The 49,289-nt window shown below is 65.2% G+C and carries 45 protein-coding genes; 24 read left to right on the top strand and 21 right to left on the bottom strand.

The features are described from left to right. Nucleotides 1-391 precede the first annotated feature (391 nt). The 3 genes from UU9_RS14975 to UU9_RS14970 all read left to right on the top strand — a co-directional run bounded on the left by UU9_RS14975 (nucleotide 392) and on the right by UU9_RS14970 (nucleotide 3,986). Complete coding sequence (locus UU9_RS14975) at nucleotides 392-1,714, top strand: dsDNA nuclease domain-containing protein (protein ID WP_156804324.1); 1,323 nt, start codon at nucleotides 392-394, stop codon at nucleotides 1,712-1,714. A gap of 3 nt (nucleotides 1,715-1,717) precedes the next feature. Then, nucleotides 1,718-2,194: a hypothetical protein gene (locus UU9_RS18095; RefSeq protein WP_156804323.1), complete on the top strand. Its 477-nt coding sequence runs from the start codon at nucleotides 1,718-1,720 to the stop codon at nucleotides 2,192-2,194. A 70-nt stretch (nucleotides 2,195-2,264) separates the two neighbouring features. Further along, the gene (locus UU9_RS14970) at nucleotides 2,265-3,986 is read left to right on the top strand and encodes a hypothetical protein (RefSeq protein ID WP_040671158.1); all 1,722 of its coding nucleotides are present in this window, start codon (nucleotides 2,265-2,267) and stop codon (nucleotides 3,984-3,986) included. A gap of 640 nt (nucleotides 3,987-4,626) precedes the next feature. Here the strand turns inward: UU9_RS14970 and UU9_RS14965 are convergent. Continuing rightward, on the bottom strand, nucleotides 4,627-5,535 hold the full coding sequence (locus UU9_RS14965; RefSeq protein WP_007082613.1) for a LysR family transcriptional regulator: 909 nt from the start codon (nucleotides 5,533-5,535) through the stop codon (nucleotides 4,627-4,629). Between the two features lie 129 nt (nucleotides 5,536-5,664). Between UU9_RS14965 and UU9_RS14960 the strand changes: the two genes are divergently transcribed. The 5 genes from UU9_RS14960 (at nucleotide 5,665) to tsaB (ending at nucleotide 11,418) form a co-directional block, all read left to right on the top strand. Beyond that, nucleotides 5,665-6,054 carry a DoxX family protein gene (locus UU9_RS14960; protein ID WP_007082612.1) on the top strand — a complete coding sequence of 130 codons (390 nt, stop codon included), beginning with the start codon at nucleotides 5,665-5,667 and terminating at the stop codon, nucleotides 6,052-6,054. Between the two features lie 64 nt (nucleotides 6,055-6,118). Further along, nucleotides 6,119-6,931 carry a dioxygenase family protein gene (locus UU9_RS14955; RefSeq protein ID WP_007082611.1) on the top strand — a complete coding sequence of 271 codons (813 nt, stop codon included), beginning with the start codon at nucleotides 6,119-6,121 and terminating at the stop codon, nucleotides 6,929-6,931. A 298-nt stretch (nucleotides 6,932-7,229) separates the two neighbouring features. Then, nucleotides 7,230-9,233 (top strand): MGH1-like glycoside hydrolase domain-containing protein, encoded by a 2,004-nt coding sequence (locus UU9_RS14950; RefSeq protein WP_202799835.1) that lies wholly within the window; start codon nucleotides 7,230-7,232, stop codon nucleotides 9,231-9,233. Nucleotides 9,234-9,367: 134 nt separating this feature from the next. Next, complete coding sequence (gene creD / locus UU9_RS14945) at nucleotides 9,368-10,726, top strand: cell envelope integrity protein CreD (protein ID WP_007082609.1); 1,359 nt, start codon at nucleotides 9,368-9,370, stop codon at nucleotides 10,724-10,726. Then, nucleotides 10,723-11,418, top strand: a complete 696-nt coding sequence (gene tsaB, locus UU9_RS14940; RefSeq protein WP_007082608.1) for a tRNA (adenosine(37)-N6)-threonylcarbamoyltransferase complex dimerization subunit type 1 TsaB — start codon at nucleotides 10,723-10,725, stop codon at nucleotides 11,416-11,418. Before creD ends, tsaB begins: the two co-directional genes overlap by 4 nt. Before the next feature lie 8 nt (nucleotides 11,419-11,426). Here tsaB and UU9_RS14935 read toward each other — a convergent pair whose 3' ends face one another. Continuing rightward, nucleotides 11,427-12,458, bottom strand: a complete 1,032-nt coding sequence (locus UU9_RS14935; protein WP_007082607.1) for a YeiH family protein — start codon at nucleotides 12,456-12,458, stop codon at nucleotides 11,427-11,429. An 87-nt stretch (nucleotides 12,459-12,545) separates the two neighbouring features. On the opposite strand from UU9_RS14935, the gene UU9_RS14930 reads away from it, so the two are divergent. Next, nucleotides 12,546-13,421: a LysR family transcriptional regulator gene (locus UU9_RS14930; protein ID WP_007082606.1), complete on the top strand. Its 876-nt coding sequence runs from the start codon at nucleotides 12,546-12,548 to the stop codon at nucleotides 13,419-13,421. A 92-nt stretch (nucleotides 13,422-13,513) separates the two neighbouring features. Here UU9_RS14930 and UU9_RS18090 read toward each other — a convergent pair whose 3' ends face one another. After that, nucleotides 13,514-13,810, bottom strand: a complete 297-nt coding sequence (locus UU9_RS18090; protein ID WP_156804321.1) for a TraB/GumN family protein — start codon at nucleotides 13,808-13,810, stop codon at nucleotides 13,514-13,516. Between the two features lie 227 nt (nucleotides 13,811-14,037). On the opposite strand from UU9_RS18090, the gene UU9_RS14925 reads away from it, so the two are divergent. Next, nucleotides 14,038-19,593 carry a putative Ig domain-containing protein gene (locus tag UU9_RS14925; protein ID WP_040671155.1) on the top strand — a complete coding sequence of 1,852 codons (5,556 nt, stop codon included), beginning with the start codon at nucleotides 14,038-14,040 and terminating at the stop codon, nucleotides 19,591-19,593. Nucleotides 19,594-19,926: 333 nt separating this feature from the next. Here the strand turns inward: UU9_RS14925 and ptsP are convergent, their stop codons facing one another. The 12 genes from ptsP to UU9_RS14865 form a co-directional block, all read right to left on the bottom strand. Beyond that, on the bottom strand, nucleotides 19,927-21,669 hold the full coding sequence (gene ptsP / locus UU9_RS14920; protein ID WP_040671153.1) for a phosphoenolpyruvate--protein phosphotransferase: 1,743 nt from the start codon (nucleotides 21,667-21,669) through the stop codon (nucleotides 19,927-19,929). Nucleotides 21,670-21,813: 144 nt separating this feature from the next. After that, the gene (locus tag UU9_RS14915; protein WP_007082603.1) at nucleotides 21,814-22,083 is read right to left on the bottom strand and encodes an HPr family phosphocarrier protein; all 270 of its coding nucleotides are present in this window, start codon (nucleotides 22,081-22,083) and stop codon (nucleotides 21,814-21,816) included. A gap of 8 nt (nucleotides 22,084-22,091) precedes the next feature. Beyond that, the gene (locus tag UU9_RS14910; protein WP_007082602.1) at nucleotides 22,092-22,484 is read right to left on the bottom strand and encodes a PTS sugar transporter subunit IIA; all 393 of its coding nucleotides are present in this window, start codon (nucleotides 22,482-22,484) and stop codon (nucleotides 22,092-22,094) included. Nucleotides 22,485-22,557: 73 nt separating this feature from the next. Continuing rightward, the gene (gene rapZ / locus UU9_RS14905) at nucleotides 22,558-23,463 is read right to left on the bottom strand and encodes an RNase adapter RapZ (RefSeq protein ID WP_007082601.1); all 906 of its coding nucleotides are present in this window, start codon (nucleotides 23,461-23,463) and stop codon (nucleotides 22,558-22,560) included. A 4-nt stretch (nucleotides 23,464-23,467) separates the two neighbouring features. Beyond that, on the bottom strand, nucleotides 23,468-24,418 hold the full coding sequence (gene hprK / locus UU9_RS14900) for an HPr(Ser) kinase/phosphatase (protein WP_007082600.1): 951 nt from the start codon (nucleotides 24,416-24,418) through the stop codon (nucleotides 23,468-23,470). 253 nt (nucleotides 24,419-24,671) lie between these two features. Continuing rightward, nucleotides 24,672-24,995, bottom strand: a complete 324-nt coding sequence (gene hpf / locus UU9_RS14895) for a ribosome hibernation-promoting factor, HPF/YfiA family (RefSeq protein WP_007082599.1) — start codon at nucleotides 24,993-24,995, stop codon at nucleotides 24,672-24,674. 136 nt (nucleotides 24,996-25,131) lie between these two features. Further along, the gene (locus tag UU9_RS14890; RefSeq protein WP_007082598.1) at nucleotides 25,132-26,595 is read right to left on the bottom strand and encodes an RNA polymerase factor sigma-54; all 1,464 of its coding nucleotides are present in this window, start codon (nucleotides 26,593-26,595) and stop codon (nucleotides 25,132-25,134) included. A 100-nt stretch (nucleotides 26,596-26,695) separates the two neighbouring features. Continuing rightward, nucleotides 26,696-27,415 carry an LPS export ABC transporter ATP-binding protein gene (gene lptB / locus UU9_RS14885; RefSeq protein WP_007082597.1) on the bottom strand — a complete coding sequence of 240 codons (720 nt, stop codon included), beginning with the start codon at nucleotides 27,413-27,415 and terminating at the stop codon, nucleotides 26,696-26,698. A 3-nt stretch (nucleotides 27,416-27,418) separates the two neighbouring features. After that, nucleotides 27,419-28,039: a lipopolysaccharide transport periplasmic protein LptA gene (lptA, locus tag UU9_RS14880; protein ID WP_007082596.1), complete on the bottom strand. Its 621-nt coding sequence runs from the start codon at nucleotides 28,037-28,039 to the stop codon at nucleotides 27,419-27,421. Next, a complete protein-coding gene (lptC, locus tag UU9_RS14875; protein WP_007082595.1) occupies nucleotides 28,002-28,598 on the bottom strand; it encodes an LPS export ABC transporter periplasmic protein LptC in 597 nt (198 codons plus the stop codon). Before lptC ends, lptA begins: the two co-directional genes overlap by 38 nt. Further along, nucleotides 28,595-29,143, bottom strand: a complete 549-nt coding sequence (locus UU9_RS14870) for a KdsC family phosphatase (RefSeq protein ID WP_007082594.1) — start codon at nucleotides 29,141-29,143, stop codon at nucleotides 28,595-28,597. The genes lptC and UU9_RS14870 overlap by 4 nt, the downstream gene beginning before the upstream one ends. Before the next feature lie 38 nt (nucleotides 29,144-29,181). After that, on the bottom strand, nucleotides 29,182-30,192 hold the full coding sequence (locus UU9_RS14865; protein ID WP_007082593.1) for a KpsF/GutQ family sugar-phosphate isomerase: 1,011 nt from the start codon (nucleotides 30,190-30,192) through the stop codon (nucleotides 29,182-29,184). Nucleotides 30,193-30,369: 177 nt separating this feature from the next. On the opposite strand from UU9_RS14865, the gene UU9_RS14860 reads away from it, so the two are divergent. Then, nucleotides 30,370-30,606 (top strand): BolA family protein, encoded by a 237-nt coding sequence (locus tag UU9_RS14860; RefSeq protein WP_007082592.1) that lies wholly within the window; start codon nucleotides 30,370-30,372, stop codon nucleotides 30,604-30,606. Between the two features lie 39 nt (nucleotides 30,607-30,645). Beyond that, complete coding sequence (murA, locus tag UU9_RS14855) at nucleotides 30,646-31,905, top strand: UDP-N-acetylglucosamine 1-carboxyvinyltransferase (RefSeq protein ID WP_007082591.1); 1,260 nt, start codon at nucleotides 30,646-30,648, stop codon at nucleotides 31,903-31,905. 56 nt (nucleotides 31,906-31,961) lie between these two features. Here the strand turns inward: murA and UU9_RS14850 are convergent, their stop codons facing one another. Genes UU9_RS14850 through purM form a run of 3 tightly spaced genes read right to left on the bottom strand, consistent with a single transcriptional unit; the run spans nucleotide 31,962 to nucleotide 34,555 of the window. After that, nucleotides 31,962-32,675 carry a DUF3108 domain-containing protein gene (locus UU9_RS14850; protein WP_007082590.1) on the bottom strand — a complete coding sequence of 238 codons (714 nt, stop codon included), beginning with the start codon at nucleotides 32,673-32,675 and terminating at the stop codon, nucleotides 31,962-31,964. A 35-nt stretch (nucleotides 32,676-32,710) separates the two neighbouring features. Beyond that, nucleotides 32,711-33,379 (bottom strand): phosphoribosylglycinamide formyltransferase, encoded by a 669-nt coding sequence (gene purN, locus UU9_RS14845; protein ID WP_040671149.1) that lies wholly within the window; start codon nucleotides 33,377-33,379, stop codon nucleotides 32,711-32,713. A 54-nt stretch (nucleotides 33,380-33,433) separates the two neighbouring features. Further along, nucleotides 33,434-34,555, bottom strand: coding sequence for a phosphoribosylformylglycinamidine cyclo-ligase (gene purM / locus UU9_RS14840; RefSeq protein ID WP_425476853.1), 1,122 nt, complete (start codon nucleotides 34,553-34,555; stop codon nucleotides 33,434-33,436). A 77-nt stretch (nucleotides 34,556-34,632) separates the two neighbouring features. On the opposite strand from purM, the gene UU9_RS14835 reads away from it, so the two are divergent. The 3 genes from UU9_RS14835 to hda are packed head-to-tail and all read left to right on the top strand — an operon-like array spanning nucleotide 34,633 to nucleotide 37,504. Then, on the top strand, nucleotides 34,633-35,616 hold the full coding sequence (locus UU9_RS14835; RefSeq protein ID WP_007082587.1) for a DUF2066 domain-containing protein: 984 nt from the start codon (nucleotides 34,633-34,635) through the stop codon (nucleotides 35,614-35,616). Then, nucleotides 35,616-36,806: an AI-2E family transporter gene (locus UU9_RS14830; protein WP_007082586.1), complete on the top strand. Its 1,191-nt coding sequence runs from the start codon at nucleotides 35,616-35,618 to the stop codon at nucleotides 36,804-36,806. The genes UU9_RS14835 and UU9_RS14830 overlap by 1 nt, the downstream gene beginning before the upstream one ends. Then, nucleotides 36,803-37,504 carry a DnaA regulatory inactivator Hda gene (gene hda / locus UU9_RS14825; RefSeq protein WP_007082585.1) on the top strand — a complete coding sequence of 234 codons (702 nt, stop codon included), beginning with the start codon at nucleotides 36,803-36,805 and terminating at the stop codon, nucleotides 37,502-37,504. The genes UU9_RS14830 and hda overlap by 4 nt, the downstream gene beginning before the upstream one ends. Nucleotides 37,505-37,576: 72 nt before the next feature. Here the strand turns inward: hda and UU9_RS14820 are convergent, their stop codons facing one another. Next, on the bottom strand, nucleotides 37,577-38,380 hold the full coding sequence (locus UU9_RS14820) for an inositol monophosphatase family protein (protein ID WP_007082584.1): 804 nt from the start codon (nucleotides 38,378-38,380) through the stop codon (nucleotides 37,577-37,579). A 182-nt stretch (nucleotides 38,381-38,562) separates the two neighbouring features. Between UU9_RS14820 and UU9_RS14815 the strand changes: the two genes are divergently transcribed. Continuing rightward, on the top strand, nucleotides 38,563-39,327 hold the full coding sequence (locus tag UU9_RS14815) for an RNA methyltransferase (RefSeq protein ID WP_007082583.1): 765 nt from the start codon (nucleotides 38,563-38,565) through the stop codon (nucleotides 39,325-39,327). 139 nt (nucleotides 39,328-39,466) lie between these two features. Here UU9_RS14815 and UU9_RS14810 read toward each other — a convergent pair whose 3' ends face one another. Continuing rightward, nucleotides 39,467-40,786 (bottom strand): hemolysin family protein, encoded by a 1,320-nt coding sequence (locus tag UU9_RS14810; RefSeq protein WP_007082582.1) that lies wholly within the window; start codon nucleotides 40,784-40,786, stop codon nucleotides 39,467-39,469. Between the two features lie 136 nt (nucleotides 40,787-40,922). Here UU9_RS14810 and UU9_RS14805 point away from each other — a divergent pair, with 136 nt between their 5' ends. After that, nucleotides 40,923-41,552: a DUF47 domain-containing protein gene (locus UU9_RS14805; RefSeq protein ID WP_007082581.1), complete on the top strand. Its 630-nt coding sequence runs from the start codon at nucleotides 40,923-40,925 to the stop codon at nucleotides 41,550-41,552. 85 nt (nucleotides 41,553-41,637) lie between these two features. Then, nucleotides 41,638-42,750 carry an inorganic phosphate transporter gene (locus UU9_RS14800; RefSeq protein ID WP_007082580.1) on the top strand — a complete coding sequence of 371 codons (1,113 nt, stop codon included), beginning with the start codon at nucleotides 41,638-41,640 and terminating at the stop codon, nucleotides 42,748-42,750. A gap of 12 nt (nucleotides 42,751-42,762) precedes the next feature. On the opposite strand, the gene UU9_RS14795 is transcribed toward UU9_RS14800, so the two are convergent. Continuing rightward, on the bottom strand, nucleotides 42,763-43,167 hold the full coding sequence (locus tag UU9_RS14795) for a hypothetical protein (RefSeq protein WP_007082579.1): 405 nt from the start codon (nucleotides 43,165-43,167) through the stop codon (nucleotides 42,763-42,765). Nucleotides 43,168-43,235: 68 nt separating this feature from the next. Here UU9_RS14795 and UU9_RS14790 point away from each other — a divergent pair, with 68 nt between their 5' ends. The 6 genes from UU9_RS14790 (at nucleotide 43,236) to UU9_RS18080 (ending at nucleotide 49,271) form a co-directional block, all read left to right on the top strand. Next, nucleotides 43,236-43,577 (top strand): MGMT family protein, encoded by a 342-nt coding sequence (locus UU9_RS14790; RefSeq protein WP_007082578.1) that lies wholly within the window; start codon nucleotides 43,236-43,238, stop codon nucleotides 43,575-43,577. 130 nt (nucleotides 43,578-43,707) lie between these two features. After that, complete coding sequence (locus UU9_RS14785) at nucleotides 43,708-45,498, top strand: type IV secretory system conjugative DNA transfer family protein (RefSeq protein WP_007082577.1); 1,791 nt, start codon at nucleotides 43,708-43,710, stop codon at nucleotides 45,496-45,498. A 50-nt stretch (nucleotides 45,499-45,548) separates the two neighbouring features. Next, a complete protein-coding gene (locus tag UU9_RS14780) occupies nucleotides 45,549-46,388 on the top strand; it encodes a lysozyme inhibitor LprI family protein (RefSeq protein ID WP_202799834.1) in 840 nt (279 codons plus the stop codon). A gap of 30 nt (nucleotides 46,389-46,418) precedes the next feature. Continuing rightward, on the top strand, nucleotides 46,419-47,780 hold the full coding sequence (locus UU9_RS14775) for a peptidoglycan-binding domain-containing protein (protein ID WP_007082575.1): 1,362 nt from the start codon (nucleotides 46,419-46,421) through the stop codon (nucleotides 47,778-47,780). 112 nt (nucleotides 47,781-47,892) lie between these two features. Then, a complete protein-coding gene (locus tag UU9_RS18085; protein WP_156804320.1) occupies nucleotides 47,893-48,414 on the top strand; it encodes a hypothetical protein in 522 nt (173 codons plus the stop codon). Further along, a complete protein-coding gene (locus UU9_RS18080) occupies nucleotides 48,411-49,271 on the top strand; it encodes a Tle-like phospholipase domain-containing protein (RefSeq protein ID WP_156804319.1) in 861 nt (286 codons plus the stop codon). The genes UU9_RS18085 and UU9_RS18080 overlap by 4 nt, the downstream gene beginning before the upstream one ends. Nucleotides 49,272-49,289: the final 18 nt, after the last annotated feature.

Below are 49,289 nucleotides of genomic sequence, written 5' to 3'. Positions count from 1 at the left end.
CGCTTGGCGCTTGCCGCCCATTCATGGGCGGCAAGTCCGTGAGCCGGGGCCGGGCTTTTCGAACGGGCCTCCTGCCCGTGCGAAAAGGCGTTGCCATCCTTGGCAACGCCCGCTCCGCGGCCTGTCGTCCCCGACTCACCGCCGCACAGGGGCCCCGGGTAGAGCAGCGGGCCATCCTGGCCCGCACTTTTCAGAAGAGCCAAAGCAACAGCCGTGCGGCAGCTGCCGCACGCAGATGTAGCATCCTTCTCAAACAAGAAAGAGAGATGCTTTTTTCAGCTGGCTTCGATCGTCCGCTTTCGACCCAAAGCGGTCGTTCAAAAGTGCACACTGACCGGGGTTCCGCCGGCCGATACCTGTGGTGGCGCCTCTACTCGCCAGGCAACACAGAATGCATATGGTCGGTCGACGATCCTTCTTACCATTCGCTGTGGCGCCATCTGGCGGTATGCTGAGCTCCATGGGGGCCACAACGTCAGACGTAACGAAGCCAAAAAGCGCGCATCGCATGGGCGGGGGCAAAAGGCTCGGCCACATCGAGCCACGTGAGCGCGTGGGCAGCCAAACTGGGCGCAAGTACGAGTATCAATATGAGCGTACTGCTCTAGCCGCGCTCGACATTCTTGTGGGTAACAAGAAACAAGTCAGCGTCTACTGCGACTGGCACGACGACTATGTCGTCGAAATGGACGTGCCTCCCACGCGGTACGTATTTCACCAAGTGAAGGGGCGCAAGTCGTCGCAGGGGCCTTGGACGTTCCGTGAGTTCTTCGGCGTACCCCTGCGCGAGGAAAGTACTCAAACAAAGAAGCCGGCTGCAGTTACCAAAGCGGCGATTGTGCCGTTGATGCTTTTGCATTACGGGAACTTCGGTGACAGCTGCGCTGGGCTTGCGTTCGTGACGAATGCAGGTCTTGATCCAAGCTTGGCGGCGTTTCTCAGTTCTGTTGGGAGCTCAAAAGATGAAGCCGCGCTCCCAGATTTGGCGAAGAATGCCTTCGATCACCTCGCGCGTGCTTACGTTTCCGCCGACCCTAAGCATGCCTCGTCAGCAAGTGAATTGTTCCGGTGGCTTCGTGAGATTGCGGTGTATACCGACCAAGGTCAGATTGAGGGTTCGGACGCTGCGATTCTTGAGATTGCTGATGTCATCGTGGACTACAGCGAGATCGATCTCACCCTGCGCCAATCAAAACAAATTGCACGCGAGATAGTTGGGCTCGTACGCGCTAAGGTTGCGCATAGTACTACCGTTGTGCCCGCCTCGGACGAGCAATTGCAACAAGAGAAGGGGATTGTCGTAGATGACGTGCTCGGTGTGTTAAGCCTTTCGGCTCCGGCTTATGAGGCGTTAAAGGCCGGTGCGGGGAGCGACACCGTGAAAACGCTATCCCGGCTACAGCGATTCTGCACAGCCAAAGGTCTCAACGAGCACTTAGTCTCTATCTGCTATTTCAAGTCTAGGTGGGATATGTGGCGAACCATTGAACGGCACAATCTTAAGAGTGCCGACTATGTCCTGTTGGAGGCTCGGGCGCATGAGACCCTTAAAGGTAACCTGACGATGCATCAGGTAATTGAAAATTCCAAGGATATTGCGAAACAGTTCAAGGGGAGTTCTGTTACTCAGCTAGAACCTGAGCATGTATTGGGACTAATTTTTTCGTTGGCCGCACAGGCTGAATCGCCTGCCATCGTGGGGCTCAATCGGTGAAATATGGACGTTGAATCTTTCCTCAAGAGCCTTTCAGAAGCAGATCTTCGGCTGTCGACGACTGAAGATCGTCTGCCGTCGCGAAGCGCGCCGGAGACAATCGATGCGCTGTTCCACTTGCCGCTGCTTGCGCTCGTAGTGATGGTTATCGCCACGCGAGCAACCCTTTCAACCGTGTTGCTCGGTAGGAAGGTAGCTTTGCTACTTGTTGAGCACTTCAGTGCCTTGCGTCGCTCGCCCCATGGACTTGAAACATCGTTCACGCTGCGGCGCCGCTGTGCGGATGCGTTAGCGTATCTGGAAGCGGCAAAACTTGTGACCGTATCAAACGATCCGGCGCGGGAGATAGCCTTGACTCAAGTTGGCAAGAATCGACTTGAAGTCGCTAGTCGCGACGCAAGTGATCTCGGGCTTCTGATCCGTCAACTGCGCATCAACCAAAGACGTGTGATGGCAAGGAGTGGCGGTGATGAGCGTTAGGCTCGAGTCATTCCAATACTTGCCGCGGGGCGCTGATGGATGGGGCTCCCGCTTGCTTTCGTTCGGAGCAATGTTTACCGCGGTTCAAGCGCCAAACGGTGCCGGTAAGACGCCGATTATGAAGGGCGTAATGCAAGGGCTTGGCCATGAGGTGGACTTGCCGCCCGATGTGCTTGCGCGGTGCGAGTTTGCCCAAGTCGAACTCTCGGTAGACGAACGTCCAGTGACCTTGACGCGAAGGCTCGGCGCCGAGTTCGAAATGCACATCGACGACGGTTTTAATCAACAGGCGTTCACGAACCAGGCTGAGTACGCACGCTGGTTCATCGGCCTCTTCAGTGCTGACCTGCCAAACTTGACCTCGAAGCAGTCCCAGCCGGCAGAACTTTATGCAACCGTGCTGCTTCCCGCACTTTGGGTGGACCAGGATCACGGGTGGACAACGGACTATTGGACACCGCCCAATCGGAATTTCATCCGGGATCAACGGCAAGAGGTTATGCGATTTCTCGTGGGCCTGCCGCCGCGACATCCCTTCCGACCGAAGACAGACTTCGAGGCGGCGAAAAGATCTCTGGACCGCACGGAGCGCGCGCTTGAGATGCAAAGGTTCGTGGTCGATCGGCTCCGGACTAACGAGCAATTGTCAGACAACGAAGAGCCAGGGCTTATCGAGCGGCGTTTGCAGCTTCGTCAAGAGCTTGAGATAAACAGCGAAGCCATCGCCGCCATCCGTTCTTCGAGCAGCTTCTACAACCAAGAAATAGAGGCGCTGGATACTCAGCGCCATGAGTTGACGGTCCGCGCCAACTCTTTGAATAAGCAGAAAGGGCAGCTCAATCTCGTTCTCTCGGAGCTTGATGGCGAGGAGGACATTTTGACTGCAAATGTCCAAGCCACGGACCTACTCCGTCAGTTTTGTAGCCGAGAGGACTGCCATATGTTCAAGACGTCAGAGCGGTCATTTGGGCGGTCTCTCTTGTTTCTTAAGGATCAAATCAAGGACCTGAAAGCATCGGATCGAGATCTGAGTCTCGACGTTGAATCGGTCGAAATTCAGATCAAGCAGCTTAGCTACGCTATCGAATCGAAGTGCGCCGAGCGAGACCGCGTCGTCAACGCATCTCCCCAAGGGGAGGTCGTAGGCAAGCTCAACGGTCTTACGAAAGAGTTGGTGGACGTTGAGCTAAGAATTGCGAGAGTTCAGCAATATGCGGCGGAGCTTGGAAAGTTCGAGCGTCTTCTCGATCAGCGCGAGCAAGCCACCGTGGCCGTCGCCGAGTTGCGACCCGCAGGCATCAGGGGTGCGACCGCATCAACGGATGTACGGCAGATGCTGAGCGAAGCGATGCAGCAATGGCTAGTTACGCTAGGCACCCAGAATACCAAGTCGGCACATTTCGATGACGACTTCACGTTGTTTGTGGATGATGCAAAGTTCACAGCAACGACGCATCAGAGCGGCAGCACGCGCACACGTATCGTTCTAGCCTTTCACGCCGCTCTTCTCGAAGTTTCTTTGGCTCGTGGGGGGAACCATCCTGGGTGGCTTCTATTCGACGCACCGAAGCAGCACGAGCTTAGTCAGGTCGACTTCGATGCGTACACCGACAGGCTTCAAATGTTGGCCGTAAAGTACCCGGGCCGAGTACAAGTCGTCTTTTCAGCGGCGGATCTCAAGACCCAATTTCAGGTGGGCGATGAAGTCTGGCACGCGAGTTTCACTATTGACGGCGAGCCGCGATTTCTTGGAGATGTTGGTGCACAGGAACAACTAGAGATCGGGGATTAGGACCTTAACGGAGGCCCGGGGTCCTACCCTGATGTCGCGGACACTCCAGAGCAGCACCGTGCGCCAACGACACTGACCCTGAATGACTGCTCTTGGCCGAGAGCGGACGTACGTCCGTACGAAACATCCATCCGGTGCTACCGGTTCTGGCTCTCGCAACCGCGCAGCGGTTGCGCACCGAGTGCGGGCCAGGATGGCCCGCTGCTCTACCCGGGGCCCCTGTGCGGCGGTGAGTCGGGGTCGACAGGCCGCGTAGCGGGCATCGACAGGGATGTCGATGCCTTTTCGCCAGCACATGGATGTGCTGTCGAAAAGCCCGGCCCCGGCTCACGGACTTGCCGGACAGGAGTCCGGCAAGCGCCAAGCGGGGTGTCGTTTTCTCTTGGGTACTTCTCTTTTGGACAAGCAAAAGAGAAGTACCTCGCCCTCCGAAGGAGGACGAAAGCTCTTCGCTTCAAATACTTTGGATTGAAGCGAAGCAACGTGGCAGAAGCATCGCTTGCGAGCACCCGTGAGGATTTGATGGGCACGAGGTGACATGCGGGGAAGCCAGCGGACAGTGCTCTCCCTACGGCAGAGCGAGAGCATCGTGCGCACAGGGTGCGCTCCTACAGGTGGGGACTACGCAGGAGAAGCGCGATCACCGCGCCACATCCCACCCCGGCACCGCAAACGCCTCGACCAGGAAATCCACCAGCCTCCGCGTCTTGATCGGCAAGTGCTTGCGCGATGGATAGACCGCGTGGATGCCCAGGGTCATCGTGCGCCAGGTTGGCAGCAGCTCGATCAGGTCGCCGCGGCGCAGGTCGTCGGCGATGATGAAGTCCGGTTGCAGGATGATGCCCTGATGGTCGAGCGCGGCGGCGCGGCAGGTGTCGCCGTTGTTGGCGTGGATGCGCGCGTGGGTGCGCACCACGACGGGACTGTCGTCGGGGGCGGTGAAGGTCCATTCGTCGCGGGCGGCGAAGTAGCTGTAGGAGATGACGTCGTGCTGGGCCAGTTCGGCGGGGTGCGTGGGCGTGCCGTGTTGCGCGAGGTAGTCCGGTGATGCGCAGCAGATCATGCGGGTGGTGGCGAGTTGCCGGCTGACCAGTTGCGAGCTGGGCAGGTTGGTGATGCGTATGGCCAGGTCGTAACCCTCTTCGACGAGGTCGACGACGCGGTCGCTCAGTTCGATGTCCAGCGATACTTTCGGATACAGCTGCGCGAAGCACCCCCACAGCGGGGCCAGGTGCAGCACGCCGAAGGTGAGCGGCGCATTGACGCGCAGCATGCCGCTGGGCTCGCCGCTGCGCGAGCTGATTTCCGATTCCGCTTCGTCGACCGCGGCCAGCATCTCTTTCGCGCGGGCGTAGAACAGCTGGCCATCGTCGGTCAGTGACAACCGCCGCGTGGTCCGGTGCAACAGGCGCGCGCCCAGGCGCTGTTCGAGTTCGCCGACATGCCGCGATACCGCCGCCTTGGACAAGCCGATCGCGTCTGCGGCGCCGACGAAGCTGCCCGCGTCGACCACCGCGACGAAGCTGGCCATTTCCTGGAATTTGTCCACGATGTCTTCTTTTGTCTCGTTATTCGGGACAGTTAGTCAACGCGAGGCCAGTTTATCGGCATTGGTTTGGCTAATAGAGTATCTCCCATCAACTCGTTTCCCAACCCATCCGCTCATCAAGGAATGCCCATGAACGCTTCGCTCGCACTGTTCGGCCGCATCGGCCTCTCGCTTGTTTTCATCATCTCCGGCTGGGGCAAGATCGCCGGCTACGCCGGCACCCAGCAATACATGGAGGCGATGGGCGTGCCCGGCGCCTTGCTGCCGCTGGTGATCGCGCTGGAACTGGGCGGTGGCCTGGCCATTCTCGGTGGCGTGTTCACGCGCTGGATCGCGCTGGCGCTTGCCGCGTTCTCGCTGGCCAGTGCCGCGCTGTTCCACGCCAATCTCGGCGACGCCGCGCAGGCGATCAACTTCTGGAAGAACGTGGCGATGGCCGGTGGCTTCCTGATGCTTGCCGCCCACGGCGCCGGCGCGTTCAGCCTCGATCACCTGTGGGCCAAGCGCCGCAGCGCCTGAGTTCCGCAACCTGCAGTTCAACCCGGCGGGCGCCGTTGCGCCCGCCGTCTGTGGAGAAAACGCCATGACGACCGCCCCCTCGCTCTTCATCTCCCACGGCTCGCCGATGTTCGCGCTGGAGCCGGGCCTGCTCGGTCCGAATCTGCGCGCCATGGGTGAGTCGTTGACGGACATCACCGCCGTGCTGGTGGTATCGCCGCACTGGCAGACCCGGGGCGTGCGCGTGGGCAGCAGTGCCGCGCCGGAAACGATCCACGATTTCGGCGGCTTCCCCGCGCCGCTGTACCAGTTGCAGTACCCCGCGCCAGGCGCGTCGGCGGTGGCGCAGGGTGCCGCGCGGCTGCTTTCGGACGCCGGCTTCGAGGTGGCGCTCGACGAACGCCGCGGCCTCGACCACGGTGCATGGGTGCCGCTGCGCTACCTGTTTCCGCGCGCCGACGTGCCGGTGTTCCAGGTGTCGCTGCCGCAGCACATCGATGCGGCCGGCGCGTTGCGGCTGGGCCAGGCGCTGGCGCCGCTGCGCCAGCGCGGCGTGCTGGTGATCGGTTCCGGCAGCCTTACCCACAACCTGTACGAATTCCGCCAGCACATCCGCAACCCGGAGTACGCGCAGGAATTCGTGGACTGGGTTCGCGAGGCGGTGGCCGCGCGCGATGTCGATGCGCTGATGGATTACCGCCGCCGCGCACCGCACGCCGAGCGTGCACATCCCACCGAGGAACACTACCTGCCGCTGCTGGTGGCCATGGGCGCCAGCGCCGATACGGACGCGCCGCGGCTGGTCGAGGGCGGCATGACCTACGGCGTGCTGTCGATGGATTCGTTTGCGTTCGGTCTGCCCCATGCGGCGCAGGCTGCATTGGAAGACGCAGCGTGAAGCGCCGATGGCCGCGGGGCAGGTGCGTTTTGCGACGTCCCTTCTCGCGGTTTCGCGGGCAGGGGACATAGAATCGAAGGTCGATGCGGTTGTGGCCGTTCGACTTCACGCTGTGGCGGCATCCGCCGCGTTTCGCCAACCGCTGCCGCCGCGCGGCAAATCATTCATGGGGATCTTCATGCGCCTGGCCGTTCTTCTTGTATCTGCATGGGTACCGTTTGCGCTGTGGGCCGGGGGGATGAACGACGGCGGTGCTGCGCGATCCACGCCGGTCGTCGCGGCCGACAGTGTTCCGACGATGCTTCCGCAGACGGCCATCGCCCGGCGTTACTTCGGCAATGACGCGCCCTGGTACGAAAACAACATCCCGTTCTTCGATTCCCCGGACGCGAAAACCAACCAGATCTACTACTACCGCTGGGAAGTGTTTCGCGCGCATATCCGCGCGGTGGGTGCGCAGGGGAATCTGTTCACCGAGTTCCTGCAGGACATGACGTGGGATCGCGACCCCTATTCCACGCTCAACGATTCGGCGATCTTTCCCATCTACGACGGCCGCTGGCTTCGCGACCGCAGCTATCTGGACGACTGGATCAGTTACCTGTGGACCGGCGGCGGCAACAACCGGCACTTCTCCGAATCCATCGCGGATGCCACCTGGCAGCGTTATGAAGTGGACGGCGACGCGGCGTTCGCCACCCGCTTCCTGCCCTCGATGGAGCAGACCTACAACCTGTGGGACGACCACTACGATTTCGACAAGCACCTGTACTGGATCGAACCCCTGCTGGACGCCACCGAGTACTCGATCGCCTCGATCGACGCCAGCGGCGGCAAGGATGGTTTCCGGGGCGGGGACGCGTTCCGCCCCTCGATCAACAGCTACATGTTCGCCAACGCCCGCGCCATCAGCCGGCTGGCGGCACTGGCCGGCGACGACACCAGCGCCAGCCGATACGCGGCCAGGGCGGACGACCTGCGCCGCCATGTCGAACAGCACCTGTGGAGCGCGGAACTGGATCACTTCATCGACCGCTACAAGGTCGACAACAGCTTCGTGCATTACTGGGACCCGGTCGGTGGCCGCGAATTGGCCGGCTATACGCCGTGGACGTTCGGGCTGGTCGACGATCCGAAATACGCGGTGGCGTGGGCGCACGCGCTGAAGGCCGATCAACTGCGCGGGCCCTACGGCTTGCGCACGGTCGAGCCCAGCTACAAGCATTACATGCAGCAATACCGCTACGACGAGGCTACCGGTCTGCGCGAATGCCAGTGGAACGGACCGGTCTGGCCGTTCCAGACCACGCAGGCGCTGATCGGGCTGGCCAACCTGCTCAACAGCACCAGTCAGACGGTGATCACCCGCGCCGACTACATGTCGCTGCTGAAGCAGTACACCGAGCTGCATTACGTCGACGGTCATCCCGATATCCAGGAAGACTACGACCCGGCCACCGGCAAGCCCATCGTCGGCCTGCCGCGCAGCCACCACTATTACCACTCCGCCTACGACGACCTGATCATCACCGGCCTGGTCGGCATTCGCCCGCGCGCGGACAACGTGCTCGAGGTCAATCCGCTGCTGCCGCGCGACGCTTCCGATCCCAACGCCATGGCCTGGTTTGCGCTGGAGAACGCGCCGTATCACGGCCACCTGGTTTCGGTGCTGTACGACCGCGATGGCAGCCACTATCACCGCGGTGCGGGGCTGCAGGTGTTCATCGACGGTCGCAAGGTGGCGTCATCGCCCGTGCTTGCGCGCCTCACGGCGCCGATCGATCAGGCGCCGTTGCCGCCGGTGACGCGTCATGTCGACCTGGCGGTGAACCTCGTCGGCGACGGTTTTCCCCAGCCGTCGGCGTCGGTGAATGGCGATGACAAGAAAGTCCTGCGGCAGAGCATCGACGGGCGCCTGTGGTTCTTCCCGCAGATCCAGGAAGGCTGGACCACGCAGGGCGCCGCAGACAAGCCGCAGTGGTACGCGCTTGATTTCGGAACGCCGACCACGATCGCTTCTTCGCAAATCTTCTTCCTCGACGACGCCACGCATTTCGCCGCGCCCGCGTCCTACGCCATCCAGTATTTCAAGGACGGCGCCTGGCACGCGGTCAGCAGCGAGCCGGTCGGCAAACCGCTGGCCAATGGCGTGAATGCGCTTGGCTGGGCGCCGGTGACGGCACGCCGGTTCCGCGTGCTGTTCACTCCGCCGGCTGATCAGCGCGCCGTGCGGCTGCTGGAGTGGAAGCTGTACGCGAGCGCGCCCGTGCATCGGTTGGTCGGTGTGACGCGGCGCCCGTAGCTGCGTCGCGTGATTTGACCCACCACCGCGGACAGGCCATCGCCGTCTGTCCGCCCGCATTTCGCCCCTGCCTGCCCGCTGCGGCGCCGCCGGCGCTGTTGTGATCGACGCTCCGATCAAGGGAGTGCCGCGACATGGGCAAATGGACACAGACCGTCACCGCCAAGGTGCTGGGCATCGGCGCGCTGGCCTTGCTGATGACGATACCGCTGCTGCAGGTGCGCGAGCTGGTGAGCGAACGCCAGCAATTGCGCAGCGATGCGATCAGCCAGATCGCGCAGGGCTGGGGCGGCAAGCAGGTCATCGGCGGGCCGGTACTGGTGGTGCCGACGCTGCGCCAGGTGGCGGTGGAAGGGCAGCTGACGCCACGCTGGCAGACCGGCAGCGAAAGCGTGCTGGCCGATACGCTGAAGCAGGACGTGGCGATGGTGGTGACCACGCGCAGCTATGGCATCTACAGCGCGCCGGTGTTTGTCGCCACGGTGACACTCGCTGCGCAATTTCGGGCGCAGGACGTCGCCCAGTATCGCCACGCCAGCGATGCGTCGTGGCAGGGTGGAAAAGCCGAGCTGCGGTTGCCGGTCGGTGATCTGCGCGGCCTGCAGAAAATTTCCGAATGGCGCGTCAACGGCCATTCGGCCCGCTTCGAATCCTCGGCCGACCGGCTGGGTCGCTGGCCGACCGTGGTGGTGCCGGTCGACCTCGACACGCTGGGCGACCAGCCGATCGACGTGCAGATCGTGCTGAAGCTGGCCGGCACCGAAGCGCTGCAGTTGCTGCCGCTGGCGCGCAGCACCGACGTGACCATGCGTGCGCCGTGGAGCGATCCCGGCTTCATTGGTGCCGCATTGCCGCTGGCACACACCATCGACGCCGACGGTTTCAGTGCGCACTGGCATCTGCTGGATCTCAACCGCAGCTACGGCCAGCACTGGAGTGATGGCGATGCCGGGGTGAGCGATGCCCTGCAGGCATCGACCTTCGGCGTGCAGTTGTACCAGCCGGTCGACGTGTACCAGCGCAACGTGCGCGCGGGGAAATACGGCCTGCTGTTCATCGCGATGACCTTCGTGGCGTTCTTCCTGTTCGAGGTGCTCAAGCGGCTGCGCGTGCATCCGGTGCAATACCTGCTGGTGGGCGCGGCGCTGGCCACGTTCTACGTGGTGCTGCTGGCGCTGTCCGAACAGATCGGTTTCGGCCCGGCCTACGCGCTGGCCGCCACCGCCGTGGTGCTGATGGTGGGCGGCTACGCCATGGCGGTGCTGCGAGCCCGGCGTGCCGGCGCACTGCTGGGCGGCGTGCTGGGGCTGATCTACGCGATGCTGTACGGGCTGATCGCGGCCGAACAGTACGCGCTGCTGATCGGCGCGCTGGTGCTGCTGGCGACGGTGGCGTTGATGATGTACCTGACCCGCCGCATCGACTGGTACGCGAGCATCCCGACAGCGGCTGCGTCGGTCGAAGCGCCAGCCGCTATCATGGAGCGATCATGAATCTGCTCGCGATAGAAACCGCCACCGAAGCCTGTTCCGTTGCGTTGATCCACGGCCAGGAGTTGATCGCCCGCAGCGAGATCGCGCCGCGTCGCCACACCGAGCTGGTGCTGCCGATGGCCGACGCCTTGCTGGCCGAGGCCGGCATCGATCGCCACGCGCTGGATGCCATCGCCGTGGGCCGCGGCCCCGGCGCGTTCACCGGCGTGCGGCTGGGCGTGTCGCTGGCACAAGGGATGGCGCTGGGGCTGGACCTGCCGGTCATCACCATTTCCTCGCTGGCCGCATTGGCGCTGGAGGCGCCGGAAGAGGGCGGGGCGACGGCGATCCTGGCGGTGATCGATGCACGCATGGGCGAGATCTATGCGGCCAGCTATCGGCGCGATGGTCACGGTGGCCTGATCGCGCTGGACGAGGAGCGCATCTGCACCGCCGATTCGCTGCAACTGCCTGCGGCATCCGCGTGGCAGGTGGTCGGCACCGGCTGGGCCACCTACGCCACCGAACTGAGCCAGCGCCTCACCGGCACCCTGCACTCGGCCGATGGCGCCCGTTACCCGCAGGCCGCGCATGTGGCCGAACTGGCGCTGGCCGAATTCAACGCCGGCCGCGCGCAGGCGCCCGAGCTGGCCTTGCCCGTCTATCTGCGCGACAAGGTCGCGTTGACCCTGGTGGAGCAGGGCAAAGCCTGAGCTTGCCGCTATAGCTGGCGAGTAATCACCTGCACCAGCAGGCTGCTCGTCGCCACCGCAATCCACACGCCCAGGCCCAGCAGGATCGGGCGCGGGCCGCTGGCGATCATCCTGCGCAGGTTCGCCGACAGGCCGATGGCGGCAAGCGCCACCACGATCAGGTATTCCGCGGCCAGGTGCAGGTCGGGCTGGATCGCGGCGGGAATCAGCCCCGCCGTGCGCAGTGCCGACGCCACCAGAAACCACAGGATGAACCAGGGAAAGATGCGCAGCAGGCTGAACTGGCTGGCTGACCCGTGAAGCCGGCGCTGTCGCCGCGCACGAACGGCCGCCACCAGCGCCAGCACCAGGCACACCGGAATGATCAGCGTGGCGCGGGTGAGCTTCACGATGGTGGCGTAGTCGCCCGCGGCCTTGCTGAAACTGTAGCCGGCGGCGACCACCGACGAGGTGTCGTTGATGGCGGTGCCGGCCCACAGGCCAAAGCCCAGGTCGCCCATGTGCATCAGGTGGCCAAGCAGCGGAAACAGCAGCACGGCTACGATGTTGAACAGGAAAATGGTGGAGATCGCGTAGGCCGTGTCGTGTTCGTCCGGCTGGATGATCGGCGTTACCGCGGCGATCGCCGAGGCACCGCAGATCGCCGTGCCCACGCCGACCAGGATCTTCAGTTTGTCGTGCACGCCGAGCCAGCGGCCCAACGCCCACGCACTGAAGAAAGCGACGCTCAGGGTGACCACGGTGACCGAAAGCGAACGCAAGCCGGTCGCCACCACCTGATCGAGACTCAGCCCGAAGCCGAGCGCGATGATCGACGCCTGCAGCACGGTGGTGCTGGCAAACGTGATGCCCGGGACAAACCGCGCGTCAGGCGCCAACACGCTGCGCACCAGCAAGCCCAGCACCATGCCGAACACCGGCCCGCCGATCAGCGGCAGGCAGCGACCCAGCAGCAGCGCAAGCACGGCGATCGCCGCCGCCAGCGCCAGGCCGGGCAAAACAGTGCGTGGATGCGTGGGGGCAAAAGCGGTGGCGTGCATGGGGATTCCGTGGGAACCCGTGCATTGTGGTCGCCGCCATCGATCAACAAAATTTCGAATATTTGATGTGGCGTATAAGATGGAATGATGATCAACATCAGCCCGCGGCAACTCGAAGTCTTCGTGCAGGTGGCCTTGCACGGCAGCGTGCGCATCGCCGCCGAACGTCTGCACCTGACCCAGCCCGCCGCCAGCATGGCGCTGGCCGAGATGGAGCGGCAGCTGGATGCCGCGGTGTTCGATCGCGAACGCGGTCGCCTGCGGCTGAATGCGCGTGGCCGCGAGCTGCTGCCGCTGGCGCAGGAGCTGCTTGAGCGGCACGCCGAGTTCGCCCGTCGCGGCAGCGAGGTCAGCGACGTGCTGGCCGGCGAGCTGCGCATCGGCGCCAGCAACACGGTGGGCAATTACCTGGTGGGCGACCTGCTGGGCAGTTTCGTGCGCACGCATCCGCAGGTGGCGATCCGCCTGCGCGTGGCCAATACCGAGGCGATCGCCGCCGGGGTGATCGATCACAGCCTGGATATCGGCTGTGTCGAGGGGCCGGTGGCGCATCCGTCGCTGGAGGTGCGGCCATGGCGCGAGGACCGGCTGCTGGTGTGCGCCTCGCCGGAGCATCCGCTGGCGCGCAGGCGTGGCCTGAAACCGGCCGATTTCGTCGGCGCGCGCTGGGTGCTGCGCGAGCCGGGCTCGGCCACGCGCGCCACCAGCGAGCGGGTGCTGTCGCAGCTGCCGCCCGGCGAAACCGTGCTGGAGCTGGATCAGATCGAAGCGATCAAGCAGGCCGTGGCTGCCGGGCTGGGCATCGCCTGCCTGCCCGAGGTGGCGGTGGTCGATGCCTTGGCCACGGGCCGGCTGAAGGTGTTGAAGACCCCGTTCCTCGACCTGCGCCGTACGCTTTCCCTGCTGCTGCACCGGCAGAAGTATCGTGGCGCCTTGCTGGATGCGTTTTTGGCGAAGATGTAGCGCATAGGCGGGCACGCCCCGCCGCCTTCGTTTGCCCCCTGCTTTTACCTACAGGAGGCCTTTCACGACATATCCACGACTGCGCAGGATGGTCAGGCTGCCAGTGTCCGCTCGAAGCACGGCATATAAAGCTCGACTGGCGCATCGCCAAGTTTGGCGATGGCTTCATCCGTATCCTGGTTCTTCACCACGACCTTGACGCTGCTGGTCCTGATCGGCACGTCATGCTTTCGCGCCAGACGCTTGACGGTTTTCCCAGAGGATCGAAGGGCAGCTGAAAGGGCGCCTGCCTTATTCCTGCCATCCCAACTTGATTTGCTCGTCGACGGTTGAAAAGCGCCGCGCGGGAATGATGACTGTCGAGCAGGCTGGCCGTGCGCGGGTGCCATTTGAGCTGGCCCGAGTTTGACCCCGTTCTTGCGGAAGGGAACGCGAGAGGGCTTTTCCGCATCCCATGGTCGCCAGTGGAAGTGCCGTGGAGAGCGCCATGGCTGAGGCTGGGCTTTGCGCACCGGGTACGGAGCGACTCGCAGCATTCGCTGGAAAGTCGTGATGCCGGAGGGCTAGCACGGTCCCTGGGGGAAGTACGTGTCTTCAGAATAAGGGTCAGGGAATCATGTCCTATAGCTCGCTATTGCAGCGCGCCGCAGTGCGCTTTTCGTCGCTCATCCGCCGACCGCGCGCCTGGTTGCCGATATTCGCCTTGCTGGCCCTGCTGCCGGGTGCCGCCAGCGCCGCATGCAGCACCTTCGACGTTCCCGACTCGCACACGGTACCAGCGACTTCGCCCATGGCGTCCGGTGGCACGATCACCGTCACCGTCGGCAATTTGTGCAGCCCCGTCGGCTTGGACATCGCCGGCCCCACCTTTGGCCCTCCTCAACACGGGACGGCGACCATAACCGATCCGTTCGCGGGTATCTTCGTCTATGCCAACAATGGTGACGGCGCGACCAGCGACTCCTTCGTGGTCAGGGATGGCAGCGGCGGTCTCTTCACCGTCAACGTCGCGATCGGTCCCGCCACCAGCCCGATCACGGTCAATCCCTCCGTGCTGCCCGCACCGAAGGTCGGCGCGGTCTACAACCAGACACTCAGCGCCGGCGGCGGCGCCGCGCCCTACACCTACACCCTGGCCAGTGGTGCGTTACCGCCGGGCCTGAGCCTGAGCGGCGCCACCATCAGCGGCACGCCCAACCAGGCCGGGTCGTATTCGTTCTCCTTCACCGTAACCGACGACGTCGGCACGACGGGCACCAAGTCCTACACGACCGACATCTCCATCCCCAATTCCGCGATCGCGGTTGTGGCACCGTCCGACCTTTTCTTGAACTCGCCATACAACCACACCCTGTCCGCATCGGGTGCACTGGCGCCTTACACCTTCGTGCTCAACAGCGGCGTCTTGCCACCGGGCCTGTCGTTGGCCAGCGACGGCACCCTGAGCGGCACACCCACCTCGGCAGGCACATTCAACTTCGCCGTCTTCGTCGCCGACAGCAGCCCGAATCTGGGCGGGCTATTTCCGGGCCCCTATGGCAAGGTCGTCAACCTCAGCCTGGTGGTGCAGAACGTGCCGCCAGCAGTCGGCCCGGTCAGCGCGACGGTGGCCTTCAACAGCAGCGCCAACCCGATCCCACTGGACATCACCGGCTCGGCGACCTCCGTCGCCGTCGTTACGGGCGCGGTGCACGGCACTGCCACGGCCAGCGGCACCTCGATCACCTACACGCCGACGCCTGGCTATGCCGGGCCGGACAGCTTCACCTACACCGCCACCAACGGTGCGGGCACCTCAAGCCCGGCAACCGTGACCCTCACGGTGTCGCCGCGGACGATCATCTACACGCCGGTCGTGCCACCGCGCGCCGTCGCGGGCGCGGCCTATAGCCACTCCATCGCCAATGCCAGCGGCGGCACCGCGCCCTATACCTATGCGGTGTCCTCCGGTGCGCTGCCGTCAGGCCTGACCCTGGCCAGCGATGGCGCCATCAGCGGTACGTCCACCGCCGTCGGTACATTCACGTTCCAGGTCGTGGCAACAGACAGCTCGAGCGGCACCGGTCCATTCAGTTCGGCGCCGGCCAGCATCACGCTGACTGTCGATGCGCCGTCCATTGCGCTGGCGCCGACTTTCTTGCCCAGCGGCACCGCGAATGTGGCCTACAGCCAGACGATCATCGCCTCGAAAGGCACGGCACCGTACACCTACACCGTGACCGCAGGCACGCTGCCCACCGGCGTCACGCTGTCGAGCGGCGGCGTGTTGAGCGGTACACCGACGCAGGCAGGTTCCTTCCCCATCACCGTCGCTGCAGCCGACTCCAGCACCGGTCCAGACGCTCCCTACAGCGGCTCGCGGGCGTATGCGCTGACCATCATCGGCCCAACCATCAACGTCGCGCCAGCCAGCGTGCCCGGCGCAACCGTGGGTACGGCTTATATCCAGACGGTGTCGGCTTCGGGTGGCACGGCGCCCTACACCTTCTCCACCACGGGCAGCGTCCCGCCCGGGCTGGGCATCAGCAGCAGTGGCACGCTGTCCGGCATGCCGACCATCGCCGGCGACTTCATCTTCACCGTGGTCGCGACCGACGCGCAGAGCTTTACGGGCAGCCGGGCCTACGCAGTGCACGTGGCGGCCATTGTGCCGGGTGCGCCGACCATCGGCACCGCCACGGCGGGCGACACCAGTGCCATCGTGTCGTTCACCCCGCCGGCAAGCGATGGCGGTACCCCGATCACCGGCTATGCGGTGACCTCCGGCCCCGGTGGCATCACCGCCAGCGGCGCGGGCAGTCCGATCACCGTGACCGGACTGACCAACGGCACCACCTACACCTTCACCGTCACCGCGACCAACAGCGCGGGCACCGGCGCGGCATCGGTGGCGTCCAACAGCGTGACTCCCAAGGGCGCCCAGACGATCACCTTCAACAACCCGGGAACGCAGAACTTCGGCACCACGCCGACCCTGACCGCCATAGCCAGCTCCGGCCTCACGCCGACTTTTACCTCGCCCACTCCCAGTGTGTGCACGATCACCAGCGGCGGCGCACTGACGTTCATCGCAGCCGGTACCTGTGCGATCGACGCCGACCAACCGGGCAACGCTGCCTGGCTGGCTGCGCCGACGGTGACGCAGAACTTCACTGTCGCCGCGATCATGCCCGGCGTCCCGACGATCGGTACCGCGACTGCCGGTGACGCCAGCGCCATCGTGTCGTTCACTGCGCCGGCGAACAGCGGTGGCGCCACGATCACCGGCTACACGGTGACCTCCAGCCCTGACGGCCTCACCGGCAGCGGCGCGACAAGCCCGATCACCGTGACCGGCCTGACCAACGGCACCACCTACACCTTCACCGTCACCGCGACCAACAACGCAGGCCCCAGTGGCACTTCGGCGCCATCCAACAGCGTCACGCCACAAGGCGTCCAGACGATCACCTTCAACAACCCCGGCGCAACGAACTTCGGCACCTCGCCGCAGTTGATCGCCACGGCCACCTCCACCCTTGCGGTGGCATTCACCTCCACCACGACGGCGGTATGCACGGTGACTTCCACGGGCGTTCTGACCACCGTGTCGCCCGGCACATGCAGCATCGACGTAAACCAGGCCGGCGACAGTACCTGGCTGGCCGCACCGACGGTGACGCAAGCGTTCGCCATCGTGGTGCCAGGCGGGGCGGTCGCGTTCACCACCGGCTCGCCCCTGCCGAACGCCACCGGTGGCGTGGCCTACAGCCAGACCGTCGCGGCTGCCGGCGGCGCCACGCCGTACACCTTCACCCTGGTCAGCGGCACCCTGCCTACCGGCATGACGTTCAGCCCCTCGGGCGTGCTGGCGGGTACGCCCCTGGCGGACGGCACATTCAACTTCACGCTGCGTGTCACCGATACGGCCACCCAGACTGCCGACCAGAGCTACCAGCTGGTCGTCGACGCGCCAGCCATCACCGTGGCGCCTGCGAGCCTGCCGGGCGGCACGATCGGCCAAACCTATGCACAAAACCTGACCGCGAGTGGCGGCACGGCACCGTACAGCTTTGCCGTGACCGGAGGCGTGCTGCCAGCCGGCCTCACGCTGAACCCGGCGGGTGCGCTCTCCGGCACACCGACCACGGCGGGCAGCTTCAACGCGACCGTCACCGCCACCGACCAGCACGGCTTCCTCGGGACGCAGAACTACACCATCGTCATCGGTGAGCCAGCGCCCGTGGTGGTCGATGACAGCGCCAACGTGAACGCCAATGGCACGGCGACGATCACCGTGACCGGCAACGACAACGGCCCGATCACCAGCATCGCAGTCACCCAGCAGCCCGCGCACGGCACGGCGACCGTCAATGGGCTGAATATCGTCTATACGCCGGCCCACGACTACTTTGGCAGCGACACGTTCAAATACACCGCCACTGGCCCCGGGGGAACCTCGGCCACGGCGACCGTCAGCATCACGGTCGTTGCCGGTACGACTCCGGTAGCCGCCGCGCAGAGCGCCACGGTGCTGGCCGGCCTGTCGGTCACGATCCATGCGGCGGCTCATGCGGCCAACGGTCCATTCACCGCCACCACCGTGGTGAACGCGCCGACTTCAGGTACCGTGGCGGTACAGGGCACCGACATCGCCTACACCGCCGACGCTGATGCCGCCGGCACGTTTGGTTTCGACTACACGCTGAGCAACGCCTTCGGCACCTCGGCACCGGCGCATGTCACACTGACGGTCAACCCGCGTCCGGTGGCGCCAGCACTGACGGCGACCGTCACTGCCGGCACCACGGTGCAGGTCGACCTGACGGCAGCGGCGCATGGCGGTCCGTTCACCGCAGCCAAGGTGGTGTCCGTTTCGCCGACGAATGCGGGTACGGCCACCATCACCGCCACCGATGCCGGCCACTACACGCTGGCGTTCAGTGCGGATCCCACCTTTGGTGGCATGGCGCAAATCGCCTACACCCTGAGCAACGCGTTCGCCACTTCCGAGCCGGGCACGGTCGACGTGACCGTGCATCTGCGCAGTGATCCGTCGAAGGACGCCGAGGTAATGGGAGTGCTGGAAGCGCAGGCTGAAGCCACCCGCCGCATGGCGATGGGCCAGATCGGCAACTTCCAGCGCCGCCTGGAAACCCTGCACGGCGGCGGCAGCCACGGCGGCTTCACCAACGGCATCACCATGAACTCGGCCAGCAGCCAGCGGCATATCGACACGCCATTCGACATCGGCATGCGGCAAGGGATGGGTAGCGCCGGCGAGCCATTCCTGGCGCCCACCGACGCCACGATGACCGACCGCGCGGTCGCCAGCGACCACGAGGCGCCCACCGACGGCGTGGCCTTCTGGACTGGCGGCGCGGTGAATTTCGGCAAGCTGCAGCCCGGCGCGAGCAGCAACGGCATCGACTTCGCCACCTCGGGCCTGAGCCTGGGCGCGGACAAGCAGGTGACCGAAGCGCTCACACTGGGCGCAGGCATTGGCTATGGCCATGACGCCTCCGACGTCGGCCGGCACAGCCGCAGCACCGTGGACAGCTACAACGTCGCGGCCTACGGCAGCTATCGGTTCGGCGACTCGGCCTATGTGGATGCACTGGCCGGTTACCAATGGCTGCAGTTCGGCGCACGCCGCTTCGTCACCGACAACGGCAACACCGTGCGGGGCAGCCGCGACGGCAAGCAGTGGTTTGCCTCGCTCGCCGTGGGTTACCTGTACCAGGCGGACAACCTGCAGCTCACGCCCTATGGCAGGCTGGATGCTGCCCACGCAACGCTCGACGGTTACACCGAGACCGGCGATGCGGTGTTCGCGCTGAATTACCGGGGCCAGGCCGTCAAGACCAGCACGGGCACCTTGGGCCTGCTGGCGCAATGGACGGTCAAGAGCGACTACGGCATGTGGGCGCCACAGCTGCGCGCGGAGTTTGGCCACGACATGCAGGGTTCCAGCATCGCGACGATGCGCTACGCCGACCTGCTGTCCGGCCCGCTGTACCGGGCCACGCTGGCGCGCCAGGCCCGCAATCACACCTTGCTGGGTGCAGGCATCACGTTGCAGACGCTGAAAGGCTGGACGCTGCGCGCTGAGTACCAGAATCAGCTGGACAGCACGAGCCGCGACAATCAGAGCATCCTGCTTGGGGTGCAGAAGGCGCTGCCGCCGCCGTGAGTCGTGTGGCCGGCAGCGAAACGCTGCCGGCCATGGATTTGGGCTGTCCGTCGACCGAGTAGGCTGATGAGTGACCTCAGGGAGGAATTTTTACGCTGAAACCCGATAGCCTCGATACTCTCGAAGATCATCTTGTCGCTTCTCTACAGACCACCGAAGGAGCCACCGGGAAGGTGCGCTCCCTCGTCGCGTGGCCGTGGATTATTGATGCACTTACGAAATGGAAATGGAATAAATGCCATTCCACACTGGGCCCAATGGGAAGAGCGGGCGGGCGATGCCTGCCTTACGTTGTGGGCCCTTGTGCCGGGATGTGGCCGCTGGATATCGGTGTCAGGACACGGTGTTCCCGAGGATCGCGTTTAACGTGGCCGCCACCTCTTCATGCGTGTGCGCGCGCAGCAGCGCCGGGGCATGGCGGCGCAGGTCGGCGCGGTGGAGGGTGGCGAGGCGGTCGCGCACCTGCAGGATCTGGCTGGGGTGCATGCTGAATTCGTTGAGGCCCAGCGCCAGCAGCAGGGCGGTGAAATTCACGTCGCCGCCGATTTCGCCGCACAGGCTCACCGGCTTCTTCGCCCGCCGGCCGGCGCTGATCACGTGCGACAGCAGCCGCAGCAGGGCCGGTTGCAGCGGGGTGTAGATGTTGTCCAGCGCATCGTTGCCGCGATCGGCGGCCAGCACGTACTGGGCCAGATCGTTGGTTCCGATAGCCAGGAAATCGGCGTGTTCGATCAGCGCGCGCACGTTGATTGCCGCGGCCGGCACCTCGATCATCGCGCCCAGGGGCAGTTTTTCGGGCAGGTCGATGTTCTCGCGCTTCAGCTCCTGTCGCGCCAGCTTGAACAGTGTGCGCACCGCGATGAGTTCGTCGGGCTGGGTCACCATCGGCACCAGCACGCGCACCGGGCCGTAGCAGGCCGCCCGCAGGATGGCGCGGATCTGGGTGGAAAATACCGCGGGATAGCGCAACGACAGCCGCACGCCGCGCACGCCCAGCGCGGGGTTTTCCTCGCCCTGCATCACCAGCCCGGCCGCGTCGGCCTTGTCGGCGCCCAGGTCGAGCGTGCGGATGGTGACGGGCAGGCCGCCCATGCCCAGTACCAGGTCGCGATAGGCGATGAACTGTTCGTCTTCGGTCGGCAGATCCTTGTGCCGCAGGAACAGGAACTCGGTGCGGTAAAGCCCCACGCCATCGGCGCCGCGGCTGCGCGCCAGGGCCACGTCGGCGGGGCTTTCGGCATTGGCCAGCAGGCGGATGTCGAGGCCGTCGCGGGTGCGCGTGGGCGCGTTCGCCAGTAGAGCGAGGCGGCGGCCTTCGATCACCGCCTCGCGTTGCCAGGCGCGATAGCGGGCCAGGTCCTGCGCGGTGGGATGCACCACTGCTTCGCCACGTTCGGCATCCAGCAGCAGCAGGTCGTCGTCGTGGATGTGGGACAGCGCATCGCGGGTGCCCACCAGCATCGGCAGGCCGAGGCTGCGCGCCAGGATCGCGCTGTGCGAATACGCACTGCCGGAGCTGGCGACCACGCCGAGCAGCCCGTTGCCGGCCAGTTGCGCCATGTCGGCGGGCGCGATGGAGTCAGCGATGAGGATCTCGCCCACCCGCGCAGCCAGCTTGCGTTCCTCCGGGCTGGTTTGCCGCTGCAGCGCGGCGATCACCCGGTTGATCACCTGCTCGACGTCTTCCTTGCGGCTGCGCAGGTAGGGGTCATCCATCGCCTCGAACATCGCCGACAGCTTCTCGCGCTGCTTTTTCAGCGCGGCGCCGGCACGGTAATGGCCCACACGTATCAGTTCGTCCAGCCCGCACAACAGCTCCGCGTCATCCAGCAGCAGGCTGTGCGCGTCGATGAACTCGTTGACCTCGCGCGCCAGCGCGCCCTGCAACTTGCCGCGCAGTTCGCGCAGCTCCTGCCGGGCCATGTCCAGCGCGCGATGCAGGTTCTCCAGCTCGCCTTCGACCTCCTCTTCGGCCAACGGCCGGATATCGACCGCGTAACGGCTGGGCTGCACCAGCCGCGCCCGGCCCAGCGCCATGCCACGCGCCGCGATCGTGCCGGGAAGGAGGTGTCTCACTTGGCGCCCCTTGGGGTGCCGGGAGTGGGGAATGGGGAATGGGGAATCGGAAAAGCGGACAGCCGGGCCCTTGCGGAAAGCAGGACGCTCGCGCGCACTCCGCATTTCCCCATTCCCGATTCCCCATTCCCGATTCCCTGCATCTCACGCCCCCTCGTCGAACTTCCGCTCGAACAGTTCAGCCACGGCGGCCAGTGCCAGTTCCTCGTCCGGGCCGTCGGCGCGGATGGTCAGCGGCGTGCCCATGCCGGCGGCCAGCATCATCACGCCCATGATGCTCTGGGCGTTGACCTCGCGGCCGCGGTTGATCAGCCATACGGTGGCTTTGAAGCCCTGCACCAGTTGTACCAGCTTGGCCGAGGCGCGCGCGTGCAGGCCGAGCCGGTTCGATACCACGATGTCCTGTTCAAGCATAAATAGGGTTACGCATGATCGATGAAAATTCCTCCGCGGCCGCCGCTGGCCGCGATCTCGGCCAGTTCGTCCAGCGATTTGTCCGCATAGTTGAGTACGCGCAGCAGCATCGGCAGGTTGAGCCCCGACACGCAGCGCAGGTGGACGCCCAGCGCGCCCAGCGACAGGCCGATGTTGCACGGCGTGGCGCCATAGAGATCGGCCAGCACAAGCACACCATCACCCTCGTCCAGCTCGCGTGCATGCCGCGCGGTGAGGGTGCGCATCACGTCCGGATCGGCCTGCGGCGGAATCTCCACCGCCATCACCCGCAGCGGCAGTTTGGGCATGACGTGGTGCGTGGCGGAAATCAGCGCGTGACCGACCGCCTCGTGGGTCATCAGCAGTACGCCGACGCTCATGCCCGCTGCCCCGCAAGCACGGTGAAGCCTTTATCGGAGGCCGGGGTGATGGCGCTTTGCCGGAACATCGCGGTCAGTCCAGCTCGCGATGGAAGGTCAACACGCCGTCGCGGCGATGGCGGTAATGCGCCGCCAGCTTTTCCACCAGGTACACCGAGCGATGGCGCCCGCCGGTGCAGCCGATGGAGATGGTGACGTAGCTGCGATCGTCCTGCTCGAAGCGCGGCAGCCATGCGTCCAGCCAGCGCGCGGTGTCGGCGAAATACTCGCCCACCAGGGGCTCGGCCTCGAGGAATTCGCGCACCGGCGCGTCCTTGCCCGACAGTGGCCGCAGGTGCGGCTGCCAGTGCGGGTTGGGCAGGCAGCGCGCGTCGAACACGAAGTCGGAATCCAGCGGCAGGCCGCGCTTGAACGCGAACGACTGGAACATCAGGGTCAGGCCCTCGGTGGCCTGCGCATAGCCGGTGGCCACCAGGCGCCGCAACTGGTGCACGTTCAGTTCGCTGGAGTCGATGACCTTCTCGGCGATCGCCATCAGCGGGCGCAACAGGCGGCGCTCCTCGGTGATCGCGTCGCCCAGCGAACGCCCCCGCGACGCCAGCGGATGGCGGCGACGGGTTTCCGAATAGCGCTTGATCAGCACCTCGTCGCGGCAATCGATGAAGATCAGGTGTACCTGCACCCCGGCACCGGCCAGATCGGACAGCACGTTCGGCATCTGCGCGAAATCGACGCCCCGGTTGCGCACGTCCACGCCCACCGCGATGCGGCGATGGTTGCCGCCCTTGCCCTGGATCACCGCGTTCACCAACGGCGCCACCAGGGTGGTGGGCAGATTGTCGACGCAGTAGAAATCCAGGTCTTCCAGCGCGCGCAGTGCCACCGTCTTGCCGCCGCCGGAGACGCCGGTGAGCACGATCAGGTGGATCTCGTGCGGGTCGACGAGAGGATTGAGCAGGGGAGTGTTTTCGTCGTTCATGGGTTCACCATGGGGGCAGTCGGTGCATCTGGTGCGCCTGGCGGTCGATGAAGGTCTGTGCCGGGTCGATGCCCTTGCTTTTCAGTGCGTGGTTGCGGACCGCCGCCTCGACCAGCACCGAGAGGTTGCGGCCCGAGGCCACGGGAATGGTGATCATCGGCACCGGCACGTCGAGGATGTCGCGATGGCCGATGTCGCCGGTGATGCGGGTCATGGCGTCCACCTCCTCGCCTTCGCGCAGCGGTTTGAGATGCACGATGAGGCGCAGGTATTTGGACGTCTTTACGGCCGTGTGGCCAAACATCTCGCGCACGTTGAGCACGCCCAGTCCGCGCACTTCCAGCAGGTCCTGCAGCAGCTCGGGGCAGGTGCCGTCGATCACGTCCGGCGCGATCAGGGTGAAGTCGGTGGCGTCGTCGGCCACCAGGCGGTGGCCGCGGCTGATCAGTTCCAGCGCCAGCTCGCTCTTGCCCGAGCCGGCCTCGCCGGTGATCAGCACGCCGATGGAAAACACTTCCAGGAACACGCCGTGCAGGGTGGCCTTGGCGGCCAGCATGCGCGCCAGGTGATATTGCAGATAGGTCAGCAGTTCGTGGCCGCGCTTGGTGCTGCTCCACAACGGGGTATTGGTTTCCTCGGCCACTTCGCGCAGGTCCGAAGGCACCGACTGATCCTTGGTGACGATCAGCGCCACCGGCTGGTGCGCGGCGATCTTGTGGATCACTTCCCAGCGTTGGCGCGAATCCAGCGCATCGAGGAAGTTCAGCTCCTCGGTGCCGATGATCTGGATCTTGTTCGGGTAGATGACGTTGAGGTAGCCGACCAGCGACGGCCGCCGTGCCTGCGCCACACCGGGCTCCAGGGCGCGCGATTCGCCACGCATGCCCGACACCCAGCGCAAGGCCATGCGCTCGTAGACGTTGTCGTAGAGTTGGCGCGCGCTGAGCCGATCCAAGCGTATGTCCCTCGCGTTCCCGGCCGGGCGACATGCCGCGTCGGTGAACGGACATTGTGCCAGCTTGGCGGAAACGGCGTCCGGACGAGATGGTTTCCTGGTGCCGACGAAGGCTTCGGGAATGGCGCCCTTCCCGGGGTGGATGGGTGGGGAGCCCGTCGTTTTGCGTTGTCATGATGGAGGGCTGGGCTCGGCGGCAACGCGGCGAAGTCGAGCCGCGTTGCCGCCGTTTGTTGCGGGTCGGTTGTCGCGATCAGCCGTACTGGCGTTCCTCGCGCGCCTGGCGCTGATGCTTGTTGCTGACTTTCTGGCGATGTTTGCGCAACTGGTCGACCAGCTTGTCGAACAGTACGTCGATCGAGGCATACATGTCGGCCTCGGCGGCCTCCGCGTGCAAGGTGGCTCCGGTGGTGGTGAGGGTGCCTGAGGCACGCTGTTGCAGCTTGTCCACGGCCAGCACGACGGCCAGGCCGATCAGCTTCTCGTCGAGGCGGGTGAGACGGTCAATCTTGCCGCTGACGTGATCGCGCAAGGCCGGGGTGACTTCAATCTGCTGGCCGCTGAGTTGGAGTTGCATGGGTCGCCTCCTCTGGTGCAGTGCCGCGTTGCGCGGCGGGTGGACATGCCGCGTGGGGGCGGCATGTCTATGAATCACACTCATGTAGTGGGGACGTTTCGGGCGCGGGCAAGTTCCCCCGACAGGTTCCTGACGGTCAACTGGCGCGCTGGCGTTCGCTGGAACTGGGTATGCGCAAGCCCTCCCGGTATTTGGCCACGGTGCGGCGCGCGACCTGAATGCCGCGGCGTTGCAGTTCTTCGGCAATGGCCTGGTCGGACAGCGGTTTGCGGCTGTCCTCGGCGTCGATCAGCTTGCGCAGCATGGCCTGGATCGCGGTGGCCGAGGCGCTGCCGCCGTCTTCGGTGGATACGCCGCTGGAGAAGAAATATTTCAGCTCGAAGGTGCCACGCGGCGTGTGCATGTATTTGCGCGTGGTGACCCGTGAAATGGTCGATTCGTGCATGCCCACCTCTTCGGCCACCTCGCGCAGCACCAGCGGGCGCATGGCCTCCGGGCCGTAGTCGAGGAAGGCGCTTTGCTGGCGCACGATGGCGTTGGCCACTTTCATCAGTGTTTCGGCGCGCGACTCCAGGCTCTTGATCAGCCAGCGGGCCTCCTGCAACTGGCCGCGCATCCAGCTGGCGTCCTCGCCGCGGGCCTGTGCGATCAGGCCGCAGTAATGCTGGTTCAGGCCCAGTCGTGGCTGGGCGTCGGCGTTCAGGCTCACGCGCCAGTGGTTGCCGTCGCGCAGGGCGTAGACATCCGGCGCCACGTATTCCACCGGTGTGGTGTCCAGCGCCGCGCCGGGGCGCGGGTCCAGGCTGCGGATCAGCAATGCCGCACCGGCCACGTCTTCCTCGCTGGCGCGCAGATGGCGGGACAGCTTGGCGATGTCGTTGCGTGCCAGCAATTCGAGCTCGCCGTCGATCAGCCGCAACGCCAGGTCGCGGTGGGGTGTGTCCGGGTCGAACTGCTCCAGTTGCACCCGCAGGCAATCGCGCAGGTCGAGGCTGGCCACGCCCACGGGGTCGAAACCCTGCAGCAGGCGGCGCACCACCTCGATCTCCTCAACGCTGGCGTCGAGGCTGGCGGGCAGGGCCGCCAGTACGGCATCCAGCCCTTCGGCGAGGTAGCCGGCAGGGTTCAGCGCGTCGATCAGCACGGTGGCGATGGCGTGCTGGCGCGGGTTGAACGGGGACAGGTTGAGCTGCCACATCAGGTGTTGCTGGAGGGTTTCCGGCGCCGCGTTCTGCGGCTCGAAATCCTCATCCCCGCGCGAGCCGGGTGAGCTGCCGACGCTGCTGTTGCTGCTGCTGGAGAAGTCGATCGGCGATTCGGCCGTGCCGCCGGTGTCGGCCCAGTCGTCGGCGGGATCGTTTACATCGTGCTCGACGCTGGTCGACTCGGCGGTGCTTTCGGCGGCCGCGTAGTCGTCGTCGTCCTCTGCCGTTTCGTCCTCGGCCTCGTCGGCGAATTCCAGCAGCGGGTTGCCCTCGGCGATCTGTCGCAGCTCCGCTTCGAGTTCCAGCTGCGACAACTGCAGCAACCGGATCGCCTGCTGCAATTGCGGCGTGAGGGTCAGCTGCTGATGAAGGCGAAACTGTAATGCGGGTTTCATGCCAACTTGATCGAGTGAGCTCGCAACCATCCTAACCGGTCGCTGCCAAGGCGACCAGAGCGTGATGGTGGTGTTCGACCCGGTCGGCCGAACGCGTCCCTCAGAGCCGGAATTCGCGCCCCAGGTAAACCTCGCGCACCTTTTCGTCGGCCAGGATGTGCGCGGGTGTGCCGCGCGACAGCACCTCGCCGTCGTTCAGGATGTACGCGCGATCGCAGATGCCCAGGGTTTCGCGCACGTTGTGGTCGGTGATCAGCACGCCGATGCCACGCTCCTTGAGGTGGCGCACGATGCGCTGGATTTCACCGACCGAGATGGGATCGACGCCGGCGAACGGTTCGTCCAGCAGCATGTAGCGCGGCTTGGCCGCCAGCGCGCGGGCGATCTCCACGCGCCGCCGCTCGCCACCGGAAAGGCTGATGCCTTTCTGCCCGGCGATGTGGGCGATCTTCAACTCGTCGAGCAGGTTTTCCAGCTCGGTGCCGCGCTGGTTCGCATTCAGCCCGGTGCGCAATTCCAGCACCGCCATGATGTTGTCGGCCACGCTGAGCCGGCGGAACACCGAGGCTTCCTGTGGCAGGTAGCCGATGCCCAGCTTGGCCCGCGCATGCATGGGCAGGCCGGTGATGTCCTGCTTGTCCAGCTTGATGCTGCCGGCGTCGGCCTCGATCAGGCCCACCACCATGTAGAAACAGGTGGTCTTGCCGGCGCCGTTGGGACCCAGCAGGCCCACGACCTCGCCTTCACGGATGGAAAAACCGAAATCGCGCACGACCTTGCGCGCGCGGAAACTCTTCTGCAGACCTTCGGCGGACAGCATCGGTTACGGCGTTCCCGGCGTGGCGCTGCTTCGCGCCGAAGCGGGCGCGACCGTGCTCGCTGGCGCCGGTGCGGCTGCGGCGGGCTTGTCGGCGGGCGTGGTGGCGGCGCGGGCCTTGGGCTGGAAAGTCATGTGGACCATGCCGTCGCCATTGCTTTCGCCGGTCATCTGGCTGGTCTGCGTGTTGTAGGTGAGGGTGTCGCCGCGCGCTTCGCCGCGTCCCTTCTGCTTCACCACGGCATTGCCGGACAGCACGGCGTAATCCTTGGCGGCGTGGTAGTCGATGGTGGCCGCCTCGCCCTGCATCAGGTTGCCGTTGTCGTCGAGCTGTTCGAGGTGGGCGGGGTTGCCCGTGATGACAACGCGGTCGATCTGGCTTTCGCCATCGAAGTGGACCTTGGCTTCGGCGCCGGTGGCCTTGAGCGAGCCCTGGCGGATCACCACGCTGCCGGTCAGGGTGCTGACCGTGTTCGGCTTCTGGAAGCCGTCGAAATGCTTGGCGTCGACCTGCATCGGCTGGTCGCGGTCGCTCTGTTTGGCGAAGGCCGGCGACAGCGCAAGCAGCCCCAGCACGAGCCAGGCGGCGCTAGCGCTTGCGCGGCGGGAACGTGGCGTGGACGTCATCGAGCAGCTCCAGGTGTTTGTCGTTGAGGTTGGCACGCATGCCAAGACCGGTGATTCTAGTGCCCCCTTGCACCATCTGCGCCGCCGCGGCCGTCTGCATGCGGTTGTCCTTGGGCCAGGCGGTGATGTCGGCGGTGTGCAGCTCGGTGGCGGGGGTGTCGTCGTAGGCAGCCCGGTGCATGTAGACGGGGCCCTGCAATTTCAGCAGCGTGCCGCCCTTGTCGACCCAGCCGTACAGCGATTCGCCTTTCCAGTCCGGCACGCCGGGCTGGTTCGCGGGCAGGTCGAAGGTGGGCGAGTTGATGTACAGCGAATCGTCGCCTTCGCGTCGTTCGACGTGCGGCGCCACCAGGTGGAAAGCGGCCAGGCCTTCGGTGTTGTATTTCGTGACGTGGGCATCGGTGAGCGTGTAGCCGGAACGCGGCGGGCCCACGAAGTCGTTGGTTTTCGGCGGCGGACCCATCCACCACAGCAAGGTCTGGGCCAGCCCCGCGGCCAGCCCCAGCCCCACGATCGCCACCGGCAGGCGGCGGTCGCGCAGGTAGCGGCGGATGTTCACTGCCAGCGCTCCCGCTCCGCGTCGGCCTTGCCTTGCGCCAGCAGGATCAGGTCGCACACTTCGCGCACGGCGCCTTCGCCGCCACGCCGGCTGGTTTGCCAGTGCGCCTGCGCGGCCAGCCAGGGATGCGCGTTGGCCACGGCCACCGCCAGCCCAGCCATGCGCATCGGGGCCAGATCGGGCAGGTCGTCGCCCACGAAGGCGGCCTGCGCCGGCGTCAGGTTCAGCGCTTCGAGCAGTTCGCGCAGGCAGGCGCGCTTGTCGCCCTGGCCCTGGTAGACGTGGGCGATGTCCAGCTCCTCGGCGCGCAGCGCCACGGGGTGGCTGATCCGCGCGGTGATGATGGCCACCTGCACGCCGTTGGCCTGCAGCCGTTTCAGGCCCAGCCCGTCGTGCACGTGGAAGACCTTGGTTTCGCGCCCGTCCTCGCTGTAGTGCAGGTGGCCATCGGTCAGGGTGCCGTCCACGTCGAATACCGCCAGGCGGATGGCGGCGGCGCGGGCGAGCAGGTCGGCGGGGAGGTGGGCGAGATAGCTGTCGGTCATGCGTGGTGGGTGATTGGCGAGCGCGGTCGAAGGCTCCATCAAACCACGCGGGCACGCAGCAGGTCATGAATATTCAGCGCGCCAACCACGCGCTGGTCGGCGTCGACCACCAGCAGGGCGTGGATCTGGTGCTTTTCCATCAGCTGCGCCGCTTCGGCCGCCAGCTTGTCCGGGCCGATGGTCTTGGGCCCGCGTGTCATCAATTCGGTGACGGTGGCGCCGCGCAGGTCCACGCCCACGTCGTCCAGCGCGCGGCGCAGGTCACCGTCGGTGAACACGCCCAGCAGGCGGTCGTCGGCGTCCACCACGGCGGTCATGCCCAGGTGCTTGCGGGTCATCTCGACCAGCGCGGTGGTGAGGCCGACATCCGGCGCCACGCGCGGTACATCGTCGCCGGTGTGCATCACGTCGCTGATCCGCAGCAGCAGGCGGCGCCCCAGGCTGCCGGCCGGGTGCGAGCGGGCGAAATCGTCCGAGGTGAACCCGCGCGCTTCCAGCAAGGCGATGGCCAGCGCGTCGCCCAGCACCAGCGCTGCGGTGGTGCTGGTGGTGGGTGCCAGGCCCAGCGGGCAGGCTTCGCAGCTGATGCTGCCGTCCAGGTGCACGTCGGCCTGGCGCGCCAGCGAGGAGCCGGGTTTGCCGGTGATCGCGATCAGCGGTATCCCCTCGCGCTTGAGCGTGGGCAGGATGAACAGCACCTCGTCGGTTTCGCCGGAATAGGACAGCGCCAGCACGATGTCCTGCGGCATGATCATGCCCAGGTCGCCATGGCTGGCCTCGCCCGGATGCACATAGAACGATGGCGTGCCGGTGGAGGCCAGGGTGGCGGCGATCTTGCGCGCCACATGCCCGGATTTGCCCATGCCGGTGACCACCACGCGGCCGTGGCAGTTCAGGATCAGCCGGCACGCCTCCACGAAATCGGTGCCGATGCGCGGCTCCAGCGCGCCGATGGCCTCCGCCTCGGTCGCAATCACGGCCCGCGCATGGCGAATGATGGCGTCGGGCTGCAGCGCGACGGTGGCAGGCGGGGCGATGCGTGCGTTCATGGGAGCTCGAATAAGGGAGTCATCGTGGCGTATTGCCGGTCGGCCGGGCGACGAGACGGCTCATCGTCGTTTCTGCGACATGAAATTTCCACTATCATGGCCGATTCGCATTTTACAGTCATAAGCCGTTGGGCAGGGTCGAATTGCCCCGGTTATGTGCCATCAGTCGTGAAGTCCATGGATACTGACCGCATCAAATCGCTGATCGAAGCCGGGTTGCCGGGCGCGCGGGCCGAGGTCAGTGGCGCCGATGGCGTCCATTTCGAGGCCACCGTGCTTGCCGATCAATTCGCGGGCAAACTGCCGCTGGCCCGCCACCGGATGGTTTACGCCACACTGGGTGAGCTGATGGGTGGGGAAATTCACGCACTGGCCCTGACAACGCTGACGTCCGAGGAAGCGGCGCGCCGCTGAAGTCGCCGCGCTTCCGATACATTTTTTCGAAGGACAACGATGGCCAAGATCCTGATCAGCGGTGGCACGCCGCTCCACGGCGACGTGGGCATTTCCGGTGCGAAAAACGCCGTGCTGCCCATCCTCGCCGCCTGCCTGCTGGCCGACGAGCCGGTCAGCGTGGGCAACGTGCCGCACCTGCACGACGTCACCACCTTCATCGAGCTGCTCGGCCAGATGGGCGTGCAACTGGTGCTGGACGACCGCATGAAGATGCATGTCGACCCGCGCACCACCAATACCTGCGTGGCGCCGTACGACCTGGTGCGCACCATGCGCGCCTCGATCCTGGTGCTGGGCCCGCTGGTAGCGCGCTTCGGCCAGGCCGAGGTTTCCCTGCCCGGCGGCTGCGCCATCGGCTCGCGCCCGGTCGATCAGCACATCCGCGGCCTGCGCGCGCTGGGCGCGGACATCAGCGTGGAGAACGGCTACATCAAGGCGCGCGCCAAGCGGCTCAAGGGTGCGCGCATCCTGATGGACATGGTCACCGTCACCGGTACCGAGAACATCATGATGGCCGCCACCCTGGCGCAAGGCACCACGGTGATCGAGAACGCGGCGCAGGAGCCGGAAGTGGTCGATCTGGCGCATTGCCTGATCGCGATGGGCGCGCAGATCGAAGGCGTTGGTTCCTCCACGTTGGTGATCCACGGCGTGGAGCGCCTGCACGGCACCGACTACAACGTGCTGCCCGATCGCATCGAGACTGGCACCTTCCTGGTCGGTGCGGCGATCACCGGCGGCAAGGTGCGGACGCGGCACGCGCGCGCCAATACGCTGGACGCGGTGTTGGCCAAGCTGGAAGAGGCCGGCGCGCATATTTCCACCGGCGACGACTGGATCGAGCTGGACATGGGCGGGCGCCGGCCGAAGGCCGTCAACATCAGCACCGCGCCGTACCCCGCGTTTCCGACCGACATGCAGGCGCAATTCACCGCGCTCAATTGCGTGGCCGAAGGCACCGGCGTGATCACCGAGACGGTGTTCGAGAACCGCTTCATGCACGCGCACGAGCTGCAGCGGCTGGGTGCGGATATCCACCTGGAAGGCAACACCGCGGTGATCAAGGGCGTCGGCCAGATGAGCGGCGCACCGATCATGGCCACCGACCTGCGCGCCTCGGCCTGCCTGGTGCTGGCAGGCCTGGTGGCTCACGGCGACACCACGGTCGATCGCGTGTACCACATCGATCGCGGCTACGAGAACATCGAGGAAAAGCTCGGCACGCTGGGCGCGAAGATTCGGCGACTGCCCAACTGAGCCAACCACCCATGAAAAAGCCCGGCATGCCGGGCTTTTTTTGAGCGGCGCAACCCTCAGTCGGCGCGGTAGCTCAGCAATTCCATCTCCACGTTGCCGCCATCGTGTTGCGACAGCTTCACCGGCAACGGGTACCGGTCGGGCACGTACCATGCGCTGAAGCCGCGGTCCGCATCGGTGCGTTCGACCCGCTCGGCGTCGAAGCTGCCGGCCGGCACCTTGATGGTCTCCTTGCCGGTGACCTTGAAGTTCTGGGTTTCGACCTGCTGCTTGACGGCCACCGGCAACGCCAGGGTCTTGCCGCCATCACGCAGCGCCATGCCGATGGCCAGCGCCAGGGTGTTGCGCTCCACCATGCCGGGCGCGGCCGGGTAGGTATTCGCGCCCTTGCCCTCGTCCACGCTGACCTGCTTTTTCGCCCAGTCCACGCGCAGGTGGCGCTGCTTGCTCTTGATCGCGGACGTCAACTGGTAGTCGTAGCTGACCGCCTCCGGTACGGCGCCCTTCCAGCGGAAACGCGAGCTTTCCTCGAGATTGGCCGCCAGCAGCGCTGCCATGCCGCCACTGCCTTTGATGCTCTTGCTGTAGACCCATTCGCCGTCGCCGGCTGGACGCAGGGTGACCTTGGCGTCGCCCAGGGGCATGCCGCCCTGGGTGACGCGATAGGTGGCGGTAAAGGCCGTGGGCGTTTTGGCGGCAGCGGCCATGGCCGTGCTGCCGAACAGCAGCGCAACGCCAACGAGCGGAACGAACAGGGAGCGGATAATCATCGGCCGAGTCTGCCGCGACCGGGCTGAACCGCGCGTCAAGGCAGGTGCAGGCCGTGTTCGCCCAGCGCCAGCGGGGTGCGCAGCGGCTGGTTATCGAGTTGCGCGCCGTCGTCGCTCCAGCGCAGGCGGCGGCTGGCCATCAGGCTCAGCACGGTGGGCAGCAGGCGGTGCTCCAGTGGCAGCAGCCGCTGCGCCAGCGAGTCCTCGTCGTCGCCGGGGTGGACGGTGATGCGGGCCTGCGCGATCAGCGGGCCGCCATCGAGTTCGGCGGTGACGTAATGAACGCTGGCGCCGTGTTCGCGATCGCCGGCTTCCAGCGCGCGACGGTGCGTGTGCAGGCCGCGATATTTCGGCAGCAGCGAGGGGTGGATGTTGATCACGCGGCCGATCCATGGCGCCAGCGCTTCGCCATCCAGCACCCGCATGAAGCCGGCCAGCACCAATACTTCAGCGCCGCTGGCGGCGATGCGGGCCAGCAGGTCCCGGTCGAAGCTGCGCCGGTCCGGGTAGTTGCGCGGGCTCAGCGCCAGCGTGGCAATGCCCGCCGTTTCGGCCAGTTGCAAGGCATGCGCGCTGGCCTTGTCGCTACCCACCAGCACGAAATCCACCGGCAGTTCGCCGCGGTCGCGCGCGGCCAGCAAGGCAGCCAGGTTGCTGCCGCGACCGGAAGCGAGCACGGCGACCTTGAGCGGAGTCGCGCTCACCTGGCCTGCGTCAGTGGCGTCGGTGGAAGAAAGGGTGGCGATCAACGTGGGTACTCAGCCGATCCGCACGCGCTCGTCGCCCGAAGCGGTTACCACTTCGCCGATCACCGAGCTGGCCAGCCCATGCGTGGCCAGCAGCGCCGAGGCCGCGGCTACCGCGTCTGCCGGCAGGATCACCGTGAAACCGACGCCACAGTTGAACGTGCGCCACATTTCCTCGCGCGCCACGTTGCCCTCGCGCATCAGCCAGTCGAACACCGGCGGCAGCGCGATCGCGGCCGCGTCCAGCGCCAGGCCGAGGCCGTCGGGCACCACGCGGATGATGTTTTCCTTCAGGCCGCCGCCGGTGATGTGGGCCAGGCCGTGGACCGGAATTCGGGAGGCGCCGGCTTGCAGCAGGTCCAGCATCGGCTTGACGTAGATGGTGGTGGGCGCCATCAGTGCATCGGCCAGCCTCACGCCGCCGAGGTCGAGATCGAGCGGATTGCCGGCGCGCTGCAGGATCTTGCGGATCAGCGAATAGCCGTTGGAATGCGCGCCGGACGAGGCCACGCCCAGCACCACGTCGCCGGCCACGATGCCGGCGCCGCTGAGCATCTGCGATTTCTCCACCGCGCCCACGGTGAAACCGGCCAGGTCGTATTCGCCCGGCGGATACATGTCGGGCATTTCGGCCGTCTCGCCGCCGATCAGGGCGCAGCCGGCCAGTTCGCAGCCGCGGGCGATGCCGCCGACCACGGCTGCGGCGGTGTCCACGTCCAGCTTGCCGGTGGCGAAATAGTCGAGGAAGAACAGCGGTTCGGCGCCCTGCACCAGCACGTCGTTGACGCACATGCCGACCAGATCGATGCCGATGGTGTCGTGGCGGCCCAGGATCTGCGCCAGCTTCAGCTTGGTGCCCACGCCGTCGGTGCCCGACACCAGCACGGGCTCCTTGTAGCGGCCGGAAAGGTCGAACAGGCCGCCGAAGCCGCCCAGCCCGCCCATCACTTCGGGGCGCTGCGTACGCTTGACCAGTGGCTTGATGCGTTCGACCAGGGCATTGCCCGCGTCGATGTCGACGCCGGCGGCGCGGTAGGTGAGGGCGTCTGACATGGCGTAAACCGGCTGGATGAAACGCGCAAGTTTAGCAGTTATGTGGCGGCGGCTGGCCGCCGGCGGTGCGGACTTTTCCATATCGGGCGTGGCTGTCATGGACGCTGGCAGCGCGATTGGGCAGACTTCCCGCAGTTGTCCGCCAAGAATCCATGCTTATGCGCCTGTCCCGTCTGTCGATTGTCGCCCTGCTGCTGGCGTTTGTGGCGTGGTCGCCACTGCACGCGCAGATCTCGGGTTCGCCGTATTCGGTCACGGTACCGGTCAGCGACACCAGCAGCGCCCAGCGCGACGAGGCGTTCGCCACGGCGCTGGGCCAGGTGCTGGTACGCGTGGCGGGCGGGCAGGATCTGCGCAGCAAGGCCGGTTACGCCGACGCGCTGGGCAAGGCGCGCTCGCTGGTGCAGCAGTTCCAGTACGCCAGGGCGGACGGCGGCGGGCTTTCGCTGCAGGTGAATTTCGAACCCGGCGCGGTACGGCGGTTGATCGATACGCTGGGTGTCTCCCGCGCCGGCGTGAAACCGCCAGTGCTGTTGCTGGTGAAGGGCAGCGACGGCCAGTTGCTGTCGCAGGATGACCTGGGCAGCCTGGCCCAGGCGGTGACGGCCGGCGGCACCGGCGTGGTGTATCCCGCACCCGCCAGCACGCCGGACCTGGCGCGCGTGGCCGCGGCGGACCCGGCCGCGCTGGCGTCGATCAACCAGCAATATCACACCGGGCTGGTCCTGCTCGGCAGCCTGCGTGACGGCGGTGGTGACTGGGTGCTGGTTTCCGGCGGAAAAGCGCAGCGCTGGAGCAATCAGGGTGCTACCGAAGACGCCGTGCTCGCCGACGCCGGCCACGACGCGGTCGGCCGCGTGGGCCAGCAACTCAATGTGGTCAGTGCCACCGTCAGCACCAGCCGGCTGTGGGTGGATGGAGTGGGTTCGGCCATGGCGTATGCCAACCTGCTGTCGATGCTCAACGCCGACCCCACCGTGCGCAGCGTCACCACGCTGGGCGCGCAGGATGACGGCATCATGCTGGAAATCAGGGCGGCGCTGCCGGCGGCGGCACTGGCCACCAGCCTGGCCGCCGGCGGACGCCTGCTGCAGGACGCACCGCACGATGGCGCCGATGCCAGCCTGCGCTGGCTGCATTGATGTCCGTCGACGCCGGGAAACGCCTCGTGAACCAGGACACCTCGCACCGCTGGCAGATGCTGGCGATCACCGCGATCATCGGCTGGCTGATCTGGCTGCTGGCGCCGGTGCTGATGCCGTTCGCGGTGGCGGCCATGCTGGCCTACCTGGGTGACCCGCTGGCCGATCGGCTGGAGCGGCTTGGCCTGAAGCGCATGTGGGCCGCCACGGTGGTGTTCGTGGTGCTGCTGCTGGCGGTTTGTGGCGTGTTGCTGCTGCTGATTCCGCTGATCGCACGGCAGGTGGAAAACCTCATCGAGAACCTGCCGCGTTACGGCGACTGGGCGCAGAACATCGCCTGGCCGTGGCTGCGGGATCGATTGCATCTGGACCCGAACACTTTCGACAGCGACCGCCTGCTGGAGGCGATCAAGGCGCATATCGGTTCCATCGGCACCGTCACCGCGACCGTGCTGGGGCGGGTATCGCGCTCGGGCCTGGGTATCGCGATGTGGCTGACCAACCTGGTGCTGATCCCGGTGGTGGCGTTCTACCTGCTGCGCGACTGGGACCGGCTGGTGGCCACCATCGACCGCATGTTGCCGCGTTCTATCCAGCCCACCATCGCGCACCTGGCGCGCGAATCGGACGGCATCCTGGGTGCGTTCGTGCGCGGCCAGCTGCTGGTGATGCTGGCGCTGGGCGTGTTCTACGGCGCCGGGCTGGGCGTGGTCGGGCTCACCGTGGGGCCGTTGATCGGCATGGTCGCGGGCCTGCTCAGCTTCGTGCCTTACCTGGGTTTCATCATCGGTTTCGTGGCCGCGATCGTGGCCGTGCTGGTGCAATACGGCGACTGGATGCACGTGCTGCTGGTGTGCGGCGTGTTCGTGCTGGGCCAGTTGCTGGAAGGCTATGTGCTGGTGCCGAAACTGGTGGGCGACAAGATCGGCCTGCACCCGGTGGCGGTGATCTTCGCGGTGCTGGCCGGTGGCTACCTGTTCGGTTTCCTTGGCGTGCTGCTGGCGTTGCCGGCGGCGTCGGTCATCATGGTGCTGCTGCGTTACCTGCTCGAACGCTATCGCATGAGCGAGCTTTACAACGAGGTGGGGCCGGATGATCCGGTGGTCGCCGAGGTCGAGGTCAGCGTGCGCAGCGATGGCGACGTCGAATCGAACATCGCGACGCCACCGGACGACGGAACGACCCCATGATTCCGCAGTTGCCGCTGGCGCTGCGCTGGCCGCGGCGCCAGCGTTTCGAGCATTTCCATGCCGCCGCCAACGCGGCAGCGCTGGCCGCGGTGGAGGCGCTGGCGCACCAGCCCGGCGCACCATGGGTTTACCTGGGCGGCCCGACCGGCAGCGGCAAGAGCCACCTGTTGATCGCCGCCTGCCATGCCGCCAGCGCGCTCGGCCGCACGGTGCAATACCTGCCGCTGACCAGCCAGGTCGACCGCGCCGCCGCCCTGCGCGGTGTCGCCGGCAGCGAACTGCTGGCGCTGGATGGCCTGCAGGCCATCGCCGGCGATCGCGATGCCGAGCACGCCCTGTTCGACCTCTACAACCGTACCCGCGCCGAGGCTGGCGCCTTGCTGTTCGCCGCCGATGCCAGCGTGGCGCAATTGGCCTTGGGCCTGCCCGATTTGCGCTCGCGCCTGGGCGCCTGCACCCAGTTCACGCTGAAACCGCTGGACGACGCGGATCGCCGCGAGGTCCTGAAAAGCCAGGCCGTGCTGCGCGGTATCCAGCTGGACGACGCGGTGCTGGACTGGCTGTTCTCCCGTTACGCCCGCGACCTGGGCGCGCTGCTCGATCTGCTGGACAAGCTGGACCAGGCCTCACTGGCCGCGCAGCGACGCATCACCGTGCCGTTCCTGCGCGATTTCCTGCGTGACGCCACCGAACCGTAGGCGCAAATGCCGCCGGCGAATCCGCACAAAAAAGGCGCCTCGCGGCGCCTTCGATGTGTCGATGCACGCAGCTCAGGCCTTGAGCAGCTCCGGCGTGGCCTGGGCGCCGATCGCGTCCACCATCGCCTTGGCCACGTGCAGGTTGCCGGCGATGATGTTGCCGCTGGCGGGGATGCCGTCACGGCCGGCGAAATCGCAGTAGCGTCCGCCCGCCTCGTGCACCAGCAGCACGCCGGCGGCCAGGTCCCACGGCTTCAGGCCGATCTCGAAGTAGCCGTCGTAGCGGCCGGCGGCCACATAGGCCAGGTCCAGCGCGGCGGAGCCGGAGCGGCGGATGTCCTCGGCCTGGCCCAGGATGGCGCGGGTCATGTCCAGTTGCGGCACCAGATGCTGGCGCTGGCGGAATGGGAAACCGGTGCCGATCATCGCGCCGCCCAGGTTCTCACGCTTGCCCACGCGCATGCGGCGGTCGTTGAGGTAGGCGCCGTCGCCCTTGCTGGCGGTGTACAGCTCGTCGCGCAGCGGGTCGAACACTACCGCATGGATCGGCACGCCTTTTTCAAGCAGCGCGATCGACACGCTGAAGTGCGGGATGCCGCGCAGGTAGTTGTGGGTGCCGTCCAGCGGGTCGATCACCCAGGTCAGCGGGCCCTTGCCGATGGCGCCGCTTTCCTCGGCCAGGATCGCGTGGTCGGGGTAGGCGCGGCGCAGTTCCTTGATGATTTCCGCCTCGGCCAGCTTGTCGACCTCGGAGACGAAATCCAGCTGCTGCTTCTCGACGACGTTGAGGCCGTCGATGCGGTTCATGTAGCGCAGGATGATGTTGCCTGCGGAACGCGCAGCGCGCGCCGCGATCGTGACGTGGGGTCGGGCCATGGGGTTTCGACTTTGGAAGAGAGCGGGGTTGCGACCGCGCATTCTAGCAGAGGCGCGATGGGGCAGCGGCGGGCGAGGGCGCGTGGCATATCGAAGACGGGAGGCTGGCGGCGGCCCTCCGCATTCGTGCCGCGTCGGGCTTCGCACTATGCTTGCAGGCTTTCTTTCACCGCCCGCACCCCATGACCGATACCCTCGACCTCGCCGCCCGCCTGCGCTTCGTACTGGTGCGCACCTCGCACCCGGGCAATATCGGCAGTGCCGCGCGGGCGATCCGCACGATGGGTTTCGAGCGGCTGGATCTGGTCCTGCCCGCGCGCTTCCCCGATCCCGACGCAACCGCACTGGCTGCCGGAGCCGACGCGGTACTGGATGCCGCCGGTATCCACCGCACGCTGGTCGAGGGCCTGGCCGGCAGCAACCTGGCATTGGGTTTGTCCGCACGCCGACGCGGGGTGAACCTGCCGGAAATCTCGCCGCGCGAGGCTGCCGCGCAGGCGCTGGCCGCCGCGGCGCGGGGTGAGCAGGTGGCAATGGTGTTCGGCAACGAACGCACCGGGCTGGAAAACGAGGAGCTGGCGCATTGTCACGCGATGGTGCGCATCCCCAGCGTGGATGATTTCAGCTCGCTCAACCTGTCGCAGGCAGTGCAGGTGATGGCCTACGAACTGCGCATCGCCATGCTGCAGGACACGCCGGCGCCCCCACCGCCGATGCACGACGAGCCGCCGGCCGACGCGACCCAGATGGAGCAGTTCTACGAGCATCTGGCGCAGACGCTGGACGACATCGATTTCCACAAGGGCCGCACGCCCACCACGATCATGTTGCGCTTGCGCAAATTGTTCCAGCGCGCGCAGATGGATGAGCGCGAGCTGCGCATGCTGCACGGGATATTGGCGGATGCGCAGCGGATGGCGGGGTTGGCTGGGGTGAAGAAGGGCTGAGAGCGGCCCCCTTCCGCCCTGTCGGGCACCTTCCCCCGTAAACGGGGGAAGGAAGTGATCGGACCCCTCGAAACAGCCAGCTCCCTTCCCCCGCTCGCGGGGAGGTGCCCGGCAGGGCGGATGGGGGAAGCCTTTGACCTTACTCGTCCTCCGACGCCTCGAACGTCGGCTCCAGCGTCACCAGCAGCTTGTCGATCCGCGCGCCGTCCAGGTCCACCACCTCGACGCGGATGCCGTGCCAGGTGAAGGTTTCGCCGGTTTGCGGGATGTGGCCCAGTGCGGCCATCACCATGCCGGCGGCGGTGCGGAAGTCGTGTTCGTCTTCGCCGGGCAGGTGGTTCAGTTGCAGCAGTTCGCGCAGGTCGTCGGTGGGCAGGCTGCCGTCGATCAGCCAGCTGCCGTCTTCGCGCTGCACGATCGGCGCATGGTCATCGCTGCCGCCGTGGCCGATCTGGCTGGCGCCCACCACGGCCGCCAGCAGGTCGTTGACGGTGACCACGCCCTCGATGTCGCCGTATTCGTCCACCACCAGCGCCAGCGGCGTCTCCGCGTCGCGGAATTCCTCCAGCAGATCCAGCGCACGCGCCGTGGCGGGCACGAACAGCGGTTTGGACAGGTGGCTGAACAACTCCGGGCGGCCCTGGGCGAAGCTGTACAGCAGGCGCTTGACCTCGACCACGCCCACCACGTCGCTTTCGTCGCCGCGATATACCGGATAGCGCGAGTAGGGTGTCTGGCGCAGCACTTCCACGTTTTCCTCGCGCGTGCCGGCGATATCCAGCCAGGCGATGCGCATGCGCGGGGTCATCACGCTGTCCACCGTGCGGTCGCCCAGGCGCAGCACGCGGTTGACCATGTTGTGTTCGTCGGCGTCCAGCACGCCCTGCTCGGCGCTTTCGGCCACCAGCAGGCGAATCTCCTCCTCGGTGACTACGCCGCGGCCTTGCTGGTTGATCCGCAGCATCCGCAGCAGCAGGTTGCTGGACACGTTCAGCAGCCACACGAACGGCGCCGTGAGGCGCGACAGCAGCAGCATCGGGAACGCCACGATGACGGAGACTTTCTCCGGTGCCGCCAGCGCCAGCCGCTTGGGCACCAGTTCGCCGATGACGATCTGGATGAACGAGATCAGCACGAAGCCCAGCACGATGCCGATGATGCGCGCATAGGGGAGCAGCCAGGCCACGTTGTCGCCGCGCAACGCGTTGGCGATGTGCGCGCCCAGCGCATCGCCGGCCACAGCGCCGGTGATCAGCATCACCAGGGTGATGCCCACCTGCACGGTCGACAGGAAATGCTCCGGCGATTCGGCATGGCGCAGCGCCAGGGCGGCGCCACGACTGGTTTTCGCCATCTGCTTGAAGCGGCCCTTGCGGGAGACGACCAGCGCCATCTCCGACAGCGCGAAGAAGCCGTTGCAGAGTGCCAGCACGAAGACGAACGCGATTTCGATCAGCATCGCGGCGGAGTTGGGGGCGGGGGCATGGGGCCAGTGTAAGGGCAGCGAGGCCCGCAGTTCACCTTTTGCGGGCGTAACCGGACGGGGCGTGTGTCCTGTAACATTCCGCCATCCCGCTTCCTCCAGGCAAGGCCGCATGTTTTCACTGCAGACGATTTTCGGCAAAGGCGACAAATTCTATGGCTTGCTCGAACAGAGCGCCGGCGCCGCCCATGAAAGTGCCAAGGCCCTGCACGACCTGCTAACCAATCCCGGCAAAGGCTCGGTGATGGCCGGTTTCACCGCCACCCGCGCCCGCGAAAAGGAACTGGCCGCGCAGATCAGCGAGGGCCTGGTGAACACCTTCGTCACCGCGCTGGATCGCGAGGATATCGAGGCGCTGAACTCGGCGCTGTACAAGATTCCCAAGACGGTGGAGAAGTTCGCCGAGCGCTTCGAGATCGTGGCCGATCGCCTGGATGGGGTGGATTTCGCCCAGCGCGCGCTGGTGCTGGAGCGCTCCAGCGCGGTGGTGGTGGAGATGATCGGCGAGCTGCGCCGCGGCCTGCGCATCGACCCGGTGAAGAAGCTGCAGGATCGCCTGCAGGCGCTGGAATCGGAAGGCGACCGCATGCTGCTGGCGCCGTACCGCACGCTGTATGTGGAGGGCGGCGACGTGATGCGCGCGGTGCTGGCCAAGGATCTGTTCGAGCTGATCGAGAAGGCGATCGACAAGTGCCGCGACGTGGGCAACATCGTCTATTCGATCGTGCTGAAGAACTCCTGAGGGGTTTCGCCGTGTCCCTTGCCCTGTTCTTCCGCTGGCGCGCGACCGCGACGACCACTTGCCCGCTTCACGCCGGATACCAGCCATGAGCCTGGTGATCGCGGTGGTGGTGATCGCGCTGGTCTTCACCTACATCAACGGTTTTCACGACACCGCCAATTCGATCGCCACCGTGGTGGCGACCAAGGTGCTGACGCCGGGGCAGGCCGTGCTGCTGGCGGCTGGCACCAACCTGATCGGCGCGCTGATGGGCACGGCCGTGGCCGCCACCATCGCCTCGGGCCTGATCAATGCCGGCGTGCTGGAGATGAGCTCGCAGATCCTGATCTGCGCGCTGCTGTCGGCGATCATCTGGAATCTCATCACCTGGTGGCTGGGCCTTCCGTCCAGCTCCAGCCATGCGCTGGTCGGCTCGCTGGTGGGTGCGGCGGTGGCGGCGGCAGACAACAATTTTTCGGCGGTGATCTGGGCGCAGAACGGCTTTGCGCGGGGCGAAGGCGTGATTCCCAAGGTCATCCTGCCGATGGTCTATTCGCCGCTCGCCGGTTTCATCCTCAGCTTTGTGTTGATGGGCGGGCTGTATGCGCTGCTGGCCTGGTTCGCCAACCGGCAGGGCTGGCTGCGCCGGTTTGGCCGCACGCCGTTCGTGAACTCGTTCTTCGGCAAGGCGCAGATCGTGTCGGCCAGCGCCATGGGCGTGGCACACGGCATGAACGACGCCCAGAAAAGCATGGGCATCATCGCGCTGGCTCTGGCCGGCGCCACCGCCGCACACCAGTTCGATCACTTGCCGGAATGGCTGGATTTCCTGCGCATCGACGGCGACCCCGCCGGTGGTTTCGCGATCCCCGTCTGGGTGAAAGTGGTCTCGGCGCTGACCATGGCCGCCGGTACCGCCGGCGGTGGCTGGCGGATCATCAAGACGCTGGGCCACAAGATGGTCAAGCTGCATCCGATCAACGGCTTCGCTGCGGAAACCGGCTCGGCCTTCGTGATTTTCGTGGCCTCGGCCTTCGGCATCCCGGTGTCGACCACGCACAACGTGTCGGCCTCGATCATGGGCGTGGGCGCGGCCAAGCGCTTCAACGCGATCCGCTGGTCGGTGGTGGAGCGGATGGTCTGGGCGTGGATCCTGACCCTGCCGATCACCGCGCTGCTGGCGTACGGCCTGGTGCTGGTGGCCCACGCGTTGTCCTGACGCTCCCAGGAGCTAGAGCGAATCGCTGTCGGCGGCGATCACCTGCTCCAGTTCGTCGCCCAGCGAGCCCAATTCGCTGATCAGCCGTTGCAGTTCGCCTTCGTCCAGCGTCTCGTACGGGCGGTTTTCGCACAGGTGCAGGTAGGGCGAGCCGTCGAGGTCGGTGACCGCAAGAAACCCCGTGCGCTGCAGCCAGTTGAAGCGCAGGCAGCGGTTGGGGTCGATACCCGCCAGCGGACCCACCGGGGTGGAAATGCGCAGGTAGCGGCGGCCGTCCTCGCCTTCCAGTTCCGCCAGGTAGATGCCCTGGTAGCGATCCTTCGCCAGCCCCAGGTCGAAGCTGATCAGGTAGGGATCGTTGTGGCGCAGCGCGTAGTGGCTGCCGATATGCGAACGCACGGCTTCGAAATGGCGCATGGAGGCTTCCGGGGTGGCGAGCGAACACTGGTACTCTGCCACGTCCCCCCGCTTGCGTCTTGTGAACCATGAGCGATGCCGCCCGCCGCATCTATGCCGCGATCGCCGCCATTCCGCCCGGCCGCGTGGCCAGTTATGGCGCCATCGCCGCCCGCGCCGGGCTGCCTGGGCGGGCGCGGCTGGTGGGCAAGCTGCTGGGCGAAACACCCGATGGACTGAAATTGCCGTGGTACCGCGTGCTTCGCGCCAGCGGCCAGATCGCGCTGCCGCGCGACAGCGACGGGTTTCGCGAACAATGCCAGCGATTGCGCGCCGAGGGCGTCGAGGTGAAAGGCGGCCGCGTGCCGCTGTCCCGCTTCGGCCTGGACGGCGACCTGGACCGGGCGCTGTGGGGCATGCCGGGGGATTGAGGGTTCCCGGACCTGATCGGCGCTGCGCGAAGCTTCATCCAACGCCGACAGCGTGAGGCGCTGTTGCCGCATTGACACGGCGGAACCGGTTCCACCAGCATCGAAAGTCCACATGCGGGGGAGGCCAGGGATGAGCCGGAACAAGCTGGGTTGGGTGTTGGCGTTGCTGTTGGCGGGGTTGGTCGGCGGCTGGTTTCTCTCCGGTTATCTGGTGCTGCTCCTGCTTGGCTTGCGCGATACGCCGCTGGCCTGGAACACCTGGTGGCAATACCTGCAGGCGATGGATCTGCCGGCGTTCGCGCCCTTCGCTTCCAGGATCAAGCTCAGCGGCGCCGTCGGTTTCGGCCTGCCGTTGCTGGCGTGGGCCGGTGCGCTGATTCCGTTGCTGAAGACCCAATCCGCCTCCCTGCACGGCGATGCCCGCTTCGCCACGCTGTCCGACCTGAAAAAGGCCGGGCTGCTCAAGCAAACCCCGCAAAGCATCCTCATCGGTTCGTACAAGGGGCGCTACTTGTGGCTGGGCGGCGCCCAGCACGTCATCACCATCAGCCCGACCCGCTCGGGCAAGACCACCAGCGTTGCCATCCCGGTGCTGCTCTCGTACCAGGAATCGATGGTGGTGCTCGACCTCAAGGGCGAGCTGTTCAAGGCCACCAGCGGCTGGCGCCAGGCGCAAGGCCACGCGATTCGCGTCTGGGCGCCGTACGACGAAGCGGGCAACACCCACCGCTTCAACCCGATGACGCCGCTGGCGGGGATGGATGCGGGCAAACGCATCGGCGAGATCCAGACCATCGCCGCCATCCTGTACCCGGACGAAGCCGGCAAGGACCCGTTCTGGACCGCGCAGAGCCGCGCCGCCTTCACCGCCTTCGCCTCGTTCCTGTTCGAGGGCTGGGATCACGGCTGCCGCAGCGGCCTGCCGGACATGCATCCCAACACCCACGAAGGCTTCCCCAGCTTCGAGCGCATCCTGCGCCTGTCCAGCGGCGCCGACGGCCAGGGCACCAGGGAAATGCTGCAGATCATCCTGAAGGATCCGCGCTACGCGTTCGTCAGCGCCCAGACCCGCACCGTGTTCGGCAACCTAGCCGGTCTGGCCGAGCAGACCTTCTCCTCCGTCCTCGCCACCATGCAGGCGCCGCTGCAGCAATTCCTCAGCCCCATCCTGGCCGCCGCCACCAACGCCACCGACATCGACGTGGCCAGCCTGCGCAAACGGCCGACCACGCTTTACGTGATCATCCCCACCAACAAGCTGGATGAAAGCAGCAAGCTGCTCAACATCTTCTTCAGCACGGTGATCGGCAGCAATCTCACGAAACAACTGGGCGAGGAGCCGCAGCTGAAACACCAGATGCTGATGTTGATGGACGAGTTCACCGCCATGGGCCGGGTGGACGTCTGGGCCAAGCGCATCTCGATCTCCGCCAGCTACGGCGTGCGCGACCTGTGCATCGTGCAGAGCCGCGCCCAGCTGCGCTCCGCCTACGGTGACGACGACGCGCAGAACTTCATTACCAACCACGGCGCCCAAATCGTGTTCGCCCCGCGCGAACAGAGTGACGCCAACGAATACAGCGAAATGCTCGGCTACAAGACCATCCGCAAGGAACACCGCAGCACCAGCCGCGGCCGCGGCACGAACCAGGTCTCGATCAACCACACCGACGAAAAGCGCGCCCTGTTCCTGCCCCAGGAAATCAAGGAGCTGCCTGCTGACGACGAGCTGATCTTCTACGAAGGCTGCAAGCCGATTCGCGCGAGGAAGAACTGGTACTTCAGGGACAAGCAGCTCAAGCAGCGGGCTGGCGTGGCGCCGGCGGTGATCAGGTATTCCGTGGCTTCCCCCGATCGGCCCACTGACCGGAAAACCGTTATCCGGCCGGAGAACGAACAAGAAGCGATGTGGCTGCAATGACGACGACCAGGTGCCTTCATCATGCATGCAACCTTTTCAGGAAGCCGCAAATGCCAAAGTTGATTGATGCATCCCCACGTAGTGCTGCTTGCGAAACTGGCTTGGAGGAGCAGGGTCATGCGATGCTGCAACGCCGCCGCGATGGGTTGTGCGCAGCATCACTCGTCGCGCTTCTCGGCATGTGTACGGCCCTTTTTGCCTCGGCAACGCATGCTGCGGAGGCCAACCCGCGGACCGGTACGCCTCCCTCCGCCGCCAGCTTCGACTGTGGCGGGGCAATGAATGCCATGGAAAAGCTCATCTGCAGTGATTTCCAGGTATCTGTACTGGATGGCGAGTTGCAACAGGCCTACAAGACGGCACTGGCGTCGACGGGTGCATCGGGCAAAAAGGCCCTTGCCGAAGAACAACGCAACTGGATCAGATATGCCCGCAGCACTTGCCTGGACACAACTTGCTTGCGCGAGGTCTACACCCACCGGATTGCGGTGTTGGCGCGCAATGAAAAATACATTGGAAACGATGAGCCCTATTGCACGAAGCCGAGCGGCTATCAAGGCAACGTCCAATGCGGTGTCAGCGTGCAGTTCCACCGGGACCCCAACGGCCACGTCGAGTCGTTCAATCAGTCCCTTGTCGAGAAAAAGCTGAGTGGTCGCATCATCGCTTGTCATCGACTGATGAGCTTATGGGAAGGAACGCATATTGGTCCTGGACGTGGTGAGCAGAGCGTTGGCGCCTATTGCACCCGGCAAGACGGCGCACAACGCCAGAACGTGGTGGTCTGTAGCGACGACATGATGGGTGATTTCCAGGTGCATCCAGTTTTTGCTGGAGAAATGTCCGATGCACACTTGATCGACTTCGCATACGGCTGCTCCGGTGGTTGATCGCCAACGCAGGGTCAAAAGGAATTTGCCATGTCGAATAGTGCCAACATCACCCGTGAGCAACTACGCGTCGTTCTGTTGGCAACCGAGCTTGGGGGCAAGGCTGGCGATGCCGGCCACTTTTCCTACGCGCAACTCGCCAACAGCTCATCCTCGTTTGGCGAGATGCAATTTGACGTTGGCGCCAATCCTGCTGCTCGGGACTTCCTGGCAGATAACGGGTTCGATGCCGCGGATATTGCCGCGCTGAGCAGGAACGAAAGGCTTGCGGAAAGGGATCAGGCAAGGCTGGATGCCAAATTGCAGGCGATTCCGCGGCTCTCGATGGATCAGTTCACAGGCCAGCAACTGGACGCCACCATAGGGCGTGTAGGCCGCATTCTTGAAAACGTTCGCGAATACAATCCAGTGGCTGCCGATGCCATCGTCAACAGTCCTGCTTTGCAACTAGGCATCGCCGATTACGCGAACCAGTTTTCCTCTCGACATGACGGCCAGCTTGCCGCCTTCCTGGCAGGCAATCCGGAGCGCGGCATGCAAGCAGGTAGCCCATCTGCCCTCGAGGATATGCAGGTTTTCATCGGCGCGACGGCGTATGGCCGTAACAAGGCCAATGCCCGTGGCATCGAGAGTCGCAAAGAAAGGCTTGAGGGAGCACTGTTCGAGCTAGGTCTACGTCCGACGCCAGTGGTAGGCGGCTTTCCGCCGAACGGCAGCGTCATACTCAAGGAATACACTCACGGTACGGCAGTGAGCAAGCTGCAAGCTCAGCTGATGGAGCTTGGTTATACGGACGCGAAGGGGCGGCTCTTGCAGCCGGATGGCGATTTCGGTCCGGTGACCCGGGCCGCGGTGGAAACGTTTCAGCGCGACCATGGCTTATTGCCCGATGGAAAAGTCGGATCGGTAACATGGGGTGCATTGCAAGCTGATGTTCAGCCACTGAAGGAGGATGATCCGGGCCTGCTGCCAGCGGTGTCGGCCATGTCCAACTTGCCCCCGGTCACGCCGAGCCTGGACGATCCGCGCAATGTCATGAGCCCCAACCACGCGTTGTACAGCACGCTGAAGGAGCGGATACCCGATGCGTCGGACAGCCGCTTGCTGCAATTCACCGCAGCCTGTCACGCGGGACAGATCAATGTCGAAAATCTGGATCGTATCGACTTCGACCGAACGGACGGGCGCATGACTTTTCGGACGTCGTGGCCACCCGTGCCGGCGACTTCAGTCGATCTGAAAATGCCGTCGCCCGCTCCGGAGCAATCCGTTCGGCATATCCATCAGTACGACCAGCAACAGGCGCAAATGCGCATTCAGATCAATGCTCGGGATGTTTCGGACACCCCGCAGTTGCTCCATGCACCCGTAGCGGGTGGACTGACGTACTGAGGGTTCGGAGGCAACAATCATGCATACAACGTGTTGGAGAACCCTGACGATGCCGCTTAGAACTGCCGCCGCGCTCTTTCTTGCCATCACCCTGACCACAGGATGCTCCGCCATGCACGGTGACCCCGAGAATCCCACGAAAAATCCCCATCCTATTAAACGTTATGAGGTCACGGCCACGGTGGATGCGCCAGGTCCATGGGACTTGGTAAAGGGCTATTTGCCGCTCCGAGTCGCTAACGTAGAGTGTGTTCCTGAGGACAAGCTGACTGGTGGACGGAATGTGCCTAATAAAGGCTACGATTTCAAAATGATTAGCGTGGACGAAAAGACATGGAGGGGATACTTCTATCGGGATGCTCAGCAGGACGAAGATTACTTTGGTTTGGGTGTTTGTCGCTGGGATGCTGTTAATGTTGGTGTGGTTTTTAAGGCACATAATGCCATATTTGGGGCGTCTGCAGTACTCGGTAAAAATGGCCCGCAAACGGATTATTTCCGGAAAAGTCCTTATGAGGATCGATCTTCATCTACGAATCATGTGCCGGCGTTTTCTTCCAACAACCCCTTGGTGATTCAGCAGCCCGAGGCATTCTTTTCGATCACGATTGTAGTGAAGGAAGCGACACCATGAGCTCCGATCCGGAGGTATGTGCTGCGGCTGCCAGTGATGCCTATACGAATCGCCCTGGCGGGGCGTCAAGTATGCCGACAGATGTTTACCTGAGCGGCCACAGATATGAAGTGTTTGACTATGAAGCCGATTCGAGCGGCTTCCATGGCACGGCTTACATCGATAGGGAGACCAATGAAATTATCGTTGCCTATCGCGGTACCGATCCAGACTTCAAGCATCACCCGCTTACTGCGGCTCGTGATATCGGCGCCGATTACACAATGGTCCGGGACCGGCTTAACCCCCAAGAGAAAGCGGCGCGCGATTTCACTGCAAGGGTTATCGATACTGCGAAAGCAAACGGAATCTCCCTTGACCATGTGACCCTCGTCGGTCATTCCTTGGGTGGTGCGCTCGTGGAAATCGAGTCGTCGAAATTCAACCTTCCGGGCATAACGTTCAACAGCTACGGTGCGGTGGACTTGGGTTACGGCTTGCCCGAGGGAGGCGACAGGGTTACCAACTACGTGATGGCCGGCGATCCAGTAAGTGCAGCCAGCCATCACCATGGCCAAATGGTGGCGCTGGCGAGTGATCAGGACGTCGAGCGCCTGCGCGGCGCGCGTTACCTCGATGCGCCAGCAGATGGGATTGCGCCGAATCCATTGTTAGCCATGAGCTTGGGCGATCACAGCATCACGTGGTTCATTGGACCGAATAGCGTGCTGAAGCCTGAGAACATGGCGCAAGCCATGCGGAATTACGCGCAAAGCAAGCCAGCCATCGACCATTTTCGAGGTGATGTGTACGACTCGCGCGCCGAATTGGCGTTGGCATTGAACATTACGGAACATCTGAATCTGGAGTCCACTTAGGATGCTCTGATCTATTCC

It is taken from the genome of Rhodanobacter fulvus Jip2, assembly GCF_000264315.1.
GTDB classification, from domain to species: domain Bacteria; phylum Pseudomonadota; class Gammaproteobacteria; order Xanthomonadales; family Rhodanobacteraceae; genus Rhodanobacter; species Rhodanobacter fulvus.
This window is presented reverse-complemented; position numbering and strand designations above follow the sequence as displayed.

What these genes read in the sequence shown, in the direction of transcription:
- UU9_RS14975 (WP_156804324.1), top strand. Translation starts at nt 392, where the DNA reads ATGCATATGGTCGGTCGACGATCCTTCTTACCATTCGCTGTGGCGCCA.
- UU9_RS18095 (WP_156804323.1), top strand. Translation starts at nt 1,718, where the DNA reads ATGGACGTTGAATCTTTCCTCAAGAGCCTTTCAGAAGCAGATCTTCGG.
- UU9_RS14970 (WP_040671158.1), top strand. Translation starts at nt 2,265, where the DNA reads ATGTTTACCGCGGTTCAAGCGCCAAACGGTGCCGGTAAGACGCCGATT.
- UU9_RS14960 (WP_007082612.1), top strand. Translation starts at nt 5,665, where the DNA reads ATGAACGCTTCGCTCGCACTGTTCGGCCGCATCGGCCTCTCGCTTGTT.
- UU9_RS14955 (WP_007082611.1), top strand. Translation starts at nt 6,119, where the DNA reads ATGACGACCGCCCCCTCGCTCTTCATCTCCCACGGCTCGCCGATGTTC.
- UU9_RS14950 (WP_202799835.1), top strand. Translation starts at nt 7,230, where the DNA reads ATGCTTCCGCAGACGGCCATCGCCCGGCGTTACTTCGGCAATGACGCG.
- creD (WP_007082609.1), top strand. Translation starts at nt 9,368, where the DNA reads ATGGGCAAATGGACACAGACCGTCACCGCCAAGGTGCTGGGCATCGGC.
- tsaB (WP_007082608.1), top strand. Translation starts at nt 10,723, where the DNA reads ATGAATCTGCTCGCGATAGAAACCGCCACCGAAGCCTGTTCCGTTGCG.
- UU9_RS14935 (WP_007082607.1), bottom strand. Translation starts at nt 12,458, where the DNA reads ATGCACGCCACCGCTTTTGCCCCCACGCATCCACGCACTGTTTTGCCC.
- UU9_RS14930 (WP_007082606.1), top strand. Translation starts at nt 12,546, where the DNA reads ATGATCAACATCAGCCCGCGGCAACTCGAAGTCTTCGTGCAGGTGGCC.
- UU9_RS18090 (WP_156804321.1), bottom strand. Translation starts at nt 13,810, where the DNA reads ATGGCACCCGCGCACGGCCAGCCTGCTCGACAGTCATCATTCCCGCGC.
- UU9_RS14925 (WP_040671155.1), top strand. Translation starts at nt 14,038, where the DNA reads ATGTCCTATAGCTCGCTATTGCAGCGCGCCGCAGTGCGCTTTTCGTCG.
- UU9_RS14915 (WP_007082603.1), bottom strand. Translation starts at nt 22,083, where the DNA reads ATGCTTGAACAGGACATCGTGGTATCGAACCGGCTCGGCCTGCACGCG.
- UU9_RS14910 (WP_007082602.1), bottom strand. Translation starts at nt 22,484, where the DNA reads ATGAGCGTCGGCGTACTGCTGATGACCCACGAGGCGGTCGGTCACGCG.
- rapZ (WP_007082601.1), bottom strand. Translation starts at nt 23,463, where the DNA reads ATGAACGACGAAAACACTCCCCTGCTCAATCCTCTCGTCGACCCGCAC.
- hpf (WP_007082599.1), bottom strand. Translation starts at nt 24,995, where the DNA reads ATGCAACTCCAACTCAGCGGCCAGCAGATTGAAGTCACCCCGGCCTTG.
- UU9_RS14890 (WP_007082598.1), bottom strand. Translation starts at nt 26,595, where the DNA reads ATGAAACCCGCATTACAGTTTCGCCTTCATCAGCAGCTGACCCTCACG.
- lptB (WP_007082597.1), bottom strand. Translation starts at nt 27,415, where the DNA reads ATGCTGTCCGCCGAAGGTCTGCAGAAGAGTTTCCGCGCGCGCAAGGTC.
- lptA (WP_007082596.1), bottom strand. Translation starts at nt 28,039, where the DNA reads ATGACGTCCACGCCACGTTCCCGCCGCGCAAGCGCTAGCGCCGCCTGG.
- UU9_RS14870 (WP_007082594.1), bottom strand. Translation starts at nt 29,143, where the DNA reads ATGACCGACAGCTATCTCGCCCACCTCCCCGCCGACCTGCTCGCCCGC.
- UU9_RS14865 (WP_007082593.1), bottom strand. Translation starts at nt 30,192, where the DNA reads ATGAACGCACGCATCGCCCCGCCTGCCACCGTCGCGCTGCAGCCCGAC.
- UU9_RS14860 (WP_007082592.1), top strand. Translation starts at nt 30,370, where the DNA reads ATGGATACTGACCGCATCAAATCGCTGATCGAAGCCGGGTTGCCGGGC.
- murA (WP_007082591.1), top strand. Translation starts at nt 30,646, where the DNA reads ATGGCCAAGATCCTGATCAGCGGTGGCACGCCGCTCCACGGCGACGTG.
- UU9_RS14850 (WP_007082590.1), bottom strand. Translation starts at nt 32,675, where the DNA reads ATGATTATCCGCTCCCTGTTCGTTCCGCTCGTTGGCGTTGCGCTGCTG.
- purM (WP_425476853.1), bottom strand. Translation starts at nt 34,555, where the DNA reads ATGGAAAAGTCCGCACCGCCGGCGGCCAGCCGCCGCCACATAACTGCT.
- UU9_RS14835 (WP_007082587.1), top strand. Translation starts at nt 34,633, where the DNA reads ATGCGCCTGTCCCGTCTGTCGATTGTCGCCCTGCTGCTGGCGTTTGTG.
- UU9_RS14830 (WP_007082586.1), top strand. Translation starts at nt 35,616, where the DNA reads ATGTCCGTCGACGCCGGGAAACGCCTCGTGAACCAGGACACCTCGCAC.
- hda (WP_007082585.1), top strand. Translation starts at nt 36,803, where the DNA reads ATGATTCCGCAGTTGCCGCTGGCGCTGCGCTGGCCGCGGCGCCAGCGT.
- UU9_RS14820 (WP_007082584.1), bottom strand. Translation starts at nt 38,380, where the DNA reads ATGGCCCGACCCCACGTCACGATCGCGGCGCGCGCTGCGCGTTCCGCA.
- UU9_RS14815 (WP_007082583.1), top strand. Translation starts at nt 38,563, where the DNA reads ATGACCGATACCCTCGACCTCGCCGCCCGCCTGCGCTTCGTACTGGTG.
- UU9_RS14810 (WP_007082582.1), bottom strand. Translation starts at nt 40,786, where the DNA reads ATGCTGATCGAAATCGCGTTCGTCTTCGTGCTGGCACTCTGCAACGGC.
- UU9_RS14805 (WP_007082581.1), top strand. Translation starts at nt 40,923, where the DNA reads ATGTTTTCACTGCAGACGATTTTCGGCAAAGGCGACAAATTCTATGGC.
- UU9_RS14800 (WP_007082580.1), top strand. Translation starts at nt 41,638, where the DNA reads ATGAGCCTGGTGATCGCGGTGGTGGTGATCGCGCTGGTCTTCACCTAC.
- UU9_RS14795 (WP_007082579.1), bottom strand. Translation starts at nt 43,167, where the DNA reads ATGCGCCATTTCGAAGCCGTGCGTTCGCATATCGGCAGCCACTACGCG.
- UU9_RS14790 (WP_007082578.1), top strand. Translation starts at nt 43,236, where the DNA reads ATGAGCGATGCCGCCCGCCGCATCTATGCCGCGATCGCCGCCATTCCG.
- UU9_RS14785 (WP_007082577.1), top strand. Translation starts at nt 43,708, where the DNA reads ATGAGCCGGAACAAGCTGGGTTGGGTGTTGGCGTTGCTGTTGGCGGGG.
- UU9_RS14780 (WP_202799834.1), top strand. Translation starts at nt 45,549, where the DNA reads ATGCCAAAGTTGATTGATGCATCCCCACGTAGTGCTGCTTGCGAAACT.
- UU9_RS14775 (WP_007082575.1), top strand. Translation starts at nt 46,419, where the DNA reads ATGTCGAATAGTGCCAACATCACCCGTGAGCAACTACGCGTCGTTCTG.
- UU9_RS18085 (WP_156804320.1), top strand. Translation starts at nt 47,893, where the DNA reads ATGCACGGTGACCCCGAGAATCCCACGAAAAATCCCCATCCTATTAAA.
- UU9_RS18080 (WP_156804319.1), top strand. Translation starts at nt 48,411, where the DNA reads ATGAGCTCCGATCCGGAGGTATGTGCTGCGGCTGCCAGTGATGCCTAT.